Source organism: Photobacterium marinum, from assembly GCF_000331515.1.
Lineage (GTDB): Bacteria > Pseudomonadota > Gammaproteobacteria > Enterobacterales > Vibrionaceae > Photobacterium > Photobacterium marinum.
Map to the genome: position 1 here is coordinate 55,636 of NZ_AMZO01000019.1, position 57,671 is coordinate 113,306.

Here is a 57,671-nt window from a genome sequence, read left to right on the forward strand (position 1 = left end):
CCGCCATAACGGTCAGTGGCTGGATCGTACTAACCGGTTCCGGTAGTTGTGGCTCTGGTTCAACCAGCATATCCGGTTCACTGATCAGGGACTCAAGCAGTTTGCGGTGAGCCAGAGGTTTTGGCAGGCAGGCGGTTACGCCAGCGTTAACTAAACGCTCGGATAGGGCCAGTTCGGTAGTCGGCAGGCTGACCATCACCTTGTCAGCCAATTGCTCGGCCTTGAAGACCATATCGAGCAGAGTGGCAATAGGTGGCTGCTCGCCCGGTGCCAGGTTGAGCAGGGCAAAGTGGTGGTGCTCTGCATCGTCTGGCATGGTTGAGCGGTAAGTGACATGAAGACCGGCTCTGATCAGACGTTGCTGGATCACGGATGCAGCCTGCATATTTGGTTCGATCAACAGCAGCTTCTTGTCAGTCAGTGATGAGGTATCAATTGGCTGAGATACAGGCAGATCGGTTTTGGTCAGGCGTAGGGTAAACCAGAAGGTCGACCCCTGGTGCAGACGACTGGTCAGGCTGATTTCGCCACCCATCTGGGTAACCAGTTTCTGGGTGATCACCAGCCCCAGACCGGTACCGCCATAGCGGCGAGAAATGCTGGCATCAGCCTGGCTGAATGCCTGGAACAGCTGGGCCTGTTGGCGTTCAGAAATACCGATACCAGTATCACGAACCATAAACTGCAGATCGATGTTGGCATCTTTGTCGGTCTTCAGCTCGACGGATACATCAATGTTACCGCGCTCGGTAAACTTCACTGCGTTGCCGATCAGGTTGGTCAGCACCTGTTGGATGCGGAGTGGGTCGCCAATGAGTCCGGCCGGAATGCGCTCATCAATTTTCAGCGTCAGTTCCAGGCCTTTTTCATGGGCACTTGGTGCCAGCAGTTTCATCACTTCATCCAGCGACTCGGTGAAGTCGAACGGAATGTTTTCCAGCAATAGTTTACCGGCTTCTAGTTTCGAGAAGTCGAGGATGTCATTGATGATGGTTAACAGGTTATTGGCGGATTTCTCGATCGTTTGCAGGTAATCCTGCTGGCTTGAGCTGAGGCGAGTTTTCAGCATCTGGCGGGTAAAGCCGATAACGCCGTTCAGCGGGGTACGCAATTCGTGCGACATGTTCGCCAGGAACTCGGATTTCACCCGAGCCGCTTCCTGGGCGCGTTTCTTGGCTATGTCGAGTTCAACGTTCTGGATTTCCAGCTGCTCAAGGGTTTCACGCAGATCTGAGGTCGCTTGGTCGATACTCTGCTGCATTTCGATATGGTATTCCGACAGCGAAACAGCCATGGCGTTGATACCGTTTTTCAGCGTATCCAGCTCACCAAGCAGCTGACCTTCAATCCGGACATCAAGGTGTCCGCGACGGATCCGGTCTACCACACTGACCATGTGGGAGATTGGGCGGGTGACGTCTTTCATCAGGCGGTAGGCAAACAGGGAGGACAGTGTAAGGCCTAGCAGAAGCACCATCAGAGCCGTGAAGACTTCCTGGTATTGCTGCAGGCGCAGGGCGCTCAGATCCAGCTCAAGGGCGATATAACCTAGTGTTTCAGCCCGGTAGCCGGGATAAGATGCACTGTTGAACTGGCCTTCTTTCAGAATTGGTGCGCGCAGGATCAGCGAGTTTTCATTGAGCTGGGTTTCCAGTAATAAAGGGACCTGCTGATCATCCGGATACATCAGAGCTTCGAAATTCCGGTGGAAATTCGAGGTAACGAACAGTTCGTTCTTGGCATCAAAAACGGCAATACTCCGCACGATTTGCGAATGCTTGCGGTGAGCATAGCTGATTAACCTGCGAACGGCCTCACGGTTGTGATCTGTCATACCGTATTCGGTTGAAATCGCAAGAGGTTCGATGATGCTGGCACCGGTTGATATAAGCTGATGTTCAAGATCCCGGTAGCGGCTCATTGTGAAAAATGCGCTCAACAGCAGGCCAATAATCAGCGTCGGTGCTAATGTCAGGGTGAAGACCCTGGCACGGAGTCCATATTTGGTCATGGTTATCTTAATTACAAGAGTGCGATTCTGTGGGAGAATTGTCATCCATTTGTGGCCGTTAGCTTAATGAAACTAAGGCTGTTCGACAATCAACTAATACCAAACTGCTGACAAGGTCACTCAGTTTGGTCTACCTGTTCCGTGAGTCAAAACACTATGGCACGCTTTTTTAAGCCCCAAAAACGAAAAGTAACCGATACCAAGCATAAAGAAATCGAGATCAGCCGCCTGGATCATCTCGGCGCGGGTATTGGTCATCTCAACAAGAAACCGGTTTTCGTCGACGGTTTGCTGCCTGGCGAAAAAGCCCTGGTGCAGTTTACGGAAGACAAGAAACAGTTTGCTCGTGCCAAAGTTATTAAGCGTCTGAGCGACAGCGAAGCGCGTATTAAACCTCATTGTCCAATCTATGACCAGTGCGGCGGTTGTAACCTGCAGCATTTATCGCACCAGGGCCAGGTAGAAGCAAAGCAACAGGCACTGAAAGAGTTGATGAGTAAGTTCGCTGCAACGGATAAGCAGCAAGAGTTTGCTCTTGAAGCGCCGATTACCGGCAGCGAGCGTCACTACCGCCGTTGCACCCGCTTTGCGGTTAAACCGGGAGGCGGCAAACTACAGTTTGGTTTCCGCCGTAAGCAGAGCAAAGAAATTGTCGATGTTGAGCACTGTCCGGTGCTAGCTGAATCGCTTAATGAATTGCTGCCGTCGCTGCGCAGCCTGCTAGGACAACTGAAAGGCCAGAAGCACCTGGGTCATGTCGAGCTGGTGGAAGCCGATAATGGCCGGGTGGTACTGATCCGCCATCTGCAACCGTTCTCTGACAAAGATATGACCTTGCTTCGTCAGTTTGCTGAGCAGCACGATGTTATTCTGTATTTAGCGCCAACATCTGATTCAATTGATAGAATTTCTGGTCAGGCTCCGTATTATGAACTGGACGGGATGAAGTTGTATTTCTCCCCGAAAGACTTTATCCAGGTCAACCGGGATGTGAACAGGCAAATGGTACAACAGGCAATGGACTGGCTGACCGTTGAGCCGGAAGATCGTGTTCTGGATCTGTTCTGTGGCCTGGGGAATTTCAGCCTGCCGCTGGCAAAACGGGCAAAATCGCTGGTCGGTGTTGAAGGTGTTGATGAAATGGTGCATCGTGCCAGTGATAATGCATTGATTAATAACCAGGGAAATGCTTCATTTTATCAGGCAAACCTGGAGCAGGATGTCACAGAGATGGCATGGGCCAAAGAGCCATTTAATAAGATTTTGCTTGACCCTGCCCGCGCCGGTGCTGCCGGTGTAATGCAGCATGTTATTAACCTGAACCCGGAAAGGGTTGTCTATGTGTCGTGCAACCCGGCAACGCTGGCTCGGGACAGCCAGGTGCTGCTGAAGCAGGGATATCAGTTGGAGCGGTTGGGTATGCTGGATATGTTCCCGCATACCGGGCATCTAGAATCTATGGCGTTGTTTACCAGAATTTAAACAGCGCCCGGGGATTAGTGTTTAATCACGTTTAGAGAAAGACAGGAAAGAGAAATGGTCGCAGTTCGCGGTGCGCATTTGAAGGAAAATCATACATTCGAGCCCGCTTCTTGGGTTGAAAGCCTGAAGCAGGAGCCAAAGGTTGCCAAACATGTGTTGAAGGCTTACCAGCGGTGTATCGAATTAACGACAGGGGATAAGTCAGCGCCGCTATTGTTGTGGCGTGGCCGCGAAATGGTGGAGATCCTTGTTACCCTGAGCATGGACAAGGATACTCTGGTCGCAGCCCTGTTATTCCCTGTGGTTGAAGCTGGGCTGTATGAACCTGAGCAGCTCAACGAAGATTACAACAACACTATTTTGCAAATGGTTACCGGTGTCAGCCAGATGGCTGCAATCGGTCAGCTCAACGCCACCACTGAAGGGGCGGCACAATCGGCACAGGTTGATAATATCCGCCGTATGCTGCTGTCGATGGTAGATGATTTCCGCTGCGTGGTTATCAAACTTGCTGAACGCATTTGTAACCTGCGGGAAGTAAAGGATGAGCCTGATGAGGTACGCCGCGCTGCAGCGAAAGAGTGTGCCAATATCTATGCCCCGCTGGCGAACCGCTTGGGTATCGGCCAGCTGAAGTGGGAAATTGAAGATTACGCCTTCCGTTATAACCACCCGGTTACCTACAAGCAAATTGCTAAACAGCTTTCCGAGCGCCGGATTGATCGTGAGCAGTACATTGAACGCTTTGTAAATGACTTAGCGGAATCGATGAAAGCGTCTCAGATCCGGGCCGAGGTACATGGTCGTCCGAAGCATATCTACAGTATCTGGCGCAAAATGCAGAAGAAGAGCCTGGCGTTTGACGAATTGTTCGATGTGCGTGCAGTTCGTATCATCGCCGAGGAGCTGCAGGATTGTTACGCCGCGTTGGGGGTGGTTCATACCAAGTACCGTCATTTGCCGAAAGAGTTTGATGACTATGTCGCCAACCCGAAACCTAACGGTTATCAGTCGATCCACACAGTAGTGCTGGGGCCGGAAGGTAAAACCATCGAAATCCAGATCCGAACCAAGCAGATGCACGAGGAATCGGAGCTGGGTGTGGCTGCGCACTGGAAGTACAAGGAAAGCGGTTCATCTTCGAGCGGTGCACGCTCTTCCTACGACGAGAAAATCAACTGGTTGCGTAAGCTATTAGCCTGGCAGGAAGAGATGTCAGACTCCGGTGAGATGCTTGAAGAGCTGCGTAGCCAGGTGTTTGATGATCGCGTCTATGCCTTCACGCCGAAAGGTGATGTGGTTGACCTGCCGTTAAACGCAACGCCGCTGGACTTTGCCTACCACATTCACTCCGAAGTCGGGCATCGTTGTATCGGTGCCAAGGTGGAAGGACGTATTGTTCCGTTTACCTACCGCCTGCAGATGGGCGATCAGGTGGAAATTATCACCCAGAAAGAGCCGAATCCGTCCCGCGACTGGCTGAACCCGAATCTGGGTTTTGTTACCTCAAGCCGCGCCCGGGCCAAGGTGCATGCCTGGTTCCGCAAGCAGGATCGTGACAAGAATATTGCTGCCGGTCGGGAAATTCTGGAAATAGAGTTGGCAAAAATCGGCGCAACGTTGAAAGATGCTGAAGCTTATGCTCTCAAGCGGTTCAATGTAAATTCGCCGGTTGAGCTGTATGCCGGTATCGGCAGCGGTGATCTGCGTATCAACCAGGTTATTAACCACATCAATGCACTGGTGAACAAGCCGACTGCTGAGGAAGAAGACCAGCAATTGCTGGAAAAACTGACCGAAGCCGGGGCTAAAGGTGCAGCCAAGAAACCACACCGTGATGCGGTGGTAGTGGAAGGGGTTGATAACCTGATGACTCACCTGGCACGCTGTTGTCAGCCGATTCCGGGCGATGATATACAAGGTTTTGTCACCCAGGGCCGTGGTATTTCCGTTCACCGTAGCGATTGTGAGCAGTTGGATGAGCTGCGCCATGTGGCACCTGAGCGTATCATCGATACCGTCTGGGGTAGTGGTTTTGTTGGCAACTACAACATCACGGTGCGGGTAACCGCTTCGGAGCGTAACGGCTTGCTCAAAGATCTGACCAATACTTTCGCTAATGAGAAGGTCAAAGTATCAGGCATGAAGAGCCGTGTCGACTTTAAGAAGCAGATGTCGATTCTTGACTTCGAACTTGAACTGACAGATTTGGAAGTTTTGGGTCGGGTATTGAAGCGGATTGAGCATGTAAAAGATGTCGCTGAAGCCAAGCGACTGTACTAGTCTTTTGCACTAGCGCAAGATAAAAACAATAAGCGGGGAGCCAGTGCTGCCCGCTTTTTTTGAACAGAGAAAAGATATTTCCGTATGAGCAACAAGCAGCAAGAACCGATTGAACGCCTGGTTGAAATTATGGCAACCCTGAGGGATCCGGAAAACGGATGCCCGTGGGATTTGAAGCAGAGCTTTGCCACGATAGTACCGCATACCCTTGAAGAGGCGTATGAAGTGGCGGATGCGATTGAGCAGCAAAATTGGGATGACGTTCGCGAAGAGTTGGGAGACTTGTTGTTTCAGGTGATTTTCTACAGCCAACTGGGCAAAGAGCAGGGACTGTTTGATTTTGATGATGTAGTCAGCGGCATCAATGAAAAGTTGACCCGTCGCCATCCACATGTGTTCGGTGAGGCAGAGTTTGCCGATGAAGCCACTATCAATGCGAACTGGGAAGCGGAGAAAGCTAAGGAGCGCGAAGCGAAGGGCGAAGACGTCAGTATTCTGGCCAATATACCGAAAGTAATGCCGGCATTGACTCGTGCCGATAAAATTCAGAAGCGTTGTGCCAAACACGGTTTTGACTGGGATAGCATTGGCCCGGTGGTTGATAAGGTTAGGGAAGAAATTGACGAAGTGATGGATGAAGTCATCCAAGTGTCACCTGAACAGCATAAGATCGAAGAAGAAGTCGGGGATTTATTGTTTGCTGCGGTGAACTTAAGTCGGCACCTGAAAGTGAAACCAGAGCTTGCCCTGCAGCGCGCCAACAGGAAATTTGAGCGTCGTTTTCGCGAAGTTGAAAAAAGTGTGCTAGAAAAAGGAAAGCGTCTTGATGACTGTTCGCTGGAAATGCTCGATCAGGAGTGGGAGAAGGTCAAAAAACAGGAAGCTTAGGCCGAACAAATGGATAGCTCACGGAGGGGCGTTGCTTTATATCATATGACTCAATAGTCATGCTGTTCGGTATATTTGATTTGAGACAAAAAAAAACAGCTAATGCTGTGATAGTTTTCACGTTGTGGCGATAAAGTGTGTCTGGTATACTAATTTCCCGTCCAGATACATTTTAATCCTCTACACCAATCTTCCAGGTTAAACATGACAACGAATTACATTTTTGTTACGGGCGGTGTTGTTTCCTCCCTAGGTAAAGGTATTGCTGCAGCATCTCTGGCAGCTATTCTAGAAGCACGTGGTCTTAAAGTGACCATGATGAAACTAGACCCTTACATTAACGTTGATCCAGGCACAATGAGCCCGATTCAACACGGTGAAGTATTCGTTACGGAAGACGGTGCAGAGACCGACCTTGACCTGGGTCACTACGAGCGTTTCATCCGTACTAAGATGACTAAACGCAACAACTTTACTGCTGGCCGTGTTTATGAAGACGTGCTGCGTAAAGAGCGTCGTGGTGACTACCTTGGTGCAACTATTCAGGTTATCCCACACATTACTAACGCGATTAAAGAGCGCGTTATTGCTGGTGCTGAAGGCCACGACGTCGCGATTGTTGAAGTCGGTGGTACTGTTGGTGATATCGAATCTCTGCCATTTATGGAAGCTATCCGTCAGCTAGCGGTAGAACTGGGTCGTGAACGTGCAATGTTCACTCACCTGACTTTGGTTCCTTACCTGGCAGCGGCGGGCGAAGTGAAAACCAAGCCAACCCAGCACTCAGTTAAAGAACTACTTTCTATCGGTATTCAGCCAGACGTTCTGATTTGTCGTAGCGATCGTATGATCCCGGCGAACGAGCGTGCGAAGATCGCTCTGTTCTGTAACGTTCCAGAGAAAGCTGTTATCTCGATGAAAGACGTAGATTCTATCTACAAGATTCCACAACTTATCAAAGCACAGGGTCTTGATGACCTGGTATGTAAGCGTTTTGGTATTACAGCGCCAGAAGCTGATTTGTCTGAGTGGGAACAGGTAATCTACGAAGAAGCGAATCCGACAGCCGAAGTGACTATCGGTATGGTTGGTAAGTACATCGAACTGCCAGATGCATATAAGTCAGTGAACGAAGCACTGAAGCACGCAGGTCTTAAGAACCGTCTGTCTGTGAAAATCAAATATGTTGATTCACAGGATGTTGAGTCTAAAGGTACTGAAGTACTGGAAGGTCTTGACGCAATCCTGGTACCAGGTGGTTTCGGTAACCGTGGCGTTGAAGGTAAGATCCTGACTGCGAACTATGCACGTGAAAACAAGATTCCTTATCTGGGCATCTGCCTGGGTATGCAGGTAGCACTGATCGAATACGCACGTAACGTTGCTGGTCTTGAAGGTGCGCACTCAACTGAGTTCGACCCTGAGACTAAAAACCCTGTTGTTGGCCTGATCACAGAATGGGTTGATAGCGAAGGTAATGTTGAAGAGCGTAATGAAACATCTGACCTTGGCGGTACAATGCGTCTTGGTTCTCAGCTGTGTCACCTTGCAGAAGGTTCAAAAGCGCGTGAACTATACGGTAACCCAACTATTCATGAGCGTCACCGTCACCGCTATGAAGTAAACAACAACCTGCTTCCTAAACTGGAGAAAGCGGGTCTGAAGATTTCTGGTCTGTCTGCAGACAAGAAACTGGTGGAAATCATCGAGATCCCTAACCACCCATGGTTTGTGGCTGCTCAGTTCCACCCTGAGTTCACCTCAACGCCTCGCGATGGCCATCCTCTATTTGAAGGCTTCGTGAAAGCGGCTGGAGACAACCAGCGCGGTGAGCTAACTAAGTAAGGATTACGGATAGCTGTAGCGGTTATGGCTGCAGCTATTTTTTTAGCTTTTAATTTGAAGATAAAGCAAGAGGAAACACAATGTCTAAGATCGTTAAAGTTCTAGGTCGTGAAATTATCGATTCTCGTGGTAACCCAACTGTTGAAGCGGAAGTTCACCTAGAAGGCGGTTTCGTAGGTATGGCAGCTGCGCCATCTGGTGCATCTACTGGTTCTCGTGAAGCTCTTGAGCTACGCGACGGTGACAAGTCTCGTTTCCTAGGTAAAGGTGTTCTTAAAGCTGTTGAAGCTGTGAACGGCCCAATCGCTGAAGCTCTAGTAGGTAAAGACGCTAAAGCTCAAGCTGACATCGATCAGATCATGATCGACCTAGACGGCACTGAGAACAAGTCTAACTTCGGTGCAAACGCAATCCTAGCAGTATCTCTAGCGAACGCTAAAGCTGCTGCTGCTGCTAAAGGCATGCCTCTATACGAGCACATCGCTGAGCTAAACGGTACTGCTGGTCAGTTCTCTATGCCTCTACCAATGATGAACATCATCAACGGTGGTGAGCACGCTGACAACAACGTTGACATCCAGGAATTCATGATCCAGCCAATCGGTGCAGCAACTCTTAAAGAAGCGCTACGCATCGGTGCTGAAGTATTCCACAACCTAGCTAAAGTTCTTAAAGGCAAAGGCCTGAACACTGCTGTAGGTGATGAAGGTGGTTTCGCTCCTAACCTAGAATCTAACGCTGCTGCTCTAGCTGCAATCAAGGAAGCTGTTGAGCTTGCTGGTTACGAGCTGGGCAAAGACGTAACTCTTGCTATGGACTGTGCTGCTTCTGAGTTCTACAACAAAGAAGAAGGCATCTACGACCTTAAAGGTGAAGGTAAGAAATTCACTTCTGAAGAATTCAACCACTACCTAGAAGGCCTAGTTGCTCAGTACCCAATCGTATCTATCGAAGACGGCCTGGACGAGTCTGACTGGGATGGTTTCGCACACCAGACTAAACTTCTTGGCGATAAGATTCAGCTAGTTGGTGACGATCTGTTCGTAACTAACACTAAGATCCTAGCTGAAGGTATCGAGAAAGGCGTAGCTAACTCAATCCTTATCAAGTTCAACCAGATCGGTTCTCTGACTGAAACTCTGGCTGCAATCAAGATGGCTAAAGACGCTGGTTACACTGCAGTTATCTCTCACCGTTCAGGTGAAACTGAAGATGCAACTATCGCTGACCTAGCTGTTGGTACTGCTGCTGGCCAGATCAAGACTGGTTCTATGAGCCGTTCTGACCGTGTTGCTAAGTACAACCAGCTGATCCGTATCGAAGAAGCACTAGGTGAGCGTGCTCCTTTCAACGGTCTGAAAGAAGTTAAAGGCCAAGCTTAATCGCTGACCTGACTTCTGGCTGACTTGTCAGCTTCAGAATATGAACCGCCTCTTTTGGAGGCGGTTTTTTTTTGCGTGCGCCGAACATCTAAATTTAAGGGGAAAACTTGCCCTGTCTGGTAATCGGAGCTAGTCACATTTATCGCTTTATGGGATTATTATCGTCTTGCAATTGATAAAGGGAGTGCATGAACCTTGCGTTCAGCAGGTTGTGCTTACCGTGTTTCCTTCGGGAACAGAATTGCTTGAAAACAGAAATAATTGTGTGAAAGAACGGGGATTTGCATGCGTTTGTTAACACTCGCACTGCTGGTTGTATTAAGCTGGCTCCAGTATGACTTCTGGCTAGGTAAGAATGGCATGATGGATTACATGGCAGTCAAAGAGAATGTGGCAATACAGCAGCAGGCTAATGCTGAGTTGTTACAGCGAAACCAGCAAATGTACGCAGAAATCCACGACCTGCACCGAGGCCAGGAAGCCGTTGAGGAGCGTGCCCGTAATGAGCTCGGCATGATAAAGCCGGGAGAAACCTTCTTTCGCATTGTCGGTGACTGAGCCTGTTTTTCCTTTGCTGTTATTAACTGGCAAGTGAGAATCGATGGCTACTGCTATAAACGTTGAATGAATACCTTACCAATGACAGATAAGATCACCGCAGTGGTACCGGCAGCCGGTGTCGGTAGCCGAATGGCGGCAGACCGTCCCAAGCAATACCTGCAAATAGCAGGTAAAACTATTTTAGAACATACGATCGATCGGCTTTTCAGTCATCCGGCTGTTGAGCGGGTGATCATTGCTATTAGCAAAACCGACCCGTATTTTTCCGCGTTGCCGCTGGCAAATGATCCGCGTATTACCGTGGTTGACGGTGGAGCAGAGCGTGCTGACTCAGTCTTTGCCGGTCTGGCGGCGATTGAAAATGAAGATAGCTGGGTGCTGGTTCATGATGCAGCCCGCCCTTGTCTGCGTATAACCGATTTGGAAAAACTGATTTCGCAAGCGCAGCAAAGTGATTGTGGTGCGATCCTTGCGGCACCGGTACGCGACACTATGAAGCGCGGTAATGGCCAAAACGGCATTGCTGAAACCGTTGAACGTAATGATCTCTGGCATGCCTTGACGCCTCAGATGTTCAAGGTGAAGCAGTTGCGTGACTCTCTGCACCAGGCGTTGGAACAGGGGGCGGTGGTAACGGATGAGGCTTCAGCGCTTGAATTCTGCGGTTATGTGCCGCTGCTGGTAAAAGGCCGTGCCGATAACCTTAAAGTAACCCAGCCGGAAGATCTGGCTCTGGCCGAGTTTTATCTACAACAATTAACAAAGGAACAGCCATGATGCGAATCGGACACGGTTTTGATGTACACAAATTCGGTGGTGAAGGCCCGGTAATTATTGGTGGTGTGGCCATTCCATATGAGCAAGGACTGATTGCTCATTCCGACGGTGATGTGGCGCTGCATGCTGTTTGTGATGCCCTGCTCGGTGCTATTGGTGCCGGTGATATCGGTCGCCACTTCCCGGATACCGACGCCGAGTGGGAAGGTGCCGACAGTCGTTTCTTGTTGCGTGATGTCTATAGTAAAGTGAAGGCTAAAGGCTATCGTCTGGGTAACTTGGATGTCACTATCATTGCTCAGGCTCCGAAAATGGCACCTCATATTGATGCGATGTGCCAGGCTATTGCCGAGGATTTGGAAACTGATATTGAAAACATCAATGTCAAAGCGACTACCTCGGAACGACTGGGCTTTACCGGTCGTAAAGAAGGCATTGCCTGCGAGGCAGTGGTCCTTATCAATAAACAATAATGAATTTTTCCCGGTATCGCGAACTATGATCTGCGGTACTGGGTTTTGCAGTTTATATTGCTGCCAACATACGGTGTATCTATGTCTGATGTAATGGACAACTTTAACTGGTTATACGGTAAACCAGAGTGCCAGGGGCGAATCAAAGTTCAGCCTGAACATTTTGTCGTTAACGAAAATTTGGGTTTTGATTTTGCCGGTACTGGCGAGCATTTTATGGTGAAAATCCGTAAAACGGGTGAAAACACCAAATATGTCGTTAATGAGCTGGCTAAAGCGTGTGGGGTGAAATCCCGCGATGTGAGCTGGGCTGGCCTTAAAGACCGCCATGCGGTGACCGAGCAGTGGCTGAGCGTACACCTGCCGGGTAAACCGGATCCGGATCTGACTCAGTTTGTTGCGGAACATCCCGGTGTCGAAGTGCTGGAAACTGCGCGCCACGACAAGAAATTGCGTCCGGGTGATCTTATCGGCAACTGGTTCCAGCTGCGCCTGACCGAACTGGATAAGCCGCAAGATGTTATTGACCGCTTGGAGCAAATCAAGCTGCAGGGTGTGCCTAACTATTTCGGTGAGCAGCGTTTTGGCCACCATGGAAACAATGTAGTGAAAGCCCGTGCCTGGGGTAATGATGAGTTTCGGGTTAGAGACAAGAGCAAGCGTAGTTTCTATCTGTCTGCTGCACGTTCCTGGTTGTTTAACATGGTGTTGTCATCCCGTATCGAACAGGGGCTGGTAAATACTGTGATGGCTGGTGACTGGTTGTTAGGTGAGAGTGAGCATTGTGTTGCCGAGTCTGTGACGCCGGAGCTTGAAGCGAAAGTAACCTGTGGTGAGCTGGCTATTACTGCTCCGATGATGGGTGATAACGCACTGCCGACAACAGCTGAGGCCGAAGCAATGGAAATGGCAGTTGTTGAGCAGGAACCTCTGCTGCTGAAACTGATTCGCGATAACCGGATGCGTCATGAGCGCCGTTCTTTACTGCTAAAACCACAGCAGATGGAATGGTTGCAGGATGGTGATGATGTCGTGGTATCTTTTGCCTTGCCGGCAGGTTGCTTTGCAACGGCGGTTGTACGTGAATTAATGATTGAGCGTGAGCTAGAGGATGGCGACCATGCGAATTTTGATCAGTAATGACGACGGTATTTTTGCCGAAGGGATAAACACGCTGGCTGTGGCATTGGCAGAGATTGCCGAAGTTATAGTTGTTGCACCGGACCGTAATCGCTCCGGTGCTTCGAACTCTCTGACACTGGATTATCCGTTGCGTATTCGTGAGGAAGGGAATCATCGGATTTCAGTGGAAGGTACGCCAACGGATTGTGTCCATTTTGCCCTGAATGAATGGCTGGATTACCGTCCGGACATTGTTATTGCTGGTATCAACCATGGTGCTAACCTTGGTGATGATGTGTTGTATTCTGGTACAGTAGCGGCGGCGACAGAAGGACATTTTCTCGGCGTACCGGCGATTGCGGTATCATTGGTAGGTTCAAAGCATTTTGATACGGCAGCGCAGGTTATCCGGGAGGTGGTTGAGCAACTGGCAGACAACCCGCTTCCAACCAACAAGTTATTGAATATCAATGTTCCGGATTTACCTTACTCTGAGCTGCAGCAGTGGCAGGTTACCCGCCTTGGTGCCCGCCACCGGGCTGAGAAAATGGAGAAGGCGACAGATCCCCGGGGTAAAACGATATACTGGTTGGGTCCTCCTGGCGCATGTCAGGATGCTGGGCCGGGAACAGATTTTTATGCAATAGAGCATAACCATGTTTCAATAACCCCATTGCAGGTTGATCTGACCGCACATGATGCCATGGGTGGTGTTGAGCAGTGGGTTAAACAAATGGAGACAGAATAAGGATGCGTTATGCGGAAGAACGGCATCGCTTAGTAACTTTCTTACATCAGTTGGGTATTCGCGACGAAAAAGTATTACAAGCGATGTTAGCGGTACCCCGAGAACTGTTTATTGATGAGGCCTTATCTCATAAGGCATATGAAAATAATGCTTTGCCGATTGGCAGCGGGCAGACGATCTCGCAGCCTTACATCGTAGCTAAAATGACGGAGCTGCTTGAGCTGCGCCCTGAATCACGAGTGCTGGAAGTTGGTACCGGTTCTGGTTACCAGACAGCGGTGCTGGCTCATATTGTCGATCATGTTTTCTCAGTGGAGCGGATTAAAACATTGCAGTGGCAGGCTAAACGCCGCCTCAAGCAACTTGATTTGCATAATATCTCCACCAAGCATGGTGACGGTTGGCAGGGATGGGCAAGCAAAGCGCCGTTTGATGCCATTATCGTGACAGCAGCAGCAGGAGAAATTCCTTCTGAACTGCTTGCTCAGCTGGCTGACGGTGGTCGTTTGATTATTCCTGTCGGAGAGGAGTATCAGGTGCTGAAATGCATTGTGCGTAATGGTGATCAGTATTTATCCCAGGATATTGAAGCTGTGCGTTTTGTCCCTCTGGTGGCAGGAGAGCTGGCGTAAATCCCGATGAGTGTGGTGGTGAGAAAAGCGTTAAGACGAATGACAGCAGTAGCGGTATGTCTGTTGCTGTCGGCTTGTTCCAGCCACACTCCGGCACCGGTAACCAGTGTCGGTAAAGACTATGACAGCATCAAGCGGGGCAGTTATCGCGGTAGCTACTATGAGGTACAGAAAGGCGACACCCTGTACTTTATTTCATATGTAACGGGTCGCGATATCAAAGATATCGTCGCGGCTAACAAACTTTCTCACCCTTACACGATCTTTCCGGGACAAAAACTTCAGTTGTGGAAGCCGAAGTATATTGCGCCTGCCTATGGTAAAGCCGGAACGGTGCCAATTGTTAAACCCCCAGTAAAAACAGTTGTTAAGGCAAACCCGCCAAAAGCAGTTCCGAAACCGGTCCCGAAACCCAAACCCAAAGCCAAGCCGAAACCGGCTAAGCCTGTGCAAAAAACAGCCAAGAAAAGTGTTGATCCAAAACGCACAAAAGAGTACGCTCAAAACACAAAAAGTAACAAGCCTGTTACAAAAAAGACGTATAGTGCTAACAGTAAGGTCTCCGGCTGGACATGGCCAACAAAGGGACGGATCATCGCTAAATTCTCCAGTGCAGAAAACGGTAACAAAGGGATCGATATTGCCGGTCGAAGAGGACAAACCGTAAATGCATCTGCGGGAGGGGTGGTCGTCTATGCAGGAAATGCGTTACGTGGTTATGGGAACCTTGTGATTATTAAGCATAGCGAAGATTATCTCAGCGCTTATGCTCACAACGAAAAAGTATTGGTAAAAGAACAGCAGACGGTGAAAGCGGGGCAGAAAATTGCGTCAATGGGAAGCTCCGGCACCAGTAGCGTACGTCTGCATTTTGAGATCCGTTACAAAGGCAAGTCTGTGAATCCATTACGGTATTTGCCGAAATAGACAACATGGCATAGTGAAGTTGTAATGTCTTGCTAACTCGCCATCTGGGAGGCGCTATGAGTAGAAGCAATACTGCTACAGACATAGAAAACTTTGATTTTGATGAAGATATGGAAGTTGACTCGGCAGAGATCGAGAACAATGCCGCTTCTTCTGAAGAAACCAGTAGTAATGATGATGTCGATATGTCGCAATACGGAGCAACACAGAAAGCTCTGGATGCGACACAGCTTTACCTCGGGGAGATTGGTTTTTCTCCACTTCTTACAGCGGAAGAGGAAGTCCTGTATGCCCGCCGTGCTTTGCGTGGTGACGAAGTTGCCCGCAAGCGTATGATCGAAAGTAACCTGCGTCTGGTAGTAAAAATTTCCCGTCGTTACAGTAATCGTGGACTGGCTCTGTTGGATCTGGTTGAGGAAGGTAATCTTGGTCTGATTCGCGCCGTCGAAAAGTTTGATCCTGAACGCGGCTTTCGTTTTTCTACTTACGCAACCTGGTGGATCCGTCAGACTATTGAACGGGCCATCATGAACCAAACCCGCACAATCCGCCTGCCAATCCATGTCGTTAAAGAGTTGAATGTCTATCTGAGGACTGCACGTGAACTGGCTCAGAAGTTGGATCATGAACCAACTGCTGAAGATATTGCCCTGAAACTCGATAAATCCGTTGAAGACGTTAACCGTATGCTGCGCCTGAATGAGCGTGTCGGCTCAGTGGATAACCCGATTGGGGGCGATTCGGAAAAGGCGTTGCTGGATATTATTCCGGATGAAAAGAGTGGAGGGCCGGAAACCTCAACTCAGGATGATGACATCAAGACATCAATTGTCACCTGGCTTCAGGAACTCAATCCGAAACAGCGTGAAGTACTGGCGCGCCGTTTTGGCTTATTGGGCTATGAAGCTTCGACACTGGAAGATGTCGGACGTGAAATTGGCCTGACTCGTGAACGTGTACGTCAGATCCAGGTGGAAGGGCTACGCCGTTTGCGCGATATGCTGACCCATCAGGGGCTGAATATAGAGTCTCTGTTTAATCAGGATATGTAGACAAAACCTGTAAGCTGATAACTGTTGAGCAACACACCTGTTTCCGGCTTACAGAGCGACAGAATAAAAAAGGACGCGTCATGCGTCCTTTTCTCGTTCCGGTGTTTTACTCCTATTACAGGAGTGCTTTCAGGCGGTATAGCTCTTCCAGAGCCTGACGTGGAGTCATATCGTCAGGGTTGATATTCGCTAATGCCTCTTCCACTTCACTTGGCTCAGGGATCAGACTCAGCTGTTGTTCGGCTTTCGGTACTACGCTGGCAGGTGTTGTTGCCTGCTGGTGGCCGCTGGCCTCTAGCTGTTGAAGCTTGAGCTTAGCGCGCTTGATCACTGACTTTGGTACACCAGCCAGGCTGGCTACCGCCAGGCCGTAAGACTTGCTGGCTGCACCTTCCTGAACGGCGTGCATAAAGGCAATTTCATCACCGTGCTCTACAGCATCCAGGTGAACGTTAGCCAGGCCATCGATTAATGACGGCAGTTCAGTCAGCTCGAAATAGTGAGTGGCAAACAGGGTCATGGCTGCAATTTTCTCTGCCAGCCATTCAGCACTTGCCCAGGCCAGAGACAGGCCGTCATAGGTACTCGTACCGCGTCCGATCTCATCCATCAGCACCAGGCTGTTTTCTGTAGCGTTGTGCAGGATGTTCGCTGTTTCGGTCATTTCCACCATGAAGGTTGAACGCCCGGAAGCCAGATCATCTGAAGCACCGATACGGGTAAAGATGCGATCCAATGGGCCGATCTTCACAGAGTCTGCCGGGACAAAAGAGCCGACATGGGCCATTAGGGCAATTAGTGCGGTTTGACGCATATAGGTCGATTTACCACCCATGTTCGGGCCAGTGATCACCAACATACGACGATCTTTGTGTAGGGAGATCGGGTTGGCGATGAACGGCTCGCTTAGTACCTGCTCAACAACCGGGTGACGGCCGGCACTGATTTCGATACCAGCTTCAGGCGTCAGCTCAGGGCGGCAGTAGTTCAGGGTATCAGCGCGCTCGGCTAGGTTCGCTAGTACATCAAGTTCTGACAGTGCTGCCGCGATATTCTGTAGCTGCTCAAGGTGCGGTAGCAGTTGGTCGAACAGCTCATCCCAAAGCTTTTTCTCCAGAGCCAGAGCTTTAGATTTGGAGTTCAGCACTTTGTCTTCGTGCTCTTTCAGCTCAGGGATAATGTAACGCTCGGCGTTTTTCAGGGTCTGGCGGCGAACGTAGTGGCTCGGAACAAGATGGCTCTGACCGCGACTGACCTGGATATAGAAACCGTGAACCTGATTAAAGCCGACTTTCAGGGTGTCGATATCATGGCGTTCACGCTCGCGTTCTTCCAGCTCTTCCAAGTAGCGGGTCGCACCATCGGCTAGATCGCGCCACTCATCCAGCTCGGCATTGTAACCCGGAGCCAGAACACCGCCGTCTCGGATAACGACCGGCGGGTTTTCGATAATTGCGCGCTCCAGTAGCTCGCAGATATCGTCCATCGGAGCTGCAAACTGTCCCAGCTCATGAATGCGTGGCTGGTTGAATTCAGTCAGTAGTTCCGCCAATTCAGGCAGGTGTTGCAGGGCGGTACGCATTCGGGCCAAGTCACGTGGACGGGCTGAGCGCAAAGCCAGGCGGGCCAGGATACGTTCCAGGTCCCCCATGTTACGCAGTACACCGGCCACATCGACAAACATACCGGTATCTTTGAATGCTGCAATGGCATCAAGTCGGTTGTTCAGTTGTTTGGCGTCACGGATTGGTTGATGCAGCCAACGCTTGAGCAGGCGGCTGCCCATTGGTGTTGCCGTGTAGTCCAGCACCGATGCCAGCGTGTTATCAAAACCGCCGGCAAGGTTCTGGGTTAGTTCCAGGTTACGACGGGTTGCCGCATCCAGGATCACTGCATCATCTTTGCTGTCTTTGGTGATTGCACGAATATGCGGCAGGGCAGTACGCTGGGTATCTTTTACGTATTGCAGCAAGCAGCCAGCGGCACACAGGCCGCGTTCGGCATTTTCAACGCCGAAACCGACTAGATCACGGGTGCCGAACTGCATGGTCAGCTGCTGGCGAGCAGTCTCTAGGTCAAATTCCCATACCGGGCGGCGACGGGTACCGTTAAACGGTTGAACCAGACCCGGTAGGGCAAAATCTTCCGGATACAGTAGTTCCGCCGGGCTGGTACGCTGTAGCTCAGCCTGCATAGCTTCTTCGGTTTCCGGCTCAGTCAGCATAAAGCGGCCTGAAGTGATATCCAGAGTCGCGTAACCAAAGCCGTTATTGTTCTGATAAATGGCAGCGATCAGGTTGTCATGACGCTCATTAAGCAGCGCCTCATCACTGACAGTACCAGGCGTGACAATACGCACGACTTTTCGCTCAACCGGACCTTTGCTGGTGGCCGGATCGCCAACCTGTTCACAGATGGCGACTGAAACCCCCTGTTGAACTAACTTGGCCAGGTAACCCTCAACGGCATGGTACGGTACCCCGGCCATCGGGATTGGCTGACCGTTGGAAGAGCCGCGTTTAGTCAGGGAGATATCCAGTAACTGAGAGGCATTTTTTGCATCATCATAAAATAGCTCGTAGAAGTCGCCCATCCGGTAGAACAGAAGAACATCAGGATTTTCAGCCTTGATTTTCAAATACTGTTGCATCATGGGGGTGTGCTTTTCTAAACCTTTCACTGTCACGATATCGCCTGCTTGCTTGTTCCGATTGGTATAAAACCGGTTAAATTTCCGGAGGCTTAGGATACGTGAATCGGGCAGGTCGGCAAAGGGGCAATTGTGTTTTTTACCATCTGTTGGTGTAGGTATTGAGTTGCCGAACTCTGGAGGTCGGAGTAAGGTAGCAACAGCAAAAATAAACGGCATGAAGGACGTTAAGTTGATGCAATTAGCACAAGTGTTGGGGGAAGCGCTTTCCCTTCAGGGATGGGTTGCGACTACTGCTGAATCTTGTACTGGTGGCGGGGTTTCAGCGGCCATCACCGATATCGCGGGTAGTTCCGGCTGGTTTGACCGGGCGTTTATTACTTACAGCAATGAAGCCAAACAGCAGATGCTGGGGGTTTCTGCGCTCACGCTCGAACAGCATGGAGCTGTCAGCGAAGAGGTTGTCAGGGAAATGGCCGTTGGAGCGCTGAAGCATTCGCTGGCTGACATTAGTGTCGCGATTAGCGGCATTGCCGGACCGGGTGGTGGAACTGAAGCTAAGCCGGTCGGTATGGTCTGCTTTGCCTGGGCAGATAAGCAAGGTTGGATGCAGGTCGAGACCTGTTTTTTTGATGGTGATCGCAATGCGGTAAGACAACAGGCCATTGAAAAATCACTCTCTGGTATGTTGCAGCGCCTGCGACAATTGGGCTGAGCAAAGATTGCCCGTTGCTGAGGTATAAAAGGAACAAAAAAATTTTCATACAGTGCTAGACACTGTATGAATAGACAGTATACTAAGCTTCATACACAGATAACCTTCGTTATTAATTTTAAGCATCCGTTGGAGAGTCGAATGGACGACAACAAACAGAAGGCTCTTGCCGCAGCGTTAGGCCAGATTGAAAAGCAGTTCGGTAAAGGTTCCATCATGAAGTTGGGCGACAACCGTACTATGGATATTGAAACCGTATCAACGGGCTCCCTGTCGCTTGATATCGCACTTGGCGCCGGTGGTTTACCAATGGGTCGTATCGTTGAAATCTATGGCCCTGAATCATCAGGTAAAACGACACTGACGCTTGAAGTTATCGCGGCCGCTCAGAAGCAGGGTAAGACATGTGCATTTATCGATGCCGAGCACGCTCTTGACCCAATCTATGCTCAGAAGCTGGGGGTTGATATCGACAACCTACTGGTATCTCAGCCGGATACAGGTGAGCAGGCGCTGGAAATTGCCGATGCGCTGGCTCGTTCTGGTGCTGTCGACATTATGGTGGTTGACTCCGTTGCCGCCCTGACGCCGAAAGCGGAAATTGAAGGTGAAATGGGTGACAGCCACATGGGTCTGCAGGCGCGTATGCTTTCACAGGCGATGCGTAAGATCACCGGTAACCTGAAAGCATCTAATTGTATGTGTATCTTCATCAACCAGATCCGTATGAAGATTGGTGTGATGTTCGGTAACCCAGAAACCACAACTGGTGGTAACGCACTTAAGTTCTACGCTTCTGTTCGTCTTGATATCCGCCGTACAGGTGCAATCAAAGATGGCGATGAAGTGGTGGGTAACGAAACCCGTATTAAGGTTGTGAAGAATAAGGTTGCAGCACCGTTCAAACAGGCTGAAACGCAAATCCTTTACGGTCAGGGCTTTAACCGTCTAGGTGAGCTGGTTGATCTGGGTGTGAAGCACAAGATGGTAGAAAAAGCCGGTGCATGGTACAGCTACCAGGGCGATAAGATCGGCCAGGGTAAAGCGAATGCTTGTAAGTACCTGGGCGAGCACTCTGAAATAGCTGAAGAGCTGGAGAAGAAACTGCGTGAGCTGCTTTTGTCACCAACGACAGCTCCTGCTGCTGAAGAGGCTGTCGAAGCTGCGGATGCAGAAGAAGATCAGGCGTTTTAATTCGCTTCCGGACTTCCTGAACTGAAGAATAATACTGCCTTGCTTTCGGGCAAGGCAGCTGAACGGGCCCGGTACCAGAGTGTACCAGGCCCGTTTTGTATATCGAGGTACAACTTATGAGAAAGCAAGCGCCGAAGCAAAGCGCCAAAGAGGCGGCGATTGGTTACCTGTCACGGCGAGATCATGCAGAAAAAGAGCTGTTCAAGAAGCTGAAAGCGCGAGGCTACAGTGAGCAGGATGTATCAGAAGCCATTGCTTTCTGTCAGGATTATAACTGGCTGGATGATGCCCGATTTGCCGCTATGTTGATGCGAAACGGGGTTGCCAAAGGTTGGGGAGCACTCAGGATCCGACAGGAAATGAAGATGAAAGGGATCCATGACACAGTTGTCAGCCAAACAATGGAAGAGACAGAAATCGACTGGTTTGAGCAAGCCCGTGCTGTTGCTTTACGAAAATTTGGCAACAGCGAGATGGACACACCGAAAGAAAAAGCCCGCCGTTTTCGTTTCATGCAGTACCGTGGTTTTGACTTTGAACAAATCAAGTATGCGTTGAATGCGGAAGACGAATATTGAAAAACTGAGTTTTTATACGACAGTGATGTGCTGGTTTTCTGACCACAGAGCTGTCATCAGCCTGCTTACGCACTGAACGAAAATACAAATTGCGTTAATTTTTAACATAACATTTCCCGTATCCCCCGCCGTTGTTTTACAATAGTCCCCAAAGACTTTATTTTGTTCGTTTAAACCTATTGCCATACGAGCCGGCAAAGACGCTAAGCTCCTAAGGGAATAGGGCATCTTATCGCCTCAGGGCGATATTTTTGGTTTTATAAAAAGCAATTATTCAGGATTTGCCAATGTACATGAGCACTGATGAGATTCGCCGTGCGTATCTTGCGTTTTTTGAGAGCAAAGGTCACCAGATCGTAGAAAGCTCTTCTCTTGTACCTGCTAACGACCCAACACTGTTGTTTACTAACGCAGGTATGAACCAATTTAAAGATACATTTTTAGGTCTGGAAAAGCGCAGCTACACTCGAGCGACAACGGCTCAGCGCTGTGTACGTGCGGGTGGTAAGCACAATGACCTTGAAAACGTAGGCTTCACAGCCCGTCACCACACATTCTTTGAGATGCTGGGTAACTTCAGTTTCGGTGACTACTTCAAACACGATGCTATCAACTACGCATGGGAATTCCTAACAGACGTACTGAAGCTTCCTCAGGACCGCCTGCTAGTAACCGTGTATGAGACAGATGACGAAGCATTCGATATCTGGAACAAAGAAGTAGGTATTCCTGCTGACCGTATCGTACGTATCGGCGACAAGAAAGGCGGTAAACCTTATGAGTCAGATAACTTCTGGCAAATGGGTGACACTGGCCCTTGTGGTCCATGTACTGAAATTTTCTTTGATCACGGTGAGCATATCTGGGGTGGCCGCCCTGGTACTCCGGAAGAAGACGGTGACCGCTTCATCGAGATCTGGAACAACGTATTTATGCAATTCAACCGTCAGGCTGACGGTACGATGGAACCGCTACCTAAGCCGTCTGTGGATACTGGTATGGGTATCGAGCGTATTGCTGCGATCATGCAGGGCGTTCACTCAAACTATGAGATTGATATCTTCCAGACTCTGATTAAAGAAGCTGCTGCGGTTATCGGTTACGACGATCTGTCTAACCAGTCTCTACGCGTTGTTGCTGACCACATCCGTTCATGTGCATACCTGATTGTTGACGGTGTGATGCCATCAAACGAAGGCCGTGGTTATGTACTGCGCCGTATCATCCGTCGTGCAGTTCGCCACGGTAACAAGCTGGGTGCGAAAGGTGCTTTCTTCTACAAACTAGTAGGCCCTCTGGCTGAGATCATGGGTACTGCCGGTGTTGAACTGAAGAAGCAGCAGGAAATGGTTGAGAAAGTGCTGAAGATCGAAGAAGACAACTTCGGCCGTACGCTTGACCGCGGTATGACAATTCTGAACGAAGCGCTTGATAACCTTGACGGAAAAGTGCTTGACGGTGAAACCGTATTTAAACTTTACGATACTTACGGTTTCCCTGCTGATCTGACTAACGACGTTGCTCGTGAGCGCGGTTTCTCTATCGATGAAGAAGGCTTCAACGATGCAATGGAAGCTCAGCGCCAGCGTGCTCGTGAAGCGGGTCAGTTCGGTGTTGACTACAACGAAGCAATCAAAGTTGAAGCGGACACTGATTTCTGCGGCTACTCAGCAACAGAAGGCGAAGGCGACGTTGTTGCTCTGTTCCGTGACGGTGAGGCAGTTGACAGCATTAACGCCGGCGAAGAAGCGCTGGTCGTTCTGAACAACACTCCTTTCTACGCTGAGTCTGGCGGTCAGTGCGGTGACACTGGTGTAATGACTGCAGCAGGCGTGAAATTCGATGTAGCTGATACTCAGAAATTTGGTGCGGCTATTGGCCACAAAGGTTCGCTGGTTGAAGGTACCCTGAAAGTGGGCGATAAGCTGACGGCAACTGTTGATGCTGAGCGTCGCGCGTCTGTTAGCCTGAACCACTCGGCGACTCACCTGCTGCACGCTGCACTGCGTAACCTGCTGGGTGAGCACGTAGCTCAGAAAGGTTCCCTGGTTAAGCCTGACTCTCTGCGTTTTGACTTCTCTCACCTTGAAGCGGTGAAACCTGAAGAAATTCGCGAAGTTGAGCGTGTGGTGAACGACCAGATCCGCCTGAACCACTCAATCGAAACTAACATCATGGATATCGAATCAGCGAAAGCGAAAGGTGCTATGGCACTGTTCGGTGAGAAATATGATGATGAAGTTCGCGTATTGAGCATGGGTGAATTCTCTACCGAGCTTTGTGGTGGTATTCATGCCAAGAATACTGGTGATATCGGTCTGTTCAAGATCGTATCTGAAGGTGGTATCGCAGCAGGTATCCGTCGTATCGAAGCGGTAACCGGTTCGGCAGCTATTGAAGCGCTGCACGCCCAAGAAGCCCTGCTGGCAGAAACTGCAAGCCTGGTTAAATCTGATGCAGCTTCTGTTGCAACGAAAGTTAGCGCTCTGGTTGCTCATAGCAAGCAACTGGAAAAAGAAATCCAGCAACTGAAAGACAAGCTGGCTGCGCAGGAAAGTGCAGGCCTTATCAATCAGGCGCAAGAGATCAATGGCGTGAAAGTGCTGATCTCTAAACTTGACGGTGCAGACAACAAAGCACTACGTGGCATGGTTGATGAGCTGAAAAACCAACTGGGTAGCGGTATCGTTGTGCTGGGCAATGTCAGCGGTGACAAAGTTGGTTTGATTGCCGGTGTAACTAAAGATCTGATTGGCAAAGTGAAAGCCGGTGAACTGGTTAACATGGTAGCTCAGCAGGTTGGCGGTAAAGGCGGCGGTCGTCCGGACATGGCTCAAGCGGGTGGTACAGATGCAGCAGCTCTGCCTGCGGCACTTGAGTCCGTTACCCCTTGGTTGGCAGATAAACTGTAAGATACTGGAGAGGTGAAGTGGCACTATTAGTGCAGAAATTTGGTGGTACTTCGGTAGGTAGTATCGAGCGCATTGAAGCAGTCGCTGAACGTGTGATAAAGGCGCGTCAGCAAGGTCATCAAATAGTAGTGGTTGTTTCTGCCATGGCTGGTGAAACGAATCGCTTGCTTGGTTTGGCTAAACAGGTTGATGAAGTGCCGACCCGGCGTGAGCTGGATGTACTTTTATCAACGGGGGAGCAGGTAACTATCGCGTTGCTTGCTATGGCATTGAATAAACGTGGGTTTAATGCGACTTCCTTAACGGCAGATCAAGTTACTATCCGAACGGATAATGCATTTAATAATGCCAGCATCATTCAGGTAGAAACAGAAAATCTGACAACACTACTCGATCAGGGCAACATTGTTGTCGTGGCCGGGTTCCAGGGTCGTGATAGTGAAAATAATATTACGACCCTTGGCCGTGGTGGCTCTGACACCACGGCAGTTGCTATCGCCGGCGCACTGGATGCTGACGAATGCCAGATCTTTACTGATGTTGATGGTGTCTATACCACTGATCCGCGCTTAGTACCGGAAGCGCGTCGTCTTGATGTTGTTCATTTTGATGATATGACGTCGATGGCACGAAACGGTGCGAAAGTGCTACAATTACAGTCAGTTGAATATGCACAGCAACATCGTGTCCCTTTGAGGGTTCTTTCTTCATTTGAAGAAGGAGAGGGGACTCTGGTCAGTTTCGACAGCTCTGCTGTATCGGATATCGTAGGGATAGCAATTAAGAATCAGCAAACCCTGCTTGAAACTGACATGCCATTATCGGATTTACAGGCGCAGTTAAACCTGTTCGGGATAACTGGCTGGTGTTCGGTAGTGAATGCAGGTTCAACGCAGTTTGTTACAGCAAATGACGATTTAGCGCGACTTAAACTCGTGCTGGATAAAAAGATGCACCAGGTAGCCGCCGTTTCAACCCTGTCTGTTGTCGGGGATGATATGTCGGGTAAGGCCGATGTAATTTGTGCTGAACTGGCTGAGGCCGGTGTTCTGGTTCGTCAAAATAAACGGTCTTCTCGTTGTCTGACTTTATTGATTAATGAAGAAGATCATCAATTAGCTGTCAATATCGTCCACAAAAGGTTTGTGGTTGAGCCGGAAAGTCTGGATAATCGACCACTTCTCGCTGTTTCTTGAGCAGTGACCGTTTACGTTATTTATTATGGGTAGCGTAAATCTTTTTGGATAATGAACGTTAAACTCTTATAAAGCTGAGATTACTCAAGGAGCACCCAAATGCTAATTTTGACACGTCGCGTAGGTGAAACGCTAATGATCGGTGATGAAGTAACCGTGACTGTTCTGGGCGTTAAAGGTAACCAGGTTCGCATTGGTGTGAACGCGCCAAAAGAAGTATCTGTACACCGTGAAGAAATTTACATGCGCATTCAAGCGGAAAAAGAAACCGGTACTCAAGGTTCTGGTAACTACTAATTCGAAGAAGGTCGGCCGTTTTTGCTGACCTTTTTTGTGCCCTGAAATTCTGTGGCACAAACAATACCAAACTGAATATTTCTTGCTGATAGGTTAGATTCTTATCCAGTTTGGAATAATGCTCTTTTACGTCATTTTCTTAAAAATAAGTAAGATAGAACGACTATTGCGTCGGATTAATTACCTTGTTGGCTATTAAGTGCGCATACGCGCGGCGAATGTCGTTTTTTCATGATAAAGTGTTTGACTTATTTTTGGCTGGCAGTAATATGAGCCCCCGCAAGACGGTGAGGTGGCCGAGAGGCTGAAGGCGCTCCCCTGCTAAGGGAGTATACGGTTTGTAGCCGTATCGAGGGTTCGAATCCCTCCTTCACCGCCATTTCTTGCAATGATATCAGCGCGTCCGTAGCTCAGCTGGATAGAGTACCTGGCTACGAACCAGGCGGTCGGAGGTTCGAATCCTCCCGGACGCGCCATCATTTCACAACATGGCCTTTTATCGGCGGTGTTGCTAAAAAATATTAGTGTGCGCTCGTAGCTCAGCTGGATAGAGTACCTGGCTACGAACCAGGCGGTCGGAGGTTCGAATCCTCCCGAGCGCGCCATTAATTTGTGTGGTGAGGTGGCCGAGAGGCTGAAGGCGCTCCCCTGCTAAGGGAGTATACGGTTTGTAGCCGTATCGAGGGTTCGAATCCCTCCTTCACCGCCATTCTTTCTCGTTCCTGAAATTCAGGGATGCAGTAAGAAAGCCTGCGCGTCCGTAGCTCAGCTGGATAGAGTACCTGGCTACGAACCAGGCGGTCGGAGGTTCGAATCCTCCCGGACGCGCCATTATTTAAATACATGGTATCTGAATAGATACGGTGTAATACAACCGAATTAAGTGTGCGCTCGTAGCTCAGCTGGATAGAGTACCTGGCTACGAACCAGGCGGTCGGAGGTTCGAATCCTCCCGAGCGCGCCATTAATTTGCGTGGTGAGGTGGCCGAGAGGCTGAAGGCGCTCCCCTGCTAAGGGAGTATACGGTTTGTAGCCGTATCGAGGGTTCGAATCCCTCCTTCACCGCCATTCTTTCTCGTTCCTGAAATTCAGGGATGCAGTAAGAAAGCCTGCGCGTCCGTAGCTCAGCTGGATAGAGTACCTGGCTACGAACCAGGCGGTCGGAGGTTCGAATCCTCCCGGACGCGCCATTATTTAAGACATGGTATTGGATACAATACGTTGTCACACAAAAAGATTTCTGCGCGCTCGTAGCTCAGCTGGATAGAGTACCTGGCTACGAACCAGGCGGTCGGAGGTTCGAATCCTCCCGAGCGCGCCATTCTTTAAGTGTTTTGATAATTCAGAATATTACTGGTTTATTGAAATACAGCCTGCGCGTCCGTAGCTCAGCTGGATAGAGTACCTGGCTACGAACCAGGCGGTCGGAGGTTCGAATCCTCCCGGACGCGCCATTATTTAAAAGCTCAGCTTCGGCTGGGCTTTTTTCGTTTCTGCCGTTTATATCCTGCCTGCTAGTTATCTTGTCTATTTCAATTTTGTCTTGTTGCTGAGAAGCCATTTTCCCCAGACTAAACTTATCCTTTCTCATGGCTGATGTTGCTGATCTCGTCGATCTACAGTGATAGCTGCCTGGCTGTGATGGTGAATATTTCGCATTGCAATTAACCCGGTTGCATTAATGCCTGATCAGTTAGTTGTGAAATTTTCCGGCTTCAGTTCACATTTTTACTCGGAATTGGTGAAAAGTTAGGCGCGTTAGCTGGTATTTTGACGAGAGGTTAACAAATGTAATGCAGTTTTATTCGCTGTGTTAACTGTTAACTCGCCAGTCACAATAGTAATGAAAGGAATCAATCATGGCAGATTTAGGCAGTTTGCTGTGGGAAGCAGCGACAATCATGGTTACCGGTATGGTCGTGGTCTTTGTGTTTCTCAGCACCCTGATCTTTTTAGTCCAACTGTTGGCTAAAGTTTCACCGAAAGAGCCTGAACCGGATTTTCATCCCCGGCTATCTTCAACAGTTGCCCCTGATCATAGTGGGGTGCAGCCTGAAGTCATTGCGGCAATCAGTGCGGCAGTACAGCAGTACCGCCAGCGTAAAGCCTGACGATTTGTTGTTTTCAGGACATTAACTAAAAGGAGTTTGTGAGTATGTCCAAGTCTCTAGCTATTACTGATGTTGTATTACGCGATGCCCATCAGTCTCTCTTTGCGACCCGTTTACGCATTGAAGATATGCTGCCGATCGCCGAGCAGCTGGATAATATTGGTTATTGGTCACTTGAGACCTGGGGCGGCGCTACGTTTGATGCTTGTATCCGCTATTTGGGCGAAGATCCGTGGGAGCGTCTCCGGGAGCTGAAAAAAGCGATGCCGAAAACGCCGATGCAGATGTTGCTTCGGGGGCAGAACCTGTTGGGCTATCGTCATTACGCCGATGATGTGGTCGAAAAATTTGTCGAGCGTGCTCACGCCAATGGAATGGATGTGTTCCGCATCTTTGATGCGATGAACGATGTCCGGAACTTTGAAAAGGCCGTGAAGGCAACCATTGATGTCGGCGCCCACGCTCAGGGCACAATCTCTTATACCACCAGTCCTGTGCATACCCTCGATACCTGGACCGACTTAGCCAAGCGGCTTGAAGATCTCGGCTGTCATTCTATTTGTATTAAAGATATGTCTGGTTTGCTCAAGCCCTATGAAGCGGAAGAGCTGGTGAAGCGGATCAAGGCATCCTGTGATGTACCTTTGGCACTGCACTGCCATGCGACTACTGGCCTGTCTACCGCAACTGCGGTTAAAGCTGTTGAAGCCGGACTGGATATTCTCGATACCGCCATTTCATCAATGAGCCAGACTTACGGTCATACCCCGACTGAAACCGTGGTTGCTATGCTGGAGGGCACGGAGCGTGATACCGGACTGAACCTGCAGCAACTGGAACCGATCGCCGCTTATTTCCGTGATGTCCGGAAGAAATACGCTAAATTTGAAGGCAGCCTCAAAGGGGTGGATGCCCGCATTTTGCTGGCCCAGGTGCCGGGCGGGATGCTGACGAATATGGAAAGTCAGCTCAAAGAGCAGGGCGCGGCGGATCGTTTTGATGAAGTACTGGAGGAGATCCCTCGGGTGCGTGAAGATCTCGGTTTTATTCCGTTGGTGACCCCGACTTCTCAGATTGTTGGTACTCAGGCGGTATTAAATGTGCTAACCGGAGAGCGTTATAAAAGTATCAGTAAGGAAACTGCCGGGGTGTTGAAAGGGGAGTATGGTCAGGCTCCGGCACCGGTCAGTGCCGAATTACAAGCCCGGGTACTCGACGGTGCCGAGCCTGTGACCTGTCGCCCGGCTGATTTGCTTGAGGATGAACTCGGCAAACTGACAACAGATCTGGAGGAAAAGGCTAAAGCAGATGGCATTACTCTGGCTGATGAGCGGGTTGATGATGTTCTGACATATGCGCTTTTTCCTCAGGTTGGCCTGAATTTCCTTAAAAATCGTAACAACCCAGATGCCTTTGAGCCAGTTCCCGGTTCAGAGCCTGAAGCGGCTCCCGCTGTGGCGGCTACAGCAGCAGGTGGCGTTGAAGCTTATAGCGTGAAAGTGAACGGTCAGGTTTATGACGTGGAAGTTGGCCCGGCCGGTGAGTTGTCTTCGGTTACACCGGCAACGCCTAAAGCCAGCTCTCCGGCTGCAGCGCCGGTGCCTGAATCGTCCGGAGAAGTGGAGCGGATTTCTTCGCCGTTGGCCGGAAATATCTTCAGGGTCAATGTCCAGCCTGGCAATGTAGTTGCGGAAGGGGAAGTACTGGTTGTGCTTGAAGCGATGAAGATGGAGACCGAAGTCAGAGCGTCTCGTGGTGGTGTCGTGCAGGAATTGCATGTCAAGGAAGGTGATACAGTGGTTGTAGGATCGCCGATCCTGAGCCTGGCATAAGGAAGATGTTCCATGGACGGTTTATTAAAACTCTGGCTGGATACCGGGATCGCGAACTTTGAGTTCGGTCAGTTGGTTATGATCCTGGTGGGTGCCGGTCTGTTATTTCTGGCGATCCATAAGGGATTTGAGCCTTTACTGCTGTTGCCGATGGGGTTCGGCGCCATTCTGGCTAATATTCCCAATGCCGGATTTACTGAGCCGGGCGGGCTGCTTTTTTATATTTACCATGTTGGTATTGAAACCGGGGTCTTTCCGCTGCTGATCTTTATGGGAGTCGGGGCTATGACCGATTTCGGTGCCCTGATTGCTAACCCCAAGACATTACTGTTGGGGGCCGCGGCTCAGTTCGGGATCTTCTTCACTTTGTTCGGGGCTATCTTGCTGAACCTGGTGCCGGGCATCGACTTTACCCTGGCAGATGCATCGTCTATTGCCATCATCGGTGGTGCTGATGGTCCGACCGCTATCTTCCTGGCAAGTCGCTTGTCACCGGATCTGCTGGGTGCAATTGCGGTTGCCGCTTATAGCTATATGGCTTTGGTACCGATTATCCAGCCGCCGATCATGAAAGCGCTGACGACAGCCGAGGAACGGACGATTCAGATGCAGCAGTTGCGCCATGTCAGCAAGGCAGAAAAGGTCCTGTTTCCGTTGGCGGTGCTGTTGATGACGATTCTGTTTCTGCCATCGGCGACACCGCTGGTCGGGATGTTCTGCCTTGGTAATCTGATGCGAGAGTCCGGTGTGGTGGATCGCCTTTCCAATACCGTTCAGAATGAGCTGATCAATATTGTGACCATCATGCTCGGCCTTGGGGTGGGTTCTAAGCTGGAAGCTGATAAGTTCCTGCAGTTTGAGACACTGGGGATTCTGGTTCTGGGGGCCGTGGCATTTAGTGTCGGGACCGGAGGTGGCGTACTCATGGCGAAGATGCTCAACCGTTTCAGTAAAGAGGATATTAATCCGTTGATCGGTGCAGCCGGTGTTTCGGCTGTACCCATGGCGGCGAGGGTGGTTAATAAGGTTGGCCTTGAAGCTAACCCGCATAACTTCCTTTTGATGCATGCGATGGGGCCGAATGTGGCCGGAGTACTTGGTTCAGCCGTGGCGGCGGGTATCCTGCTGGCACTGGTCGGTTAAGGTTATGAGTTAACAGCGGGACGGGCAGCCATTGGCTGCCCGTCTTTTTTGTCGTCGCATGACACTTTTTGAAATTGTTTAAGAGACTTTTTAGAGATCAGTGCCACCAATTGTGACGGTTAATGCGGAGCGGTTACTCTGCTCTTGAGTATCAGGTAGTATGGTCGACAAGTTGAGACAGATTAAGGAACAGGACATGAACGAGTGTAAGCAACTGGCCATCCCCCAGTTTGGTGAGCCGTCAGTATTGGCGATGCAAACTGTTGAAATTCCACAGCCGTCAGCCAACCAAGTGTTGGTCAAAGTTGCCTATGCCGGCGTTAATCCTATCGATGCCAAGACCCGGGCCGGGTTAGGCTGGGCTGCTCAGCAAAACCAGGATAAGCTGCCTTGGGTGCCGGGTTATGATATTTCCGGTGAGGTGGTGGCACGGGGGACGGAAGTAACTTCAGTCAGCCCGGGAGATTTGGTCTCCGGTTTTGTCGGTTTCCCTTTACAGGGTGGTGGTTACAGTGAATTCATTCTGGTGGATGCCGGAGCCTTAAGTCGTGTCGAGCCTGATAATGTATCTCTTATTGAAGCGGCTGCCCTGCCGCTGGCGGGGCAGACAGCGTGGCAGGCACTGGATAAAGCGAAAGTTTCTGACGGTGATCAGGTCTTAATTCTGGCCGGAGCTGGTGGTGTCGGTCATATCGCGATTCAACTTGCGGTTGCCCGTGGTGCCAGTGTGCTGGCCAGCTGCTCGGCGGATAATGTCGATTTTGTTTCAAAGCTCGGTGCGATTGCACTGGATTACCGTCTTGCTCCGCTGGCTGAGCAGACTGGAAAGGTCGATGTGCTGATTGACCTGATGGGCGGTGATACCGGTATCGCTGCCCTTGATTGTGTTCGTGAGGGCGGCCGGGTAGTTACTGTCCCGACTATCACCGCAGAGGCCGTTTGTGAGCGGGCCCGTGAACTAGGTCTGGAAGCGGAAGGGATGCTGGTGACTCCATCGGTTGAGCAGAATGATGCCATGATGGCAATGCTGGAAGTCGGTACGCTACAGCTTTATATCGCGGCTCAATATGGGCTTAGCGACGGGGCTGAGGCTCATCGACAGATCGAGTCCGGACATACCCGCGGTAAAGTGGTACTGGCTGTTGATATTTGATGCTGTATACCTGATGGGTGCTACGGTTTCATTAATAATGACAAGTTGTTTGAATGCTAGAGTTATTTAACGGTGAATCAGCATTATGGATGTTGTTTACCACTGGTTTTCTGAGTGCCACCCTCCTGCCCGGGGGCTCAGAGGCAAATTTAATTGCGACCCTCAAGTTGGGTGACAACCTGGTTTGGATGGTGGTGTTAGTCGCGACGTTGGGCAATACATTAGGCGGGATGACCAATTACTGGCTTGGAAGATTGTTGCCCGATAAAACTTCTGATGAAAAGCATGGTCATAAAGCTTTGCAATGGCTGAAAAAATACGGTTTTGTTTCATTGTTTTTCAGCTGGTTACCCGTTATCGGTGATCCTTTGTGTCTGGCGGCTGGGTGGTTGCGTATGCATCACTGGCTGAGTTTTTTCATCATCATGGCGGGTAAGGCCGCACGCTACAGTGTGCTGGCATTGATCGTACAAGGTTTTTTATAAGGAATGCTTACGTGCAAAAGTGGATTCTAGGGGTGGCACTCTTTTCGTTGGCAGGGTGTGGCAGCCTTGTTTCGGATACGAAAGAGACCAATGCGCCTAAGTTACCTGAAGGGGTAACATTTGTTGAACAGGTGACAAAACAAAATTCGGATGTCCCTGTCATTCCGTATTCAAAATATACCTTGTCAAATGGACTGACGGTGGTGTTGCATGAGGATAATTCGGATCCTCTGGTGCATGTCGATGTGACCTATCATGTTGGCTCCGCCCGTGAAGAGCTGGGTAAATCCGGCTTTGCTCACTTCTTTGAACATATGATGTTCCAGGGCTCGGAGAATGTCGGTGATCAGGAGCATTTCCGCCTGATCACTGAAGCGGGCGGTACCCTGAACGGAACCACTAACCGCGACCGTACTAACTACTTTGAGACGGTACCAGCCAATCAGTTGGAAAAGATGCTGTGGCTGGAATCGGACCGAATGGGCTTCCTGCTTGGAGCCGTGTCGCAGCGCAAATTTGAAATTCAACGCTCAACGGTGAAGAACGAGCGTGCACAGCGTTACGAAAACCGTCCGTATGGTTTGGTATATGAGCGTATGGGCGAAGCCCTGTTTCCGCCGACTCACCCGTATTCGTGGCAGACTATAGGTTATGTCGAAGATTTGGATCGTGTCGATGTCAACGATTTGAAGGCTTTCTTCCTGCGTTGGTACGGCCCTAACAATGCCACCCTGACTATCGGCGGTGATATTGATGCTGAGCAGACCTTAGCCTGGGTGAACAAGTATTTCGGCTCAATTCCGCGAGGTCCGGAAGTGGCGAAACCGGCTAAGAAACCGGTGACCCTAGATGCCGATCGTTACCTGACCTTGGAAGATAAGATCCAGTTGCCGATGCTGCTGATGGCCTGGCCGACATCGTACAACGGTGCCGAAGATGAAGCGTCGCTGGATATGCTGGCGCGCGTGATTGGTGGCGGTAAGAACAGCCTGATGTATCAGAATCTGGTCAAAACAGGTGATGTAGTAGATGCTGGTGCTTTCCATGACTGTGCTGAGCTGGCTTGTACCATGTATGTGTATGTGATGGGACAAAGTGGCGATAAAGGCAACCTGAAGACACTACGCAGCAAAGTGAAAAATGTTCTGGATGGACTGGAGCAGCGCGGTGTAAGCACCAAGGAGCTTAATGAGCTGAAGGGGACGGTTGAAGCCGGAGCTATTTTTGGCCTGCAGAGCGTCAGCGGCAAGGTGTCACAGCTGGCTGCTTATGAAACGTTTTTTGATGACCCTGGGTACTTGGGAGTCGAGCTGAAAAACCTGCGTTCGGTAACACCGGAGAGCATGGAACAAGCTTACATGCACTATATCAACGGTAATCCGAGTGTCACGCTAAGTGTGGTTCCGAAAGGCAAGACCTCCCTGCAGGCGGCAAAACCAAACTTTACGTCACCGGAGCGGATCATACCTGAGCACCAGAAAGTGGCTGACGATCAGCTTCTGTTGCGTGAGCCGGTTGATAACTTTGATCGCTCGGTGATGCCGGAGCCGTCAAATCCGGTAGAAGCGGTAATGCCGGAGCTGTATCAGTTCGAATTGGCTAATGGTATTAAGGTGTTGGGTACCAAGTACCGCGAGACACCAACGGTGGAGCTGCAAATGCTGATCCCGGCAGGTCGTCGTTTTGAACCTGAAGGAAAGATGGGGCTGGCGAAACTGACTGCCTCCATGATGATGGAGGCGACCAAGAACTCTTCTGCTGAAGAAATTGCTTCCCGTCTCGATAGCCTGGGTAGCTCGATCGGCTTTAATGCCGGCTTGTATGGTACGGTTGTCTCTGTGACTACGCTGGAGAAAAACCTGACTGAAACCTTGGCTATTTTGGAAGAGCGTTTGTTTGCGCCGGCATTTACTGAAGCCGACTTTGAGCGCATCAAGAAGCAGGCGCTGGAAGGAGTGATTTACGAGCACCAGCGTCCGGGGTGGCTAGCCAGTCAGGCATCAAGAGAAGTGCTGTATGGCGGCACGTCTTTCAGCCTGCCTCCGGAAGGGACAACAGCCTCGCTGAATGACACCACTCTTGGTGATGTGAAGGCTTTCTACCAGCGTTACTACACGCCGAACGGGGCGGACATTGTGGTTGTCGGTGATATTACAGCAGACAAGCTGACTGAGCAGTTGGACTTCCTGGCGAAATGGCAGGGGGCACCAAAACCGCAATACACCACCCCATCATTGCCTGAGCTTCCTAAGCAAACGCTATGGATGGTCGATAAGCCGGGGGCTCCGCAGACAATGATCCGTCTGGTTCGTCAGGGGCTGCCTTATGATGCGACCGGGGAACTGTTTGAAACCCAGCTGTCAAACTTTAACCTGGCCGGTAACTTTAACAGCCGCATCAACCTCAACCTGCGTGAAGACAAAGGTTACACCTATGGTGCTGGTGGCTACCAGATGGGTGGTAAAGAAGTTGGTCAGTCGGTGTTTTATGCACAGGTGAGGGCAGATGCCAGCCTGGCATCGGTGAAAGAATTCCTGGCCGAGCTTGAGAAAATGAGCACGGAAGGCGTGACTGATAAAGAAGTCGAATTTATGCGCCTGGCTGTTGGTCAGAAAGATGCCCTTAACTATGAAACGCCGGGTAAGAAAGCGCAGTTGCTGGGACAGATCCTGACATACTCGTTGCCGGAAAATTTTGTTGAGACCCGTAACGACATTGTTGCATCAATCAGCAAGCAGCGCCTGAATGAGCTGGCGGCGAAGTGGTTCAATCCGGAAGATTACCAGATCATTGTGGTGGGGGATGCCAAGTCCTTAATTCCACAGTTTGAAACCCTGGGAATTCCGATTAAAACCCTGCAGTTACAGCAGTAACTACTTGGATTATGAAGTCACAGCCGGCATCGAATATGCCGGCTGTTTTATTGAAGCGGTCTGTTACTTGTATCCCTCTGAATTGGGCTAGATTGTTTACAGGCTGTAAAACTGTTTCGCAGTAATAATCATGGTAATCAGAAACAATAATGATTACTCTACCCCACTTAGATGTTAATGATTGAGAATCACCTTGATGGATTTTTCACAAAGGTTGCAGCAGGTTTCTGCCAACCCTGAAGCACTAACTCAGATTGGGCGCGGCCTGGAGCGAGAAGCGCTACGTATTACCCCTCAGGGAGAGTTGTCTGCAGAGCCTCATCCGGCTGGATTAGGTTCGGCACTGACCAATAAATGGGTAACCACCGACTTTGCCGAGTCGCTGTTGGAGTTTATTACTCCGGTATCTCAAAACGTAGACCATTTGTTGTCGCAGCTCAGTGATATTCATCAGTTCACTTACAGCAAACTGGATCAGGAAACTCTCTGGCCGATGTCGATGCCGTGTTTTGTCGGCAGAGAAGATGACATTACCCTGGCTCAATACGGTTCGTCTAACAGCGGTCGAATGAAAACCCTGTATCGTGAAGGTCTTAAACATCGTTACGGCAGTGTGATGCAGGTGATTTCCGGCGTTCACTTTAATTTCTCATTCCCGGATGCTTTCTGGGATCAGCTATTTGGTGAGCAGAATGAGCTGGCTCGTCAGGACTCGGTGTCGGATGCCTACTTTGCTCTGATACGTAACTACTACCGCTTTGGCTGGTTGATCCCTTACCTGTTTGGTGCATCACCGGCGCTATGTAGCTCTTTTGTTGATAAGACCAATACATCCCTGAATTTTGAGGAAGTCGGTAACGGTACTTACTATCTGCCGAATGCAACGGCTTTACGCCTGAGTGATTTGGGTTATACCAACCACGAACAAAGTTCGCTGAAAATCGGCTTTAACAGCCTGGAGCAGTACCTCGACGGGCTGCGCAGGGCGATCCGTACTCCATCAGAAGAATTTGCCAAAATTGGCGTCAAGGTAGATGGTCAGTACCGTCAGCTGAATGACAATGTGCTGCAAATTGAAAATGAGCTTTACGCACCGATCCGTCCTAAGCGTGTTGCTAAAGGCAGTGAAAAGCCGTCAGAAGCTCTGGCTCGTGGTGGCGTGGAATACATTGAAGTTCGCTCGCTGGACGTCAACCCGTTCAGTCCGATCGGGATTAATGAAGATCAGGTTCGCTTCTTGGATCTGTTCCTGACCTGGGCCGTTCTGTCATCATCGGCTTCTATGGATGATGCTGAGCTGGAATGCTGGCGAGATAACTGGAACCGTGTGGTTCTTGATGGTCGTAATCCGGATTTGCAACTGAAGATCGGCTGCGGCGGTGAACGTTTGTCTGTGCGCGACTGGAGCTTGCGTGTCTTTGCTGAGTTGGATCAGGTAGCTGAAGTAATGGATGCCGCTGCCGGTAACCAGAATTATCAGCAGACGCTTTCCCGTCTGAAAAACTGGATTGAAGATCCTGCGTTGACGCTGTCCGGACGTTTGCTGGCTGAAATCAAGCAGCAGCAAGGTATCGGTAAGGTGGGACGCTCTCTGGCTGATGCCCATGCCAATGCTTTCCAACAGCGACAGCTGACTTTTTATTCTCAGCAGGAATTTGAACAGGAAGCTGAAGCATCAAAAGAAAGGCAGCAGCAGATTGAGTTGGGTGACGAGGTGTCATTCGAACAATTTCTGGATGACTACTTTGCCGATCTGAAATAACCTGAGTGCTGAATAAAATTCAGGTAAAAAAATGGGCAGCTACCTTGCTGCCCCATAAAACAATTTCGCAGGGATGACGGCAGTGTTACTGCCAATCATATAATCTGACCACCTGCTTTCGGTTTGGTTCCAAATTTGAGGGAATATATGCGAACAATTATCCGCCAAGCCCTTTTCTCCGGCCTTGTTATTACCCTGTCAGGCTGTGCTACACCTCCCCCAAAAGATCAGTCCAACCTCTGTAATATTTTCCGTGAAAAACCGGATTGGTATGAGTATGCCGTGGATATGCAGGACGAATGGGGGACCCCGGTACAGGTAGCGATGGCATTTATCAAACAGGAAAGCAGCTTTCGCCATGATGCCCGGCCACCGAAAGACTATATTTTAGGCTTTATTCCCTGGGGACGGGTCAGCAGTGCATACGGTTATGCCCAGGCTCAGGATCCGGCATGGGCCGACTACCAGAAGGCGACTGGTAACGGTGGCTCGCGTACTGATTTTGCCGATTCGCTGATGTTTGTCGGTTGGTATACCTCTGAAACTCAGCGCCAGTTGGGCGTTTCCAAATGGGATGCCTACAACCAGTACCTGGCTTACCATGAGGGACGGGGCGGCTTTAAGCGTGGTACCTACAAGTCCAAGCCATCCCTGATTGCGGTGTCACGTAAGGTAGACAAGCAGGCGAAGGCATATGGTTGGCAACTAAAACAGTGTCGGCAGGAATTGGAAGATAATCGCAGCTGGTGGCCGTTTTGATCTAGGCTATGGTTATCTGTCGTGATTACGTAGGCAAAGGAGAAGGAAGCAATGCCATTACTTGATAGTTTTACCGTTGATCACACCCGGATGCATGCACCGGCTGTCCGGATAGCGAAAACCATGCAGACCCCGAAAGGGGATACCATTACAGTGTTCGATCTGCGTTTTTGCCGTCCGAACATTGATATCCTCAGCGAGCGTGGGATTCATACCTTAGAACACCTCTATGCCGGCTTTATGCGCCAGCACCTTAACTCAGATAATGTCGAGATCATCGATATCTCCCCGATGGGCTGCCGGACCGGTTTCTACATGAGCCTGATTGGTTCGCCTAGCGAGCAGCAAGTGGCGCTGGGGTGGAAAGAAGCGATGGAAGATGTGTTGAGAGTGGAATCACAGGACAGGATTCCGGAACTTAACGAATACCAGTGCGGTACTTTCGGTATGCATTCCCTTGACGAAGCAAAAGACATTGCCCGCAAGGTGTTGGATCAGGGGATCGACGTCAATAAGAACGATGAGCTGGCGTTGCCCGAATCCATGTTACAAGAGCTGAAAGTTAAATAAGCGCGTTCAAAATCAATAATAAGAAGCCGGCAAGTTGCCGGCTTCTTTCATTCTGACAAAGGTATAAGTCAGCCTGTCTTTTGCAGTTGACCGGGCAGCACTTTAACCAGCTTAATCATATTCTCAGAGACTTCGATGATCTCCATCTGATGGCCGCCGACCTCAATACTGAGCTGACTGTCCGGAATATCTTCCAGGTGCTCCAGGATCAGGCCATTCAGGGTACGAGGTCCGTCAGTCGGCAAACTCCAGTTCAGACTCTTGTTGAGGTCGCGGATATTGGCACTGCCCTCAATCATCAGGCTGCCGTCTTCCTGCGGGGTAATTTCCTCGGCCAGAGTGGGTGCCATTGAAGTGGTAAATTCACCGACAATCTCTTCCAGGATATCTTCCAGGGTGATCAGGCCCTGGATATCACCGTACTCATCGACAATCAGGCCGATGCGTTCCTTATTGCGCTGGAATTTCAGTAACTGGATATTCAGTGGTGTGCCTTCTGGAATGAAGTAAACCTCATCAGCGGCGCGCAGCAGATTTTCTTTACTGAAGTCGTTTTTGTCCATCATTAGGCGGTAGGCTTCACGTACCCGCAGCATACCGACAACTTCATCGATATTGTCACGGAACAGGACAATCCGACCGTGTGCCGAATGACTGAGCTGTTTGACTATTGATTTCCAGTCATCGTTGATGTTGATAGCAGCGATGTCACTGCGCGGGATCATCACGTCTTCAACTGTGACGTTCTCCAGATCAAGAATAGACAGCAGCATGTCCTGGTGGCGACGTGGGATAAGGCCGCCGGCTTCATTGACCACTGTACGCAGTTCGTCGGAGCTCAGTTTGGAGTCATCCATATTGCTGACTTTAAGGCCCATCAGGCGAAGGAAACCGTTAGTAATGCCGTTAACCAACCAGACCAGCGGATACAGGATTCGCATCAGTAACTGAAGCAGGATACTGCTGGCGTAGGACACCTTTTCCGGGTACAGCGCCGCCAGCGTTTTCGGGGTGACTTCGGCAAATACCAGCACGACCAGCGTCAAGGCACCGGTAGCAATCGCAACACCAAGGTCGCCGTACAGGCGCATCCCTAAGATAGTCGCGATGGCTGAAGCTAAGATGTTGACTAGGTTGTTGCCGATTAGGATCAGGCCGATCAGGCGATCGGGACGGGACAGCAGCTTTTCTACTCGTTTAGCCCCGCGGTGTCCCTGGTTAGCAAGATGCCTCAGTTTGTAGCGATTGAGTGCCATCATGCCGGTTTCAGAACCGGAAAAATATCCGGAAATGAGAAGTAGTAATATCAGGATGGAGAATAAGACTCCCGTGGAGATATCGTCCAAAAAGCTGTCCTTAACGTTTCTGTTACAAGTAATGTGTACCCAGAGAGGGTGGGTGTCAATGCTAACTTTCTACTAAAAGCAGCATAAATTTATGCTCCGATAATGATTTCTTTCACAAAGCGGCTGCCAAAATAAGCCAGGGTCAGCAGGAACGCACCGACCAGGCTGAACCAGACCACACGGCGGCCGCGCCAGCCTTTCTGGTAGTGTCCCCAAAGCAGGACGCTGTAGACACACCATGCCATCAATGACAGTACTGCTTTGTGTAGTTTGCCCTGGGCCAGCATGTCCTGGATAAAGATGAAACCGGTGATCAGCGTAACAGTCAGCAGTGAATTACCCACCAAAATGATCTTGAAAAGTTGTCTTTCGACCATCATTAAAGGAGGGATGTTCGGATTAATCGCCAGGCTCTTCTTATTTTTCAGCTTATGATCCAACCATGCCAGTTGAATGGCATACAAGGTGGCAATCATCAGCGTTGAATAAGAGAACAGCGCCAGGGATATATGCAGCAGCACTTGAGGGTGTGATTCCAGGTGGGTGATGAAAGCGCCGGGTAGCAGGGTTGCCGCGCACAAGTTAATGGCGGCGAAACTGTATACGACCGGCAGCAGGAACCAGACCCGCATCTTGAGCATAGCCAGGGTGGTGAGAGAGGCAATGATTAGGCTCATCAGGGAAGCCACATTTATAATGCTGAGGTTCTGGCCCGGTCCGATGAGAATTGAATCTTTCAACAGCAGGATATGTAACGCAATCGCTGCTAGTGCACAGAAGAAAACAGGTTTGGTTTTGATCCCATTACTGTTAGTCAGACCTGGCACGACCAGTCCGAGAGCAAGAAAATATAAGCAAGCAGCCATTAAGGCTATCAACATATCCATAGTAAACTTAGCTATTTAAGATGGTTAGGGTTCGCAATTATACCTTGCTCAATGAGATGCCGCCAATGTAATGGTTATCAGAATACAAGCGGTTACTCAGTTCATTATAGAACTGAGCGTCAAAGTGGCAGTGATAGCATGAAAGCTGGGTAAGGAATGCGTTATACTAGCCAGATCATACAGTTTTAGTTGCGTAACGAGCGAGTAGCACATGTTCGAAAATTTAACGGAGCGTTTATCGCGAACGCTTAAGAATGTCAGCGGCCGTGGTCGTCTGACGGACGACAACATCAAGGATACGCTGCGTGAAGTACGTATGGCGTTACTCGAGGCGGATGTTGCGCTTCCCGTTGTCCGCGATTTTGTTAAGCGTGTTAAAGAGCGCGCTGTCGGTACTGAAGTATCGAAAAGCCTGACGCCGGGTCAGGAATTTATCAAGATTGTTCAGGCTGAGCTTGAACTGGTGATGGGTGAGTCGAATGAAGACCTGAACCTCGCCAGCCAGCCGCCAGCTGTTCTTTTGATGGCCGGTCTGCAAGGTGCCGGTAAAACCACCAGTGTGGGTAAGCTGGGTAAGCTGCTGAAAGAGCGCCATAAGAAGAAGGTGCTGGTGGTCTCTGCCGACGTTTACCGTCCGGCGGCGATCAAACAGCTGGAAACTTTGGCTTCAGATATCGGTATTGATTTCTTCCCGTCTACACCGGATCAGAAGCCGGTCGACATTGCCACAGCCGCCGTTGATCACGGTAAGCTGAAATTCTATGACGTGGTGATTGTCGATACCGCGGGTCGACTACATGTCGACAGCGAAATGATGGACGAGATTAAGGACGTTCATAACGCGATCAACCCTGTTGAAACTCTGTTCGTGGTTGATGCCATGACAGGTCAGGATGCGGCGAATACTGCGAAGGCTTTTGATGAGGCACTGGCTCTGACCGGTGTGATCCTGACCAAAGTTGACGGTGATGCCCGTGGTGGTGCGGCGCTGTCTGTTCGTCACATTACCGGTAAGCCAATTAAGTTCCTGGGTGTGGGTGAAAAGACTGACGCACTAGAACCGTTCCACCCGGATCGTGTTGCTTCCCGTATTCTTGGCATGGGTGACGTACTGTCTCTGATCGAAGATCTTGAGCGTAACGTCGACAAAGAAAAAGCCGAGAAACTGGCGAAGAAATTCAAAGAGAAGAAAGGCTTCGACCTGGAAGACTTCCGTGGCCAGCTTCAGCAGATGAAGAACATGGGCGGCATGATGGGCATGCTGGACAAGCTACCGGGTATGTCCCAGCTGCCAGACAACGTCAAAGACCAGGTGGACGACAAGATGTTCGTTCAGATGGAAGCTATCATTAACTCAATGACGCCGAAAGAACGTGAGCGTCCTGAGTTGATCAAAGGCTCGCGCAAGAAACGTATCGCGATGGGTTCCGGTACTCAGGTACAGGACGTAAACCGTCTGCTGAAACAGTTTACCCAGATGCAGAAGATGATGAAGAAAATGCAGAAGGGCGGCATGAAGAATATGATGCGCAACATGAAAGGCATGATGCCTGGCGGCGGTATGTTCCCAGGTCGTTAAAAAGATGATTAAAGCTCGGGCGTTATTTTCTTAATACTGGCGAAAAATTAGCTAAAGCGGTTGCATTCGTCAGTTTTAGGAGTAAAATTCCCGAGCTTAATTTGGCACGGGCCCCGTTTGCTAAGATCGGGGCCAATTTAATTTTACAGTAATGCAAAGAGGACGATATGGTAACCATTCGTTTGGCACGTCACGGCGCTAAGAAGCGTCCATTTTATCACATCGTTGTTGCTGACTCTCGCGCTGCACGCGACGGTCGTAACATCGAGAAAATTGGTTTCTTCAACCCGCTAGCTAAGGGTCAGGAAGAGCGCCTACGTCTAGACCTAGACCGTGTAAACCACTGGGTTGGTGAAGGCGCAACTGTGTCTGACCGCGCAGCTAAGCTAATCAAAGACGCTGCTAAAGCGGCTTAATTAGCATGTCTGGTAGACGAGAAACGATGAGTACACAAAACCAAGACTACATTGTTGTCGGTAAACTGGGTGCCTCCTATGGTATCAAGGGGTGGCTCAAAGTTTTTTCCTACACAGAAGAAGCCGAAAGCATTTTTTCCTATCAGCCTTGGCTTATTAAAGTTAAGGGTGAATGGAAGGAGTTCCGCGTTGAATCGTGGAAACGCCATGGTCAGGGTATGGTCGCTAAGTTAGAAGGTCTGAACGTCCGTGAGGATGCTCAGGTATTTACTAACGCTGAAGTTGCTGTACTGGCTGAACAACTGCCGGCGCTGTCAGATGAAGAATTCTACTGGCGCGAATTGTTCGGTATGACAGTGGTTACTACTGAAGGTTACGACCTTGGTAAAGTCACTGACATCCTGGAAACGGGTTCGAACGATGTTCTGGTAGTGAAAGCTAACCTGAAAGATGCTTTTGGGCAGAAGGAACGATTAATTCCGTTCCTCGATGAGCAGGTCATCAAGTCGATTGATCGCACTGCTCAGCGGATCGAAGTTGACTGGGATCCTGGATTTTAACCCCCGGTAATAGGTGAACAAATGAAGGTAGGCATTATTAGCCTGTTTCCTGACATGTTTAACGCCATTACTAATTTTGGGGTAACAGGCCAGGCGGTAAAAAGAGGCCTATTGTCAGTAGAAACGTGGAATCCCCGCGATTTTACTCACGACAAGCACCGTACGGTTGATGACCGACCATATGGTGGCGGACCAGGCATGTTGATGATGGTACAGCCTTTGCGCGATGCCATTCATGCTGCCAAACAGTCCGTTGATGGCCAGGCTAAAGTCATCTACCTGTCGCCTCAGGGCCGTAAGCTTGATCAAGCGGGTGTTGAGGAGTTGGCTGAAAATGAGAACCTGATTCTTATTTGCGGTCGCTATGAAGGGGTTGATGAGCGCATAATCCAACAAGAGGTAGACGAAGAATGGTCTATCGGGGATTTTGTGCTGACTGGGGGCGAGCTGCCAGCCATGACCTTAGTCGACGCAGTAGTCCGGTTTGTACCGGGTGTACTGGGTGACTTTGCGTCGGCAGAGGAAGATTCCTTTGCCAATGGCTTGCTGGATTGTCCGCATTATACGCGTCCCGAAGTGTTGGACGGGCAGGAAGTACCTAAGGTCTTGCTGTCTGGCAACCACAAGGACATTAGCCGCTGGCGATTGAAGCAATCGCTGGGCCGAACCTGGCTGAGAAGACCAGAGCTCCTGGAAAACCTAGCTCTGACTGACGATCAGGAATTCTTGCTGGCGGAATTTATCCGCGAATACAAAGCAAGCAATTAATTAATTTAGTATCAGTTTATTCTAGGGTATTTACCAATGAGTAATATCATCAAGGCTCTTGAACAAGAGCAAATGAAACAAGACCTACCTACTTTCGCACCAGGTGACACTGTTGTTGTTCAGGTTAAGGTTAAAGAAGGTAACCGCGAGCGTCTTCAGGCTTTCGAAGGCGTTGTAATTGCTAAGCGCAACCGTGGTCTACACTCTGCATTCACTGTTCGTAAGATCTCTAACGGTGAAGGTGTTGAGCGTGCGTTCCAAACTCACTCTCCAGTAGTTGACAGCATTACTGTTAAGCGTCGCGGTGCAGTACGTCGTGCCAAGCTGTACTACCTACGTGAGCGTTCTGGTAAAGCGGCTCGTATCAAAGAGAAGCTTTCTAAGTAATACGCCTAGCGTAAGACGTTTAATAAAAAAGCCCACCTTATGGTGGGCTTTTTTTTGTCTTTTGATTGTCCGTGAAAAGCCTTGTTCTGAAGTTTTGGTCTCCAGCTTTAGCTGGAAATAAGGCTTATCAGAACAGGTAATTGATACCTAAAGTGTAAGTATTGAGGCTGAACTCTTCGCTCATATACATGTACTGGTATTCCAGGTTGAGCATGACGTCTGCACGAAGCGGGATATGTGTACCCACTGCTAGATAAGGTTTCACGACATTGAGTTCTTGCTGGGAATATTGATTGGACTAAAGGCTAAAGCGGGCAAAAAGAAACCAGCCAAATGGCTGGTTTCTTTATTTATTTAGGAATGAAGTATTGATTTACGCGGTTTCCAGTGCGCTTTTGCTCTCTTCTTCGTCGGCTAGTTCAGTTTCACCTTTGCCTTTAGAGCGCTTGATAACATAGCCGGCAATGAACAGGGCACCTAGTGCACCAGCGATAGTTGATACTGTCATTGGCAGACCGAAACCAAGCTGGCTGTTGTTCAGGATGAAGGTAATACATACCGTGGTCATGAATATTGCTGGAACAGTCGTTACCCAGTGCAGTTTGTTGTGGCGTAGCAGGTAGGCAGAAGCTGTCCACAGCATCATTACCGCAGTGCTTTGGTTCGCAAAGCCGAAGTAGCGCCAGATGATACCGAAGTCTACCTGAGTCAGGATGCCGCCGATAACGAACAGTGGCAGAGCCATAACCAGACGGTTACGCAGTGACTTCTGCTCCATGTTGAAGTATTCAGCCAGGATCAGGCGGCTTGAGCGGAATGCAGTATCACCAGAAGTGATTGGCAGGATAACAACACCCAGGAAGGCAATCACACCACCGAATACGCCCAGCAGACCGATTGAAGAGCTGTAAACCACATTACCAGGGCCACCGTTAGCAACGGCTTCTTTCAGACCTTCAACTGAGCCGAAGAAAGACAGTGCCAGAGCACACCAGATCAGGGCGATAACACCTTCGCCAATCATTGCGCCGTAGAATACGAAGCGGCCGTTCTTCTCGTTTTCCATACAACGCGCCATCAGAGGTGACTGGGTTGCGTGGAAGCCGGAGATTGCACCACAGGCAATGGTGATGAACAGTGCAGGCCATAGCGGTAGGTTGTTCGGGTTCATGTTAGTGAACATCTGGCTCATTTCGTAGTTGCCAAGCAGTGTATGTTCACTTGAAAACGAAATAGCTGTGATAAGACCAACTGACATGAAGATAAGCAGAGCACCGAACAACGGGTAGAAGCGGCCGATGATTTTATCAACCGGAACAATTGTCGCGATGATGTAGTAAGCGAAGATAACCACAACCATAGTTGTCATTGGCATACCGATACCGGTTTGCTCGTTTACCAGGTTAGTGATCATGCCTGCAGGTGCTGATACGAATACCACGCCAACCAGCAATAGCAGGATGATGGCAAAGATATTCATGAAGTGTTTTGCACCGTTACCCAGGTAGCGGCCGGTAATGGTTGGTACTGATGCACCACCGTTACGTACTGAAAGCATACCTGAGAAGTAATCATGAACTGCACCGGCAAAGATACAGCCAAGTACGATCCAAAGCATCGCGGCTGGGCCGTACAGTGCCCCCATGATCGGGCCGAAAATAGGGCCGACACCGGCGATATTCAGCAGCTGTACCAGGTAAACTTTCTTGTTTGACATTGGCACATAGTCAACGCCGTCTTGCTTGGTATAGGCAGGTGTTTTGCGATTTTCGTTGACGCCAAACACCTTCTCGATAAATGCACCGTAGATGAAGTAACCACCTATCAATGCCGCAACGCACATCAGGAACCAGGTCATAACTCTTGTCTCTCTTATCCGTTCATTTCCATGGATTGCTTTGCGACTATCGCGCCTTTACACCCTCGGCAAAACACTCGCAAAACTTCTTTTGATGTGTTCCATGTTAATACGTTAATGAATAGATGCACGCGGTAAAGTGGTGAGTGGTTATATGGCGAGGTGAGCGGTCGGTGAGTGGGCTGAGTGGTTTTTTCGGTCAGCTGCCATTCAGCTTTCTTGACTGGTATAAAAAGTGCTTTTAACTATTAATATTATGATTTTAAATGGCTTTTTTGTGCTTTTGATTGTTTGGGAACGAATTGATAAAAGTGAGAACTAAGGCACATTTTATGCCTTAGTTGCCTCTTAGTGGTTCCTGAACGGTAGTGAGTGGCTGTTAAGTGGATGGGGTTAACTCAGGCCAAACCTGTCTTTCAGTTCTTTGAGATAACGGCGGCTCACTGGTACCTGATGGCCGTATTGAGTGGTAATTTCAGCCAGGCCATTTTCCAGTAGTTTGATTTCACGTATCGCCTGCGGATGGATCAAATACTGGCGGTGACAGCGGATCAACGGGGTTTTTTCTTCCAGCGTTTTTAGTGTCAGCTGGGTGGTGGCATTGATCTCGTTGGTGACCACGTGCACCCCGGTCAGATCGGAATAAGCGGTTTCAATTTCAGCCGGGCTGAGAAGCAGGATCCGGTTATGGCCACTGCAGGGGATCAGCTCCAGCATATCGGACACCAGCGGGCTGTAATCCGGTTCCTGACATTCCTTTTTCAGCCGTTTGATGGTTTTCGCCAGGCGGCAGGTTTCTACCGGCTTGAGCAGGTAATCAAAAGCATTGTCCTCAAAGGCTTTCAGTGCATATTCGTCATAGGCGGTTACGAATACCACCTTGGGCATGGTGTCCGGGTCGAGCATGCTGAGCATTTCTATCCCGGTAATTTGCGGCATCTGAATATCGAGAAAAATGACATCCGGTTTGAGGGCATTGATTTTTTTCAGTCCTTCGATGGCATTGTTACAGCTGTCGATGACTTCAACTTCTTCGGTGTCATGCAGTAAGTCGATCAGTTCTTCTCGAGCATAAAGCTCGTCATCAATGACGAGGGCTGTGATCATGCGGCAGTTTCTCCGTTAGCCTGCTGTTGTTCGTTCGCTGGCAGGGTGATGGTGGCGCGAGTCCATTCATGGGGTTGGTATGACATGGTCAGGCCATACTGCAGGCCGAACATGTTTTTCAGTCGTTTATCGACAATTTTCATTCCAAGCCCGCTTTCTTCGCCAATTGGCGCGTAATTACCAGCATTGTCTTCCACCTCCAGGATAATACGTCCCTGGTCGCGGTATCCGTGGATTAGGATTTTACCATTTTCAAACAGTGATGAGGTGCCGTGTTTGATGGCATTCTCGACCAGCGGCTGGAGAGTAAAAGTCGGCAGCTTAATTCCAAGCAGATCCGGCGCGATACTGACTTCAACATTCAGCCGATCAGAGAAGCGGGCCAGTTCGATCTCCAGATAAGAATTTACGTGCTTGAGTTCTTCTTCCAGGGTGATTGTCTCAATGTTTTGTTTGAGGTTCCGGCGGAAGAATTGCGACAGGTGCTGGATCAGCTGACGGGCTTTATCCGGATCCCGACGTACGACAGAGTTGATGGTGTTCAGGGCATTGAACAGAAAATGCGGGTTAACCTGAGCCTGGAGCAGGCGCAGTTCTGCCTGGGTCAGCAGGGCCTGTTGCTGAGCATAGCGTCCGGTCAGGATCTGGTTTGACAACAGCTTGGCGATCCCTTCCCCGAGTGTCAGGTTAACCGTTGAGAACAGTTTCCGCTTAGGCTCATAGAGCTTGATGGTGCCCAGTACTTCGTTATTACCGCCGACTAGCGGGATCACCAGTGCTGAGCCGAGTTTGCACTTCGGATGCAGGGAGCAACAGTAGGGAATGTCATAGCCGTCGGCATACACCAGCTCGCAACCGTCGATAGCGCGGCGGGTATAACCGGATGAGATCGGTGTGCCCGGCAGGTGATGATCATCACCGATACCGATAAAGGCCAGGATTTTGTCCCGGTCGGTGATGGCCACGGCCCCGACGCCAGTTTCCTCATAGACGATCTTGGCTATTTTCTTGGTGGTTTCTTCATTGAAGCCGTCACTTAGGATCCCCACCGAACGCTGGGCAATTTTTAGTGCCCGGCTGGAAAAAGCGGCTGAGTATTTTTCATAAATGGTCTTTCGATCCTGAATGATGCTCATGAAGAGTGCTGCACCGACGGAGTTGGCAATCACCATTGGCAAGGCAATGGCGCTGACCAGGTGCAGGGCTTTATCGAACGGCTCGGCGACCATCAGGATAATGAACATTTGGATAATTTCGGCTACTAGGGTAACGGTAAAGACCACAAATGGCTGGAATATCTGATCTATTTGGCCGCGGCGGACGAAGTAGCTGTGCATCAGTCCGCCAATCAGCCCCTCAACAGTGGTTGAAATCGCACAAGCCACATCGGTAAAGCCGCCCATGGTGTAGCGGTGCATCCCGCCAGTCAGGCCGACCGCAAAACCGACAACCGGTCCGCCCAGTAAACCTCCCATTACAGCCCCAATCGCTCGGGTATTGGCAATCGCGTCTTCGATGTGAAGTCCGAAGTAAGTGCCTAAAATACAAAAGAGGGTAAATAAAATGTAGCACGAGAATCGCTGCGAAAGACGTCCTGATACTGTGGTGATCGGCATAAATAGCGGGGTTTTGCTTAAGAGGTAAGCAATCACTAAGTACACGCTGAGTTGCTGTAGAAGAGAAAATATAAGTTCCATTGCCATTAGTTTATGCGATTGGGCATTGCCGACATGGTAACTGTCTTTAGTTTAGATAGCCAAAAACCACATTGTGTAAACTTTTTCTTACGGTTGGTGTTTTTTCTTTACAGGTGGTGGAAAGGTGAGAAATCCCCTGTTATGTTGATCTTATGTCACAGAGAATCCTGATTGACCTCTTTAATGTCGCTAATTGTTTAATGTACACAGGGAAGCCCGCATGCAAAAAGATCAGCTGAATAATGTCCATATCCAAGATGAATCTGTTCTGATCACACCAAATGAGCTGCGCAGAAGGTTGCCGGTAAGTGATCAGGCGTTAAATTTTATTCGTCAGTCCCGTCAGACCATTGCCGATATCATTCACAAACGCGATCACCGTCTGTTGGTGGTATGCGGACCGTGCTCAATTCACGATATCGAAGCGGCTAAAGAATATGCGATTAAGCTGAAACGCCTGTCTGAGGAGCTCAGCGATCAGCTCTATATTGTCATGAGGGTATATTTTGAAAAGCCGCGAACCACGGTGGGATGGAAAGGCTTAATCAATGATCCACATCTGGATGGTTCATTTGAAGTCGCTGAAGGTCTGCATATTGCTCGCCAACTATTGATTGATTTGGTTGAAATGGGGATCCCTTTGGCGACAGAAGCGCTGGATCCTATCAGTCCGCAATATCTGGGGGATTTATTCAGCTGGGCAGCGATTGGTGCCCGGACAACAGAATCCCAGACTCACCGTGAAATGGCCAGCGGTCTGTCGATGCCGGTCGGCTTTAAGAACGGTACAGACGGCAGCCTGGCGACAGCAATCAATGCTATGGAAGCGGCAGCATCCGGTCACCGTTTTATGGGGATCAACCGTGAAGGTCAGGTAGCCTTGCTGACGACTCAGGGCAACCCGGACGGTCACGTGATTTTGCGTGGCGGCAAACAGACTAACTATGATTCAGTCTCGGTGGCCGAGTGTGAAAAGGAGATGATTGCATCAGGCCTTTCTCCATCCTTGATGGTAGACTGTAGCCACGCCAACTCACGGAAAGATTACCGCCGTCAGCCGCTGGTGGCTGAAGATGTGATTCACCAGATCAGGGAAGGAAACCAATCGGTTATCGGCCTGATGCTGGAAAGTCACCTTCATGAAGGAAACCAGAGCGCTGACTTGCCGCGAGATAAAATGGCTTACGGAGTGTCAATTACTGATGCCTGTATCAGCTGGGAGTCGACCGAAGAGCTGCTTCGTCATACCCATAAAGAGCTGATGCCATTCCTGCAACAGCGCAATTAATGCTGATAATTGTATGCCAATGACGGCGCAGAAAAACTGCGCCGCCAGCCTCTTTTTGCGCCTGAGGGTGAGGCTGTGGCGGATGTGACTGAATAATAACGGATCGCAAAATCATGGTTGCTGAACTGAGTAAATTAAGAGATCAAATCGATGAGGTTGATCAGCAGATGGTGGAGCTGTTGGCTCGCCGTCTGGCATTAGTAGAAGAGGTCGGTCATGTAAAAAGCCAACATGGCTTACCGATCTATGCCCCGGACCGTGAAGCTGCGATGCTGGCCTCGCGTCGCCAGGAAGCGGAAAGTAAAGGGGTTCCGCCGGATCTGATTGAAGATATCCTGCGCCGTACTATGCGGGAATCCTACGCCAGTGAGAATGATTCCGGCTTTAAGTGCCTGAAACCGGATTTACGGCCAATCGTGGTCGTAGGTGGTTATGGCCAGTTAGGCAGCCTGTTCTGCCGTCTGTTCGAACTGTCTGGCTACGAAGTCCGTAAGCTGGGTAGTCAGGATTGGGGACGAGCGGATGAGCTGTTGAGTGATGCCGGTATGGTGGTGGTCTCTGTACCGATTCACCTTACCGAACAAGTTATCGCAAAACTGGGTAATTTGCCTGAAGACTGCATCTTGGCAGACTTAACCTCGGTGAAAGCCGGCCCGCTGCAAGCAATGCTTGAAGTGCACCATGGTCCGGTAGTCGGCTTGCACCCAATGTTTGGCCCGGATATTTCCAGCTTGGCCAAACAGGTGGTGGTGTATTGTGACGGTCGTTCGCCTGAGAGTTACCAGTGGTTGCTGGAACAGTTCCAGATCTGGGGTGCCACACTGAACCGGATCAGTGCGGTTGAGCATGATCAGGGGATGACTTTGATCCAGGCGCTGCGTCACTTTACCTCGTTTGTTTATGGAGTGCACCTGGCTGAAGAAGATCCTAAGCTTGAGCAGTTGATGTCATTGAGCTCTCCTATTTACCGCCTGGAACTGGCGATGGTAGGCCGACTGTTCGCTCAGGATGCCCAGCTATACGCGGATATTATAATGTCGTCGCCGCAGAATTTGGCGATGATTAAGCGCTTCCACCAACGTTTTGGTGAAGCGATTGAAATGCTGGATACTCAGGATAAGGAAGCCTTTAAGCGGGCCTTCAATCAGGTGGAGCATTGGTTTGGAGATTATGCTCAGCATTTTTTAATCGAGAGCCAGGGATTGCTTAGACAGGCGAACGATACAACTCAAAGAAAATAAGCCGGTACCGGTCTTAACATGACAAAGCCCACGACTTGCGTGGGCTTTTGTTTTTATATTGCTCGAACCTCGAACCTCGAACCTCGAACCTCGAATCCGCTATATTTATTCTTCTATTTCTACTTCTGTCGGTTTGACGTTTTCACTCGGGTAGCAGCCCAGCACTTTAATAAAGCGAGTCACTCGGGTTAGCTCTTCCAGTGCTTCTTGCATCACTGGTGATTTCAGGTTTTCCTCGACATCGACGTAGAACATTTCTTCCCACGGGTTACCAATAACCGGGCGTGATTCCAGCTTGGTCATGTTGATGTTGAGGTTACGCAGTACTAACAGGCATTCAACCAGTGAGCCAGCTTTTTGCGGCGTTGACATAATTAGTGTGGTTTTGGCCGGGATCAGTGAAGTTACATCAACGGCCTTACGGGCAACCACAATAAAGCGGGTGACGTTCTCCGGCTGGTTGGCAATATTGGTTTTGAGCGGGCTAAGGCCGTAGAGTTCGCCACTGGAGGCGTTACCGATGGCGGCTACATTAGGCTGTTTCAGTTCCGCGACTTTCTTCATCGCTTCGGCGGTGCTTGAGCAGTATTCCTGGGTAATGTTTCCCAGGGAATGTAGGTATTCACTGCACTGCTGGTGGGGTTGCGGGTGTGAGTACAGGGTATCGATTTGGTCAATACCTGTGTCGACGGCAGTTAGCAGGCAGTGCTCAATTGGCTGGGATATTTCCCCGACAATAGACAGGCTGGTGTGCTGCAATAGATCATAGACTTCGTTGATGGAGCCGGAACTGGTGTTCTCTATCGGAAGTACACCGTAATCAGCATTGCCGGTTTCAACCATACTGATAACATCGCGGAAAGTTGAGCAGCTCATTTCTACCAGTTTGGTTTGCTTCTTACTGAAATAACTGCGGCTGGCCAGGTTGGAGTAGGAACCTTTGGCACCAAGGAAAGAGACTCGGGCGACAGGTTGCAAGCTGTCCGGATTGGCCAGTTTCTGCAAATAAGCCTGCTGATAGAGAACCGAGTCTTCAATGATGGTGTGAAAGATCTGAGTGACATATTGTGCATCCAGCTGTTCCGCTTCACCGGCTTCAATCAGCCTGAGCAGAAGGTCATGCTCTCTTGCTTGGTCTCGGACCGGCTTAGCGGTCTGGATTTTACTTTTGGCCACTTCAAGACTCAGTTTGCGGCGTTCAGCCAGCAGCTTGATGATTTCGTTGTCGATGCGGCTGACATTTTGTCTGATGTCGTCCAGTGAATATGGCGTGTCTGTCATTGTTTATCCCTGTCTGTCTGAAACCTGCAGCCGATACAAAAAAGGCCTCCTGGTTGAGGAGGCCTTCTGTTCGTCTTTAGCTTATTTCTTGCGTAACGAAAAGCCCCCGTTAAGGTGACAGAAAAAAGAAGCTAAAGAAAAACAGGTTGATTGATTGCATGTTTGCTAACTGATTATTTTGTAGTGAATGTGATTCAACATTATGCAGCGGACCGAATCTTGTCAAGCAGAATGTAAACAGCCCTGCAAGGGCAGGGCTGTTTGGAAATCCTCTTTATTATTTTTCTAATTACGCTTCGGCTTCTTCAGGAAGCTCTGGTTTGTCGCAGTGGCTGGCACGGCGCGCCGATGGTTTGTGAGTCTGCTTATTCAGTTGTCGTTCCAGCTTCTGATATACCTCGGTAATTGCACCATACATGTCATCGTGTTCTGCTGAGGCTACAAGCTGACCTCCTGGGATTGTTGCAGATGCCTCGACTTTGAATTGTCTGTTTGGTTCTGTGCTGATGACTGCGTGCTTATTAATTAGCTGGACTTGATACTTTTCTAACTTCTTGAATTTAAACTCAATGCGCTCACGGATAGCAGGGGTGATTTCAAGATTTTTACCGGCGATGTTTACTGTCATAATTATCTTTCCTCTTTTGCTACCCTTCGTTGGGTTGACTTCAGATTACTAAAATCAGGGGCTAATAATGTGATGGCAATCACGTTTGCAGTCATGTGGGAAAGTCCAGAAAAATTCTGTGATCGGTCTTGGTTTGTTGCAAAAAAGTTTGAATAAAATGCTTGTCGAACCGGATTTAATTAGGGCAGTATGGAGGAATAAAGAACGCTGACGGCTGGTGCTGTTCAGGGGCTTTATTCGAGCTATAACAAAGGGTTGGGTGAATTTTGTTCGTTTAAAAATTCATTACTGATTCTGGTATGAGTCATTTATCAGTAAAAAATGACGACAAAAAAGAATGAATAAAAAAACAGCAGCCATATGGCTGCTGTTTTTGTTTTTGCCGAACTTGTCGCAGGTTATTGCGGGTTCAGGGCGATAAGCTTTCTCGTATGTTCTAACGGTTCCTGAAGCCCCAGTTTTTCGTAAGCAATTTCCATCAGCTCAAGAGACTGACGGGCAGCCTGGGTATCCGGGTAATTACGCTGGATCACCTGGGTGCGGTTAATTGCTGCAACCCAGGCCTCACGACGAATGTAGAAATCAGCCGCGGCCAGCTCATAGTCAGCCAGACGGTTTTTCAGGAAGGTCATGCGCGCTTTGGCATCAGCTGCGTAGTGGCTGTTCGGGTAACGTTCCAGCAGGCGTTTAAAGTCACGGAAAGCCTGACGAGCAGGTTCCGGATCTCGATCAAAGCGGTCAATGTTGAACAGATCATGCATAAAGCTGCGATCCTGCGCCATGTGGGTCAGGCCACGCATATACAGTACCCAGTCTGCTTTTTCATGCGCCGGATTCAGGCGGTTGAAGCGGTCGATAGTTGCTTCGCCGAGAGCCAGATCATCGTTTTTGTAGTACGCATAAATCAGGTCAAGCTGTACCTGCTCTGAGTAAGCACCAAACGGGTAGCGTGAGTCCAGAGTTTCCAGCTGTTCGATTGCCGTCACCCAGCTCCCACTCTGTAAGGCTTGTTGCGCGGTGGCATACAACTCCGATGGCGGGACATCTGGTACTACTTCTTCAGTACTTGAACAGCCTGAAAGAATGGCAACGGCAAGAAAAGTCGTGATTGTCAGGCGTTTCATTGCGGCGTCTGTTTCCTTGATAAAAAATTTTATTTCTGTGGATCCATTACGGTCGGAGCCGTTAACAGATACAATGACACTGATATGTTATTTTACGCAGCGTTTGGCATTTAGTCCCACGCTTTTTGAAAAAGTTCGCTATGGCACAGCAGATAGAGTTAACAAATACCGTAAAAGATAGTCAGTTAGGCCTGAGATTGGATCAGGTTATCGCTGAATTATACCCGGATTACTCCCGCTCTCGTATTAAAGAGTGGATTTTAAATGGCATGGTTTCCGTTGATGGTGAAACTGTCAAAAAACCACGTACCAAAATGATGGGCGGTGAAGCGCTCCAGGTTACGGCCGAAATTGAAGACGAAGTTCGCTGGGTTGCCCAGGATATCCCGCTTGATATCGTCTATGAAGATGAACACATCCTGGTGATCAACAAGCCGCGTGACTTTGTGGTTCACCCTGGTGCCGGTACACCTGACGGCACAGTTCTGAACGCTTTGTTGCATCATTGTCCTGAATTGGCTGAAGTACCGCGTGCCGGTATTGTTCATCGTCTGGATAAGGACACCACGGGTCTGATGGTTGTGGCTAAAACCATTCAGGCACAGACTCGCCTGGTTCGCGCCCTGCAAAAACGCAAGATTACCCGTGAGTATGAAGCTATTGCTATGGGGAAAATGACCGGTGGCGGTGTGGTTGAGAAACCAATCGGCCGTCATGCGACCAAGCGTACCTGTATGGCGGTACATGAATTGGGTAAACCTGCGGTCACTCACTACCGTGTGGCTGAACATTTCCGTGAGCACACCCGTATTGTGTTGCGCCTGGAAACCGGTCGTACACACCAGATCCGTGTTCATATGTCATACCTGACCCATCCGCTGATAGGTGATGCAACGTACGGTGGTCGCCCACGTCCGCCGCGCAATGCATCCGATGAGCTGATCCAGGCACTGCGTGCTTTTGATCGCCAGGCTCTCCATGCACGTATGCTGCGTCTGGAGCACCCGATCACTGGTGAGCTGATGGAATGGCATGCGCCGCTGCCAGTTGATATGGTGGCGATGATCAATATTCTTCGTAAAGACAAAGAAGAGCATCACGAGGACGAGTACTAATATGCTTATCATCCCTGACTGGCCTGTAGCTGAACATGTTAAAGCGTTTTCAACCACGCGACAGGGCGGCGTCAGTCAACCGCCTTACCAGGCGATGAACCTGGGAATGCATGTCGGGGATGATGCTGAGTTGGTACAACAGAACCGTACCTTGCTGCAACAGCAGATCGGTCTGGCGACAGCGCCGGTTTGGTTGAATCAGATCCACAGTAACAGGGTGGTTCGTTTGTTGTCGCCTTTGTCTGAGGTGCCGGATGCTGACGGCAGTTATACCCAGAATACCAATCTTGCTTGTGTAGTGATGACGGCCGATTGTTTGCCGGTTTTGCTTTGTGATAAGGCTGGAACTCAGGTGGCGGCTGTTCATGCCGGTTGGCGAGGTTTGGCTGACGGGGTGATTGAAGCTGCCCTGGCAAAATTTACGGTACCGGCGGATCGCATTATTGCTTGGCTCGGTCCGGCCATTGGCCCCTCTGCATTTGAAGTTGGTAGTGAGGTTCGTGATCAGTTTATCGCTGCTTCTCTGAGCGCCAGCCAGGCATTTCAGCCTCATGGTGATAAATGGTTAGCGGATTTATCCCTGTTGGCCCACCTGCGTTTGCAGGCATTCGGTGTTAAGGATGTTTATGGCGGCAATCTGTGTACTTACAGTGATGCAGAGCGATTCTATTCCTATCGTCGTGATGGAGTAACCGGTCGCCAGGCCAGCCTTATTTGGTTGGCTGACCGTTAATCATCCGTAAGAATTAAGAACAATGTAATACGCTTAATTGCATTGTGAGACATCAACAGAGATATACCCCTTGCTGTTGATTAGCTGGGTCATTGCATCAAAAGAGCCTGAGTATTGGCCGCTTAATGTAATGACCAGGCTCTTTTCTGCTTCACTCTCATCGTACATAGACACACTCGATTGAATGGGCTGGACGGCTTCAAACGCTGAGTTCGACATAACGCCCCGCAAATATTCCACTTTTTGCTTCACTATCTGGCCTGCACTGGCACCTTCTGCATAGTTTTCCACATAAACTAGGTTGAAATTAGCCCCGGCAGCCGGATCACACCCCATCGCCCACCCTGGCTGTGCCAACAGTCCTAAGCAACCGGCCAGTATCGGAATCATCCAGGATTTTGTTTTGCTCATTTATTTACTCCCTCCACTATATGTGATGTCAGAACCTTGGTGGCAGTATTCAGCTTTTATTCTGGTAATGAAGAACTGCTTTTATTTGCTGCGACGAGCGTCATTGAAATATCCGGTGATCAAATAGTTTGCAGCTGTATATCAGCAGTGTGCTGAAAAATAAGGGAGTAGCAAAGGCTGCAATAACTCGACGTTAATTGGTTGAAATCAGCTTCTTGAGCCACCATATCTAACGAGAGAAATGATGATGTAGGGAGGCCTTATGCGTCTTGACCGTTTTACCAGCAAATTCCAAATGGCGATATCTGATGCACAATCGCTGGCTTTAGGGCGAGACCATCAGTATATCGAACCTGCTCACCTGATGGTGGCTTTGCTCAATCAGGATGGCAGCACGATTCGTCCGTTGTTGACGATGTTGAATATCGATGTTTCCCAGTTGCGTTCAGGCTTGTCTGAGATTCTGGATCGCCAGCCGAAGGTGACCGGTATTGGTGGTGATGTTCAGTTGTCCCATGGGATGGGGATGTTGCTGAATATTTGCGACAAGTTGGCTCAAAAGCGCAAAGACAAATATATCTCATCTGAATTATTTATTCTGGCGGCTATCGATGATAAAGGTCCGCTTGGTCAGTTGCTGAAAGACAAAGGTCTGACTGCTGAAAAAGTAGAGAAAGCGATTGAACAGGTCCGTGGCGGCCAGAATGTTGATGATCCTAATGCGGAAGAAAACCGCCAGGCATTGAAGAAGTTCACCATTGATCTGACTGAACGGGCAGAGCAGGGCAAGTTGGATCCTGTGATCGGCCGGGATGATGAAATTCGCCGTACA

At 49.7% G+C, this 57,671-nt stretch carries 50 protein-coding genes, 10 tRNA genes and 1 other annotated feature (2 of these 61 only partly in view); of the genes, 48 read left to right on the top strand and 12 right to left on the bottom strand.

Annotation, left to right across the window (positions count from 1 at the left end; genetic code table 11):
* Positions 1-2,011, bottom strand: the 5' portion of a protein-coding gene (gene barA / locus C942_RS12800; RefSeq protein ID WP_007466383.1) for a two-component sensor histidine kinase BarA. 752 nt of this gene lie to the left of the window's left edge; the window shows 2,011 of its 2,763 coding nt (coding positions 1-2,011); the start codon lies at positions 2,009-2,011; the stop codon falls past the left edge of the window.
* 156 nt (positions 2,012-2,167) lie between these two features.
* On the opposite strand from barA, the gene rlmD reads away from it, so the two are divergent.
* From rlmD to rpoS, 13 genes are all read left to right on the top strand, one after another.
* Entirely contained in the window at positions 2,168-3,493 is a 1,326-nt protein-coding gene (gene rlmD / locus C942_RS12805; RefSeq protein ID WP_007466384.1) for a 23S rRNA (uracil(1939)-C(5))-methyltransferase RlmD, read from the top strand.
* Between the two features lie 54 nt (positions 3,494-3,547).
* The gene (gene relA / locus C942_RS12810; protein ID WP_007466385.1) at positions 3,548-5,776 is read left to right on the top strand and encodes a GTP diphosphokinase; all 2,229 of its coding nucleotides are present in this window, start codon (positions 3,548-3,550) and stop codon (positions 5,774-5,776) included.
* Positions 5,777-5,860: 84 nt separating this feature from the next.
* The gene (mazG, locus tag C942_RS12815) at positions 5,861-6,664 is read left to right on the top strand and encodes a nucleoside triphosphate pyrophosphohydrolase (RefSeq protein ID WP_007466386.1); all 804 of its coding nucleotides are present in this window, start codon (positions 5,861-5,863) and stop codon (positions 6,662-6,664) included.
* 204 nt (positions 6,665-6,868) lie between these two features.
* Complete coding sequence (locus C942_RS12820) at positions 6,869-8,509, top strand: CTP synthase (protein WP_007466387.1); 1,641 nt, start codon at positions 6,869-6,871, stop codon at positions 8,507-8,509.
* A gap of 80 nt (positions 8,510-8,589) precedes the next feature.
* Positions 8,590-9,891, top strand: a complete 1,302-nt coding sequence (gene eno, locus C942_RS12825; protein WP_007466388.1) for a phosphopyruvate hydratase — start codon at positions 8,590-8,592, stop codon at positions 9,889-9,891.
* Between the two features lie 285 nt (positions 9,892-10,176).
* A complete protein-coding gene (gene ftsB / locus C942_RS12830; RefSeq protein WP_007466389.1) occupies positions 10,177-10,449 on the top strand; it encodes a cell division protein FtsB in 273 nt (90 codons plus the stop codon).
* Positions 10,450-10,530: 81 nt separating this feature from the next.
* Entirely contained in the window at positions 10,531-11,229 is a 699-nt protein-coding gene (ispD, locus tag C942_RS12835) for a 2-C-methyl-D-erythritol 4-phosphate cytidylyltransferase (protein WP_007466390.1), read from the top strand.
* Entirely contained in the window at positions 11,229-11,702 is a 474-nt protein-coding gene (ispF, locus tag C942_RS12840; RefSeq protein WP_007466391.1) for a 2-C-methyl-D-erythritol 2,4-cyclodiphosphate synthase, read from the top strand. Before ispD ends, ispF begins: the two co-directional genes overlap by 1 nt.
* An 81-nt stretch (positions 11,703-11,783) precedes the next feature.
* A complete protein-coding gene (truD, locus tag C942_RS12845) occupies positions 11,784-12,842 on the top strand; it encodes a tRNA pseudouridine(13) synthase TruD (RefSeq protein WP_007466392.1) in 1,059 nt (352 codons plus the stop codon).
* The gene (gene surE / locus C942_RS12850; RefSeq protein WP_007466393.1) at positions 12,823-13,572 is read left to right on the top strand and encodes a 5'/3'-nucleotidase SurE; all 750 of its coding nucleotides are present in this window, start codon (positions 12,823-12,825) and stop codon (positions 13,570-13,572) included. The genes truD and surE overlap by 20 nt, the downstream gene beginning before the upstream one ends.
* A 2-nt stretch (positions 13,573-13,574) precedes the next feature.
* The gene (locus C942_RS12855; protein WP_007466394.1) at positions 13,575-14,204 is read left to right on the top strand and encodes a protein-L-isoaspartate(D-aspartate) O-methyltransferase; all 630 of its coding nucleotides are present in this window, start codon (positions 13,575-13,577) and stop codon (positions 14,202-14,204) included.
* Between the two features lie 6 nt (positions 14,205-14,210).
* The gene (locus tag C942_RS12860) at positions 14,211-15,131 is read left to right on the top strand and encodes a peptidoglycan DD-metalloendopeptidase family protein (protein ID WP_007466395.1); all 921 of its coding nucleotides are present in this window, start codon (positions 14,211-14,213) and stop codon (positions 15,129-15,131) included.
* A gap of 56 nt (positions 15,132-15,187) precedes the next feature.
* Positions 15,188-16,183, top strand: coding sequence for an RNA polymerase sigma factor RpoS (gene rpoS / locus C942_RS12865; protein WP_007466396.1), 996 nt, complete (start codon positions 15,188-15,190; stop codon positions 16,181-16,183).
* A gap of 115 nt (positions 16,184-16,298) precedes the next feature.
* Here rpoS and mutS read toward each other — a convergent pair whose 3' ends face one another.
* On the bottom strand, positions 16,299-18,836 hold the full coding sequence (gene mutS, locus C942_RS12870; protein ID WP_408633478.1) for a DNA mismatch repair protein MutS: 2,538 nt from the start codon (positions 18,834-18,836) through the stop codon (positions 16,299-16,301).
* A gap of 214 nt (positions 18,837-19,050) precedes the next feature.
* On the opposite strand from mutS, the gene pncC reads away from it, so the two are divergent.
* The 25 genes from pncC to luxS all read left to right on the top strand — a co-directional run bounded on the left by pncC (position 19,051) and on the right by luxS (position 38,413).
* On the top strand, positions 19,051-19,548 hold the full coding sequence (pncC, locus tag C942_RS12875; protein WP_036800065.1) for a nicotinamide-nucleotide amidase: 498 nt from the start codon (positions 19,051-19,053) through the stop codon (positions 19,546-19,548).
* A 141-nt stretch (positions 19,549-19,689) separates the two neighbouring features.
* A complete protein-coding gene (gene recA, locus C942_RS12880; protein WP_007466399.1) occupies positions 19,690-20,742 on the top strand; it encodes a recombinase RecA in 1,053 nt (350 codons plus the stop codon).
* A gap of 116 nt (positions 20,743-20,858) precedes the next feature.
* The gene (gene recX, locus C942_RS12885) at positions 20,859-21,320 is read left to right on the top strand and encodes a recombination regulator RecX (protein WP_007466400.1); all 462 of its coding nucleotides are present in this window, start codon (positions 20,859-20,861) and stop codon (positions 21,318-21,320) included.
* 287 nt (positions 21,321-21,607) lie between these two features.
* Positions 21,608-24,232: an alanine--tRNA ligase gene (gene alaS / locus C942_RS12890; protein WP_007466401.1), complete on the top strand. Its 2,625-nt coding sequence runs from the start codon at positions 21,608-21,610 to the stop codon at positions 24,230-24,232.
* A 17-nt stretch (positions 24,233-24,249) separates the two neighbouring features.
* Positions 24,250-25,428, top strand: coding sequence for an aspartate kinase (locus C942_RS12895; RefSeq protein ID WP_007466402.1), 1,179 nt, complete (start codon positions 24,250-24,252; stop codon positions 25,426-25,428).
* A gap of 99 nt (positions 25,429-25,527) precedes the next feature.
* On the top strand, positions 25,528-25,725 hold the full coding sequence (gene csrA / locus C942_RS12900; RefSeq protein WP_036800069.1) for a carbon storage regulator CsrA: 198 nt from the start codon (positions 25,528-25,530) through the stop codon (positions 25,723-25,725).
* 286 nt (positions 25,726-26,011) lie between these two features.
* Positions 26,012-26,104 (top strand) — tRNA-Ser (locus tag C942_RS12905).
* A gap of 20 nt (positions 26,105-26,124) precedes the next feature.
* A tRNA-Arg gene (locus C942_RS12910) sits at positions 26,125-26,201 on the top strand.
* A gap of 52 nt (positions 26,202-26,253) precedes the next feature.
* Positions 26,254-26,330, top strand: a tRNA-Arg gene (locus C942_RS12915).
* 11 nt (positions 26,331-26,341) lie between these two features.
* Positions 26,342-26,434, top strand: a tRNA-Ser gene (locus C942_RS12920).
* Between the two features lie 45 nt (positions 26,435-26,479).
* Positions 26,480-26,556 (top strand) — tRNA-Arg (locus tag C942_RS12925).
* Between the two features lie 56 nt (positions 26,557-26,612).
* Positions 26,613-26,689, top strand: a tRNA-Arg gene (locus C942_RS12930).
* A gap of 11 nt (positions 26,690-26,700) precedes the next feature.
* A tRNA-Ser gene (locus C942_RS12935) sits at positions 26,701-26,793 on the top strand.
* Between the two features lie 45 nt (positions 26,794-26,838).
* Positions 26,839-26,915: transfer RNA gene (locus tag C942_RS12940), tRNA-Arg, on the top strand.
* A 54-nt stretch (positions 26,916-26,969) separates the two neighbouring features.
* A tRNA-Arg gene (locus tag C942_RS12945) sits at positions 26,970-27,046 on the top strand.
* Between the two features lie 56 nt (positions 27,047-27,102).
* Positions 27,103-27,179: transfer RNA gene (locus C942_RS12950), tRNA-Arg, on the top strand.
* A gap of 405 nt (positions 27,180-27,584) precedes the next feature.
* Entirely contained in the window at positions 27,585-27,836 is a 252-nt protein-coding gene (locus C942_RS12955; protein WP_007466404.1) for an oxaloacetate decarboxylase subunit gamma, read from the top strand.
* Between the two features lie 44 nt (positions 27,837-27,880).
* Positions 27,881-29,668 carry a sodium-extruding oxaloacetate decarboxylase subunit alpha gene (gene oadA, locus C942_RS12960; RefSeq protein ID WP_007466405.1) on the top strand — a complete coding sequence of 596 codons (1,788 nt, stop codon included), beginning with the start codon at positions 27,881-27,883 and terminating at the stop codon, positions 29,666-29,668.
* A gap of 12 nt (positions 29,669-29,680) precedes the next feature.
* A complete protein-coding gene (locus C942_RS12965) occupies positions 29,681-30,811 on the top strand; it encodes a sodium ion-translocating decarboxylase subunit beta (RefSeq protein WP_007466406.1) in 1,131 nt (376 codons plus the stop codon).
* 196 nt (positions 30,812-31,007) lie between these two features.
* Positions 31,008-31,964: an NADP-dependent oxidoreductase gene (locus C942_RS12970; RefSeq protein ID WP_007466407.1), complete on the top strand. Its 957-nt coding sequence runs from the start codon at positions 31,008-31,010 to the stop codon at positions 31,962-31,964.
* A 53-nt stretch (positions 31,965-32,017) separates the two neighbouring features.
* Complete coding sequence (locus tag C942_RS12975; RefSeq protein WP_007466408.1) at positions 32,018-32,449, top strand: YqaA family protein; 432 nt, start codon at positions 32,018-32,020, stop codon at positions 32,447-32,449.
* Between the two features lie 11 nt (positions 32,450-32,460).
* On the top strand, positions 32,461-35,322 hold the full coding sequence (locus C942_RS12980) for a M16 family metallopeptidase (RefSeq protein WP_007466409.1): 2,862 nt from the start codon (positions 32,461-32,463) through the stop codon (positions 35,320-35,322).
* 193 nt (positions 35,323-35,515) lie between these two features.
* Positions 35,516-37,084 (top strand): glutamate--cysteine ligase, encoded by a 1,569-nt coding sequence (gene gshA / locus C942_RS12985; protein ID WP_198287492.1) that lies wholly within the window; start codon positions 35,516-35,518, stop codon positions 37,082-37,084.
* Between the two features lie 147 nt (positions 37,085-37,231).
* Positions 37,232-37,843: a transglycosylase SLT domain-containing protein gene (locus C942_RS12990; protein ID WP_007466411.1), complete on the top strand. Its 612-nt coding sequence runs from the start codon at positions 37,232-37,234 to the stop codon at positions 37,841-37,843.
* Between the two features lie 51 nt (positions 37,844-37,894).
* On the top strand, positions 37,895-38,413 hold the full coding sequence (luxS, locus tag C942_RS12995) for an S-ribosylhomocysteine lyase (RefSeq protein WP_007466412.1): 519 nt from the start codon (positions 37,895-37,897) through the stop codon (positions 38,411-38,413).
* Between the two features lie 68 nt (positions 38,414-38,481).
* On the opposite strand, the gene C942_RS13000 is transcribed toward luxS, so the two are convergent.
* On the bottom strand, positions 38,482-39,759 hold the full coding sequence (locus C942_RS13000) for an HlyC/CorC family transporter (RefSeq protein ID WP_007466413.1): 1,278 nt from the start codon (positions 39,757-39,759) through the stop codon (positions 38,482-38,484).
* Between the two features lie 89 nt (positions 39,760-39,848).
* Positions 39,849-40,646 (bottom strand): cytochrome C assembly family protein, encoded by a 798-nt coding sequence (locus C942_RS13005; protein ID WP_036800074.1) that lies wholly within the window; start codon positions 40,644-40,646, stop codon positions 39,849-39,851.
* A gap of 211 nt (positions 40,647-40,857) precedes the next feature.
* On the opposite strand from C942_RS13005, the gene ffh reads away from it, so the two are divergent.
* The 5 genes from ffh (at position 40,858) to rplS (ending at position 44,356) form a co-directional block, all read left to right on the top strand.
* Positions 40,858-42,225, top strand: a complete 1,368-nt coding sequence (gene ffh, locus C942_RS13010; RefSeq protein WP_007466415.1) for a signal recognition particle protein — start codon at positions 40,858-40,860, stop codon at positions 42,223-42,225.
* 167 nt (positions 42,226-42,392) lie between these two features.
* Entirely contained in the window at positions 42,393-42,641 is a 249-nt protein-coding gene (rpsP, locus tag C942_RS13015) for a 30S ribosomal protein S16 (RefSeq protein ID WP_007466416.1), read from the top strand.
* On the top strand, positions 42,641-43,201 hold the full coding sequence (rimM, locus tag C942_RS13020) for a ribosome maturation factor RimM (RefSeq protein WP_198160142.1): 561 nt from the start codon (positions 42,641-42,643) through the stop codon (positions 43,199-43,201). The genes rpsP and rimM overlap by 1 nt, the downstream gene beginning before the upstream one ends.
* A gap of 21 nt (positions 43,202-43,222) precedes the next feature.
* On the top strand, positions 43,223-43,969 hold the full coding sequence (gene trmD / locus C942_RS13025) for a tRNA (guanosine(37)-N1)-methyltransferase TrmD (RefSeq protein WP_007466418.1): 747 nt from the start codon (positions 43,223-43,225) through the stop codon (positions 43,967-43,969).
* A gap of 36 nt (positions 43,970-44,005) precedes the next feature.
* Positions 44,006-44,356, top strand: coding sequence for a 50S ribosomal protein L19 (gene rplS / locus C942_RS13030; protein ID WP_007466419.1), 351 nt, complete (start codon positions 44,006-44,008; stop codon positions 44,354-44,356).
* 127 nt (positions 44,357-44,483) lie between these two features.
* Here rplS and C942_RS25100 read toward each other — a convergent pair whose 3' ends face one another.
* From C942_RS25100 to C942_RS13045, 4 genes are all read right to left on the bottom strand, one after another.
* Positions 44,484-44,621, bottom strand: a complete 138-nt coding sequence (locus C942_RS25100; RefSeq protein ID WP_157372630.1) for a hypothetical protein — start codon at positions 44,619-44,621, stop codon at positions 44,484-44,486.
* Positions 44,622-44,729: 108 nt separating this feature from the next.
* Positions 44,730-46,214 (bottom strand): carbon starvation CstA family protein, encoded by a 1,485-nt coding sequence (locus C942_RS13035; RefSeq protein WP_007466421.1) that lies wholly within the window; start codon positions 46,212-46,214, stop codon positions 44,730-44,732.
* 393 nt (positions 46,215-46,607) lie between these two features.
* Entirely contained in the window at positions 46,608-47,321 is a 714-nt protein-coding gene (btsR, locus tag C942_RS13040; protein ID WP_007466422.1) for a two-component system response regulator BtsR, read from the bottom strand.
* The gene (locus C942_RS13045; protein WP_036800096.1) at positions 47,318-49,018 is read right to left on the bottom strand and encodes a sensor histidine kinase; all 1,701 of its coding nucleotides are present in this window, start codon (positions 49,016-49,018) and stop codon (positions 47,318-47,320) included. The genes btsR and C942_RS13045 overlap by 4 nt, the downstream gene beginning before the upstream one ends.
* Positions 49,019-49,238: 220 nt before the next feature.
* Between C942_RS13045 and C942_RS13050 the strand changes: the two genes are divergently transcribed.
* Both C942_RS13050 and tyrA read left to right on the top strand, forming a co-directional pair.
* Positions 49,239-50,306 (top strand): 3-deoxy-7-phosphoheptulonate synthase, encoded by a 1,068-nt coding sequence (locus C942_RS13050; RefSeq protein ID WP_007466424.1) that lies wholly within the window; start codon positions 49,239-49,241, stop codon positions 50,304-50,306.
* 113 nt (positions 50,307-50,419) lie between these two features.
* Positions 50,420-51,547 (top strand): bifunctional chorismate mutase/prephenate dehydrogenase, encoded by a 1,128-nt coding sequence (tyrA, locus tag C942_RS13055; protein WP_007466425.1) that lies wholly within the window; start codon positions 50,420-50,422, stop codon positions 51,545-51,547.
* Between the two features lie 105 nt (positions 51,548-51,652).
* Here the strand turns inward: tyrA and pheA are convergent, their stop codons facing one another.
* The 3 genes from pheA to bamD form a co-directional block, all read right to left on the bottom strand.
* A complete protein-coding gene (gene pheA, locus C942_RS13060; RefSeq protein ID WP_007466426.1) occupies positions 51,653-52,828 on the bottom strand; it encodes a prephenate dehydratase in 1,176 nt (391 codons plus the stop codon).
* A gap of 35 nt (positions 52,829-52,863) precedes the next feature.
* Positions 52,864-52,986 (bottom strand) — a sequence feature (Phe leader region).
* 131 nt (positions 52,987-53,117) lie between these two features.
* A complete protein-coding gene (gene hpf, locus C942_RS13065) occupies positions 53,118-53,456 on the bottom strand; it encodes a ribosome hibernation-promoting factor, HPF/YfiA family (protein ID WP_007466427.1) in 339 nt (112 codons plus the stop codon).
* A 398-nt stretch (positions 53,457-53,854) separates the two neighbouring features.
* On the bottom strand, positions 53,855-54,580 hold the full coding sequence (bamD, locus tag C942_RS13070) for an outer membrane protein assembly factor BamD (protein ID WP_007466428.1): 726 nt from the start codon (positions 54,578-54,580) through the stop codon (positions 53,855-53,857).
* Between the two features lie 140 nt (positions 54,581-54,720).
* On the opposite strand from bamD, the gene rluD reads away from it, so the two are divergent.
* A complete protein-coding gene (rluD, locus tag C942_RS13075) occupies positions 54,721-55,695 on the top strand; it encodes a 23S rRNA pseudouridine(1911/1915/1917) synthase RluD (RefSeq protein ID WP_007466429.1) in 975 nt (324 codons plus the stop codon).
* A 1-nt stretch (position 55,696) separates the two neighbouring features.
* Positions 55,697-56,428, top strand: a complete 732-nt coding sequence (pgeF, locus tag C942_RS13080) for a peptidoglycan editing factor PgeF (RefSeq protein WP_007466430.1) — start codon at positions 55,697-55,699, stop codon at positions 56,426-56,428.
* Between the two features lie 33 nt (positions 56,429-56,461).
* On the opposite strand, the gene C942_RS13085 is transcribed toward pgeF, so the two are convergent.
* Entirely contained in the window at positions 56,462-56,839 is a 378-nt protein-coding gene (locus C942_RS13085; protein ID WP_007466431.1) for a hypothetical protein, read from the bottom strand.
* 262 nt (positions 56,840-57,101) lie between these two features.
* Here C942_RS13085 and clpB point away from each other — a divergent pair, with 262 nt between their 5' ends.
* A protein-coding gene (gene clpB, locus C942_RS13090) for an ATP-dependent chaperone ClpB (protein ID WP_007466432.1) crosses the window boundary here: on the top strand, positions 57,102-57,671 show its 5' end (the start). The gene runs 2,004 nt beyond the window's last position; the window shows 570 of its 2,574 coding nt (coding positions 1-570); the start codon lies at positions 57,102-57,104; its stop codon lies off the right edge, out of view.

Bases quoted from the DNA above. Each gene is read 5' to 3' on its own strand.
- rlmD (WP_007466384.1), top strand. From the start codon at position 2,168: ATGGCACGCTTTTTTAAGCCCCAAAAACGAAAAGTAACCGATACCAAG.
- relA (WP_007466385.1), top strand. From the start codon at position 3,548: ATGGTCGCAGTTCGCGGTGCGCATTTGAAGGAAAATCATACATTCGAG.
- mazG (WP_007466386.1), top strand. From the start codon at position 5,861: ATGAGCAACAAGCAGCAAGAACCGATTGAACGCCTGGTTGAAATTATG.
- C942_RS12820 (WP_007466387.1), top strand. From the start codon at position 6,869: ATGACAACGAATTACATTTTTGTTACGGGCGGTGTTGTTTCCTCCCTA.
- eno (WP_007466388.1), top strand. From the start codon at position 8,590: ATGTCTAAGATCGTTAAAGTTCTAGGTCGTGAAATTATCGATTCTCGT.
- ftsB (WP_007466389.1), top strand. From the start codon at position 10,177: ATGCGTTTGTTAACACTCGCACTGCTGGTTGTATTAAGCTGGCTCCAG.
- ispD (WP_007466390.1), top strand. From the start codon at position 10,531: ATGACAGATAAGATCACCGCAGTGGTACCGGCAGCCGGTGTCGGTAGC.
- ispF (WP_007466391.1), top strand. From the start codon at position 11,229: ATGCGAATCGGACACGGTTTTGATGTACACAAATTCGGTGGTGAAGGC.
- truD (WP_007466392.1), top strand. From the start codon at position 11,784: ATGTCTGATGTAATGGACAACTTTAACTGGTTATACGGTAAACCAGAG.
- surE (WP_007466393.1), top strand. From the start codon at position 12,823: ATGCGAATTTTGATCAGTAATGACGACGGTATTTTTGCCGAAGGGATA.
- C942_RS12855 (WP_007466394.1), top strand. From the start codon at position 13,575: ATGCGTTATGCGGAAGAACGGCATCGCTTAGTAACTTTCTTACATCAG.
- C942_RS12860 (WP_007466395.1), top strand. From the start codon at position 14,211: ATGAGTGTGGTGGTGAGAAAAGCGTTAAGACGAATGACAGCAGTAGCG.
- rpoS (WP_007466396.1), top strand. From the start codon at position 15,188: ATGAGTAGAAGCAATACTGCTACAGACATAGAAAACTTTGATTTTGAT.
- mutS (WP_408633478.1), bottom strand. From the start codon at position 18,836: ATGATGCAACAGTATTTGAAAATCAAGGCTGAAAATCCTGATGTTCTT.
- pncC (WP_036800065.1), top strand. From the start codon at position 19,051: ATGAAGGACGTTAAGTTGATGCAATTAGCACAAGTGTTGGGGGAAGCG.
- recA (WP_007466399.1), top strand. From the start codon at position 19,690: ATGGACGACAACAAACAGAAGGCTCTTGCCGCAGCGTTAGGCCAGATT.
- recX (WP_007466400.1), top strand. From the start codon at position 20,859: ATGAGAAAGCAAGCGCCGAAGCAAAGCGCCAAAGAGGCGGCGATTGGT.
- alaS (WP_007466401.1), top strand. From the start codon at position 21,608: ATGTACATGAGCACTGATGAGATTCGCCGTGCGTATCTTGCGTTTTTT.
- csrA (WP_036800069.1), top strand. From the start codon at position 25,528: ATGCTAATTTTGACACGTCGCGTAGGTGAAACGCTAATGATCGGTGAT.
- C942_RS12955 (WP_007466404.1), top strand. From the start codon at position 27,585: ATGGCAGATTTAGGCAGTTTGCTGTGGGAAGCAGCGACAATCATGGTT.
- oadA (WP_007466405.1), top strand. From the start codon at position 27,881: ATGTCCAAGTCTCTAGCTATTACTGATGTTGTATTACGCGATGCCCAT.
- C942_RS12965 (WP_007466406.1), top strand. From the start codon at position 29,681: ATGGACGGTTTATTAAAACTCTGGCTGGATACCGGGATCGCGAACTTT.
- C942_RS12970 (WP_007466407.1), top strand. From the start codon at position 31,008: ATGAACGAGTGTAAGCAACTGGCCATCCCCCAGTTTGGTGAGCCGTCA.
- C942_RS12975 (WP_007466408.1), top strand. From the start codon at position 32,018: ATGCTAGAGTTATTTAACGGTGAATCAGCATTATGGATGTTGTTTACC.
- C942_RS12990 (WP_007466411.1), top strand. From the start codon at position 37,232: ATGCGAACAATTATCCGCCAAGCCCTTTTCTCCGGCCTTGTTATTACC.
- luxS (WP_007466412.1), top strand. From the start codon at position 37,895: ATGCCATTACTTGATAGTTTTACCGTTGATCACACCCGGATGCATGCA.
- C942_RS13005 (WP_036800074.1), bottom strand. From the start codon at position 40,646: ATGGATATGTTGATAGCCTTAATGGCTGCTTGCTTATATTTTCTTGCT.
- ffh (WP_007466415.1), top strand. From the start codon at position 40,858: ATGTTCGAAAATTTAACGGAGCGTTTATCGCGAACGCTTAAGAATGTC.
- rpsP (WP_007466416.1), top strand. From the start codon at position 42,393: ATGGTAACCATTCGTTTGGCACGTCACGGCGCTAAGAAGCGTCCATTT.
- trmD (WP_007466418.1), top strand. From the start codon at position 43,223: ATGAAGGTAGGCATTATTAGCCTGTTTCCTGACATGTTTAACGCCATT.
- rplS (WP_007466419.1), top strand. From the start codon at position 44,006: ATGAGTAATATCATCAAGGCTCTTGAACAAGAGCAAATGAAACAAGAC.
- C942_RS13035 (WP_007466421.1), bottom strand. From the start codon at position 46,214: ATGACCTGGTTCCTGATGTGCGTTGCGGCATTGATAGGTGGTTACTTC.
- btsR (WP_007466422.1), bottom strand. From the start codon at position 47,321: ATGATCACAGCCCTCGTCATTGATGACGAGCTTTATGCTCGAGAAGAA.
- C942_RS13045 (WP_036800096.1), bottom strand. From the start codon at position 49,018: ATGGAACTTATATTTTCTCTTCTACAGCAACTCAGCGTGTACTTAGTG.
- C942_RS13050 (WP_007466424.1), top strand. From the start codon at position 49,239: ATGCAAAAAGATCAGCTGAATAATGTCCATATCCAAGATGAATCTGTT.
- tyrA (WP_007466425.1), top strand. From the start codon at position 50,420: ATGGTTGCTGAACTGAGTAAATTAAGAGATCAAATCGATGAGGTTGAT.
- pheA (WP_007466426.1), bottom strand. From the start codon at position 52,828: ATGACAGACACGCCATATTCACTGGACGACATCAGACAAAATGTCAGC.
- hpf (WP_007466427.1), bottom strand. From the start codon at position 53,456: ATGACAGTAAACATCGCCGGTAAAAATCTTGAAATCACCCCTGCTATC.
- bamD (WP_007466428.1), bottom strand. From the start codon at position 54,580: ATGAAACGCCTGACAATCACGACTTTTCTTGCCGTTGCCATTCTTTCA.
- rluD (WP_007466429.1), top strand. From the start codon at position 54,721: ATGGCACAGCAGATAGAGTTAACAAATACCGTAAAAGATAGTCAGTTA.
- pgeF (WP_007466430.1), top strand. From the start codon at position 55,697: ATGCTTATCATCCCTGACTGGCCTGTAGCTGAACATGTTAAAGCGTTT.
- C942_RS13085 (WP_007466431.1), bottom strand. From the start codon at position 56,839: ATGAGCAAAACAAAATCCTGGATGATTCCGATACTGGCCGGTTGCTTA.